The organism is Cellulomonas rhizosphaerae, assembly GCF_003470205.1.
GTDB lineage: Bacteria > Actinomycetota > Actinomycetes > Actinomycetales > Cellulomonadaceae > Cellulomonas > Cellulomonas rhizosphaerae.
This window is the reverse complement of record NZ_QWKP01000208.1, coordinates 1-42665: the sequence shown is the minus strand read 5'-3', so window position 1 is coordinate 42665 and position 42665 is coordinate 1. Positions and strand designations below refer to the sequence as shown.

The window sequence follows — 42665 nt, the reverse complement described above, 5'->3', positions numbered from 1 at the left end:
CTCAGCCTGCCGGGCCGCCACCATCGCGGCGGCCTGCGCCCAGCCCGCCGCCACCTCGACCAGCTCCGCCGTCGACAACGACGACAGGTCCAGCCCTTCGAGCAGGCCCGCGACCTGCGTCAACGTCGCCCGCACCGGGAACGTCGGCACCACCCGGCCGGGCGACGCCTCATAAGCATCAGCAGGCAGCACGATCGGATCAGGATCGACCGCAGGCAACGAGCCACCCGCGGTCGCGGCACGACTGGACTCCACAAACCCACCCGGCAGACCCATCGCCCCTCCTCGTCGTCCGAAGCCAACCGCCCTCACTCGAACAACTGTACGACCGACCACTGACACCACAGCGGGCTGCCTGTGGAGAACGTCAACCGCGCAACCGCGCGAGCAACGGCCCCGTCCGCACCCCCAGCTCGAGCCGCGCGATCTCGTCGAGGTCAGCCGGCAGGTCCACGTCCCGACGCAGGCTCGACGACCCGGGCGCCGCGAGCGGCACGTGGCCGGCAGCCGTGTGCGCCGCCGCCGAACCCACGCCGAAGTGCGGATTCGGATCCGCTCCCCCGAACGCCGTGAGCATCGTCGTCCCGGTCCCCCCGGCGTCGGCGACGAAGCCGAGGGGCATGGCGGCGGCCAGGTCGAGCGCGGCATCCAGGTCGTCAGGGCGCAGGGCCGGGAGGTCTCCGAGCAGCATCGCCACGGACACCCCGGGAACCCGGGAGCGTGCGGCCGCAACGCCCGCCAGGACCGCGGCATCGAGGGGCGAGACGCCGGGCACCAGGGGTGGTTCGTCCACCAGCCCGAAGCGCCCCGCAGCACCCCGCAGCTCGGGGTCTGCGGTCACGACAAGCGCGTGCCCGACCGCCGAGGCCGCGAGCGCCGCGTCGATCGTGTCGAGCGCCATCGCCCGCACCAGCGCGGCCCGCACCCTGTCGTCGAGCACCCCCGACAACCGTGACTTCCCGGCTGTCGCGACCTTGACGGGCACCACGACGATCCATCGCCCAACAGCAGGTTCCGAGGTCACGACGACGATTCTCACCTGTCCCGGGCGAGGGACAATGCCACGACTAGGAACTGAGCCGCTGAACGCACCAGCCCGCAGCCGAGTCAGGAGCGCGATGAGTGGATCGACGCGGGCGCGAGAAGTTCTCGGGCGCGTTGTTGCCGGAGCAGGACAGGTGCCGTGGGGCGACTCCAATCTGGTGACGGAGGTCGTGGAGGCCTGGGCTGAGCCTGACGACGTGTTCTGCCTCGTCTACCGGCAGCCGCTGTACGGCGACGTGCTGCTGGGCCTGCGCCGCGCCGTCGAGCCTGACTGGACAATCGACGGCGTCGTCGACGAGATCCTCAGCTTCGAGCTCGGCGAGCCGCTCGGGAGCCTCTTCGACACTCTCATCCGTAACGACGCCGGCGTGCACTGGTGGAACGGCCACCCCGACGAATGGAAGGTCCGCCGGTAGGTTGAGCCCCATGGGCTTCGGGATCGCCAACGACGCGGCAGCAAGATCGTTGACCATGGAGCCTTCACAACACCTGGACCCGGTCTTCGTGTTCGCGAGAGACGGCATCCTCCTGTTCAAGTCCCCCATACAAGCGCAGCGATGGGTCGAGGCCGCCGATGTGGCCGACGGTGAGTACGAGGTCTTCATCGGCCTCGACGGCGCGCGACTGACTGCAGTCGTCGGAGACGAGAGCGACGGCGACGTGCGCCTCGAGAAGGGTGGAACGAGAGATCCCGAGTTCCTTCGCGCCCGCCTCCATGACTATGCGTCGAGTCGTGGCTATGAAGGCGCGCCCGAGGATCCGCGTGAGATCGCGAACGAGATCTTCGCGAACGAGTGGAAACGAGCATGGCCGCGCTGGTGGCCATGGCTTCGCCGTCGCCTGCACGGAGATCATCCGCCCGCCGTGTGATCGCTCACCGCGGTGCGCACTTCCCCGCGGTGGGGGCAAGTGCGCCAGGCGCCGATGCCGCGCCTGCGGCTCACCTGGGCCTACTGCCCATGCATGTTGGTCCGGCCCGCGACGCATGAAGAGACGTGGATCGCTCTGTCCCCCTCCTTTAGGCGTGCTCCTCGAACGCAGGGTTCGCCAGCCGTCGAGAGAATCTTCGTCCTGAGAGCGAGCGGTGCCATCGACGTCAGCCGACGTCTGGCGCATGCCGCCCTGGCCGAGGCACTGGCGCAAACGTCACGTCGGTGCCTCCGCGATTGGGTCGCGAGCAAGCTTGTCGACCCCTGGGATCGGTCAGGGTCTGACCGCAATGGCGACGGGGAGGCCGGATCTGCTAGTCCGACCCAGTGGAATCAGGGACGAGCACGTCGTCGCACTTTCGCGGTATGAGATGTTCGACGACCAGCAGATCGAGCGGGAGATGTTCGCGGAGCTCCTGCATGGCTGGCGCTCGGACGTGGGGCAGCACGGCAGCGCGTCTCGGAGGTAGCGGCCGGGAGTGATCACGCCGTTCCACACGCGCGCCCGCCCGACCGACCGGCCGGGCCGGGCCGGATCATTTCCAGACAAGACGCAGACGGCCGACGCCTCAGTCCTTTACTGTCTGGACATGAGCCTGCCTAGCGCGTACCTCACAAGCACAAGGAACACGGCCGGGATTCTGGGTGCGCTCCAGAAGGCCGCCGTGCCCGAGACGTTCACCTACGAGTTTCTGAAGCAGCTGGGGTACGCGAGCTCCTCCGACCGTCCCATGATCTCTGTCATGAAGGCACTCGGCCTGCTCGACGCGGGTGGGCGTCCGACGTCCCGCTACCGCGACTATAAGGACCCCGCGTTATCCCGCTCTGTCTTGGCAACGTCACTCCGGACGGCATACAAGGATGTCTTCGCGATCGACACTGATGCCCACACACGTTCGATCAATGAGTTGAACGGGATGTTCTCACGCCTCTCGGACAAGGGCACTTCAGTCACCACAAAGATGGCTTCGACATTCAAAACGCTCGCTGACCTCGCCGACTTCTCGACCGCCATGGTCGGTTCCGTCGAGCCCGAATTTGTAGGCGAACTCGAGTTGGACGATGCTGGCGAGGCAACGTCATCGAGCACCCAGCAGAAGTTCGAGGCTCACCCGGGGCAAATATCCTTGCGGCACGACATCCACGTCCACCTTCCGTTGTCTACCGACGTAGCCGTTTACGACGCGATCTTCAAGAGCCTCAAGGCGCACCTCACGTGAGCGAGACTGAACGCGACCTACAAGCTTTTTTGTTCCGCGCAATGGCGACGAACCGACACCTGGGCATCGACGTCGCCGCCGGAGCCGTGACCATTGAGGGGCGGAGCTCGATCGAGCAGTTTTCCGAAGAGGCGCGCACACAGGCCGAATCAATGGGTCGAGTGTACGAACTGCTGTATTGCCTGGAAAACTCCATCCGAGAACTCGTCGAGGCGACGCTCCGCGAGGCGTTTGGTGTCGACAAGTGGTGGACCAACGGCGTGGACCTGGCAATCAGGAAGATCGCGGAGAAGCGCCAGGTGGACGATCACAAGGCTCGTTGGCACGGACCCCGAGGGGAGTCCCTGCTCGCGTACGTCGACTTTCCACAGTACGGCGATATCATCGTCGGCCAGTGGCAGCATTTCGAGCCACTGCTTGGCGATCAAGCGTGGGTCAACTATTATTTCGAGGAACTAAACCGAACGAGGCGGGCACTAGCCCACACCGGCACACTCACAGACGCAGATGTCGAGCGTATGGAGATTCGAGTTCGCGACTGGCTCCGCGTCGTCGGCTAGCCGTTGAAGTACCTCATCGGACGTCGCGCGCTCTTCGACGGATCTCGACGCCGGAGCACCACGCCGAGCCGCGTCTCGACGACGAGGTGCTTGTCTCAACACGTCAAAGGTTGAGACTGCCAGAATCAGACCATGACACTCTGGCTCACTGGCGTCCCCACCGCAAACCAGCTACTTACGATGATTCCTTTGCACTTCTTTTAGGCATGCTACTCGACCAGCGAGGTGCGTAACGATGGAGTTCGGGCAACTACTTGTGGCAGTCGACCTAACCCTGCGGCGCACGGAAGACGGCGGACGCGCGAGCGTGATCGTCGCCGAGCGTGAGGGCGACTTCCGCCCGAACTGGTCGATCGCGGTTCCCGATCCCGACACCGTCGGTGGCGCACCAGTGCTCGTACTGAATCCAGCCACGCTGGCACCGGGTGAGAGCGCCCGCGCGGTCCTCCTGCCCCTGTACCCGCCGTTCTGGGTCGACGTAGTGGTCGGGAGCCGGCTGTTCATGTACGAAGGCGCCCGCGAGTGCGGAACAGCCGAGGTCACGGAGATGTGGACGACGCGCAAGTCGAACGACCAGGAAGGTCGCGCTCGAGCAAGGTCGTGGGTGGCACGCATCTAGGAGTCAGTGCGGCTGCCCCGGTGTGGAACGCACATGCGAGCATGAGCCCCATGGGCTTCGGGATCGCCAACGACGCGGCAGCTGACAAGGTCCTCGACGAGCAGCCGTTCGCGCCGCTCGTCGGGATGCTCCTCGACCAGCAGTACGGCATGGAGCACGCGTTCCGCGGGCCGTGGAAGGTCCTCACCCGGTTCGGAAACCTCGACCCGCGGGAGATCGCCGCGGCGAACCCCGAGGAGTTCGTCGCCCTCTGCAGCACTCCCCCGGCGATCCACCGCTACCCGGCGGCCATGGCCGCGCGGCTGCAGGAGCTGGCCCGGATCATCCGCGACGACTACGACGGCGACACCACACGGCTGTGGACGGAGGCGACGTCGGGCAAGGACCTGCTCAACCGCCTCACCGCGCTGCCGGGCTTCGGCAAGCAGAAGTCGCAGATCTTCGTCGCGCTGCTCGCCAAGCAGCTGGGCGTGCGACCCGACGGCTGGGAGGCCGCGGCGGGCGACTACGCGCTCGAGGGGTACCGATCGGTCGCCGACGTGGTCGACGAGGCGTCGCTGCAGAAGGTCCGCGAGTTCAAGCAGGCGAAGAAGGCCGCGGCCAAGGCGCAGTAGATGGCACGATCGCACCCATGATCGTGGTGACGACGAACGACCTGCCCGGCTACCGCATCCAGGCCGTGCTCGGCGAGGTCATGGGGATCACGGTGCGCTCGACGAACTTCGGCACGAGCTTCACCGCGGGAATCCGCTCCATCGGCGGCGGCGAGATCCCCGAGTACACGTCGATCGTCACGCAGAGCCGCCACGAGGTGATGCACCGGATGGTCACCGAGGCCCAGACGCGGGGCGCGAACGCGATCATCGCGATGCGGTTCGACACCAACTCCATCGGCCAGTTCGCCGAGGTGTGTGCGTACGGCACGGCGGTGATCGCCGAGCCGATCCCGGGCGGCGAGCCCGGCGCGACGGGTCAGTCGGCGCAGATCACGGCGCAGGGCTGACCGGCGGCCACTGGCCCTTCGCGACCAGCACGCGCTGCGCCGCGGTCCGCACCTGCGCGGCGAACGCCGGGTCGGTGCGCGCGCGGTCGAGCACGGCGGCGACCATCTCGTGCGCGACCGTCGGGTCCTTCGACACGAGCACCAGGTCCACGCCGGCCTGCAGCGCGAGCACCGCCCGGTCGCCGGGCTTCCACGCCGCGACCTGCTTCGCGCCCGACAGGTCGTCGGTCACGACGAGCCCGTCGTAGCCCAGGTCGCCGCGCAGCATCCCGGTCACCACGGTCGACGAGAACGCCGCGGGCTTGTCGGGGTCGATGCGGCTGTAGATCGCGGTCGAGACCATCACCGACATCGGGTCCGCGGCGATCCCGGCCTTGAAGACCTCCACCGACGGATCGTCGCGCGTGGTCACCGAGTCGGTGACGCCCGCGGTGTCGTCGGTGTTGGCCGTGACCCGCCCGAGCCCCGGGAAGTGCTTGATCGAGACCCCGACCCCGGCCGACGAGAGACCCGCGCTGAACGCGTTCGCGTGCGTCGTGACCGAGTCCGCGGTGAAGCCGTAGGACCGGTCGAGCGCACCCACCGGCGGGTTGGACGCGGGGTTCCCGGTGACGAGGTCCATCACGGGCGCGAGGTCGAGGTTGACCCCGACTGCCGCCAGCTCGGCTCCCCACGTCGACGCCTGGGCTCTCAGGTCCGCGGCCGGCAGCGACGACTGCTCGAGCGCCGACGGGATCGTCGAGAAGCCCGGTCCGCGCAGCACCTGGACCTCGCCGCCCTCCTGGTCGGTCGCCACGAGCAGCGGCGTCGAGTGCGTGCTCTCCGGCCCGACGAGGGCCGTGAACGAGTCGACCAGCGAGCGCACGGCGTCCGCGCCGGCCGTCGTACGGCCCTGCAGGAAGACGTTGCCCACGTGGTCGTCGCGGATCGCGGCGGTGCTCACGGCCTTCGGGTCGCTCACGCTCACGCCGACCATGAACACCTGCCCGACCTGCTGCTCGAGCGACCAGCCCGCCCACGGGTCTGCGGACGGAGTGGGCGTTGGGGTCGGCGTGGGGGCGGGCGTCGGCGCCGCCTCCGGGGCACCCGTCGGCCGCGCGAACCACACCGCGAGCACCGCCGCACCCAGGGTCACGACGACCCCGAGCGTCACCCACGGCGCCCGCCGCGAGCTCACGCGCGCTCCTCGAGCGCGTCCTTCCACCCCTGTGCGTACGCCTCGGCACTGCCCTGCGCGAACATGTCCTCGGGCCCGAGCCGCACGAGCGCCGCGGCACCGGGGCCGTCGTCCGCCGTCACGAGGTGCGCCAGCCCGCGCACCACGGCGAGCGGCCGGCCGTCGGCCTTGCCCTTGACGAGCTCGGCGGCGGCGGTGACCTCGTCGGCCACCGCGGCCACGGTCATGACCAGCGGGCGGCCGAACGAGTCGTGCTGGCCGCGCAGGTCGTCGAGCACGACGACGCCCGCCGCGCCGATCGCGATGTCGGTGACCCCCTGCCGCCAGGGCCGGCCGGCGGTGTCCGAGACGATCACGCCGATCCGCACCCCGAACGCGGCGGACAGCCCGGCTCGCAGCGCGCGGGCGCTGCCGTCCGGGTCGACCGGCAGCAGCAGCACGGTCCCCACGGGCGTGTTGCTCGCGTCGACACCGGCCGCGGCCATCACGAGCCCGAGGCGGTTCTCCACGATGCGCGTCACGCCGCCGGGATGCTCGCGGGTCGCGACGACGCGTACGGTCTCGTCGGTGATGGCCTGCTCGCGGTCGTCGGCCGAGACCGAACGCCCCTCAGCCTTGGACACGACCTTGCTGGTCAGCACGAGGATGTCGCCGTCCTCGAGCCCGTGAGGGTCGGACCGGAGCAGCCCGGCGAGCAGCACCACGAGGTCGTCGCCCGCGGCGATCTCCCCCAGGCCCGACGGGGCCCAGACCTCGAAGCTCATCGCACGAGCTTCGGCAGCACCTCGGCGCCGAACGTCTCGATCCACTCGCGCTGGTTGCGCCCCACGTTGTGCAGGTAGATCCGGTCGAAGCCGAGGTCGACGTACTTCTGCAGGTCGGCGCGGTGCTTGTCCGGGTCCGACGAGATGACCATGCGGCCCTCGAAGTCCTCCGGCCGGACGAGCTTGGCCATCTGCTCGAAGTCGAACGGCGTGCGGATGTCACCCTTGGGGAACTTCATGCCGCCGTTGGGCCACTGGTGCATCGCGTTGGCCAGCGCCTCCTCGTCGGTCGGCGCCCAGGACAGATGCACCTGCAGCACCTTGGGCATCGACGACGGGTCCTTGCCGGCCTCGCGCGCGCCCTCCTCGAACTTGCCGAACAGCCCGCTGATCTTCTCGAGCGGCGCGCCGACGGTGATGAGCCCGTCCGCGTGCCGCCCGGCCCGCTTGGCGGTCACCGGCCCGGCTGTCGCGACGAGGATCTCGGGCGCCACCTCGGGCATGGTCCACAGCCGCGTCGACTCGAGCTTGTAGAACTGCCCCGCGTGCTTGACGTCCTTGCCCGCGAGCGAGGCCGAGAACAGCTTCTTGATGATGTCGATGGCCTCGAACATCCGGTTGATGCGCTCGGGCGCCTCGGGCCAGTACTGCGCGGTGATGTGCTCGTTGAGCGCCTCGCCCGAGCCGAGCCCGAGCCAGTGCCGCCCGGGGTACATCGCGGCGAGCGTCGCCGACGCCTGCGCGACCATCGCCGGGTGCCACCGGAACGTCGGCGCGGTGACGCCGGGCCCGATGTCGCCGGACGTGCGCTCGCCGAGCGCGGTGAGCACGTTCCAGACGAAGGACGCCTCGCCCTGCGCGGGCACCCACGGCTGGTAGTGGTCGGCCGCCATCACGCCCGAGAACCCGTGCTGCTCCGCGTACGCCGAGAGCTCGACCGCCTCCATGGGCGGGAACTGCTCGAGCGCCGCCGCATAGCCGACCGTCAGACCGGCCGCCGTCACACCTGACACGCCACACATCCCTCGTCGATCGTCGACCGCCCCGTCCGGGCGGCCTCCAGCGACCCTAACGCCGTGACCGGTCCGACGTGTTCCGAGGCGGACCACGGCAGGATGACCGCGTGAGCGAGTCGCGGGTGCTGGTCTGGTGGGCGCGGGTGACGCCCGGTGCGCCCGACGAGGCCTCCGAGCTGGCCCGTCGCGCCGTGGCCCACGTGCGGGGCGTCGACCCGGCCGACGTCGTCGTCGGCCGCCGCTGCCCCACCTGCGGCAGCGCCGCGCACGGCGCCCCGACGACGACGGGCGCGCACGTCTCGATCACGCGCGGGACCGGCGTGGTCGCCGTCGCCGCATCGCTCGACAGCCCGGTCGGGATCGACCTCGAGCACCGCCGCGACGAGCTGTGGCCCGGGTTCGACGAGGTCGCCCTGTCGCCAGACGAGCACGCGCCGACCGCCGACGGACGGCTGCGCGCCTGGGTGCGCAAGGAGGCGGTCCTCAAGGCGTCCGGCCTCGGCCTGACCCTCGACCCGCGGCGCGTCACGATCAGCGCCGGCCAGGTCGTCGCCGCGCCGCCCGAGGTCGCCGCGTGCGAGCTGCACGACATGGACCCGCCCGGTCACCTGGGCGCGGTCGCGGCCCCGGTCGGCGCGGCCGTCGTCGTGCGCGAGGTCAGGCCGTGACGGCGCTCGGCAGCGCGGGCAGCGGCGCCGCGTAGAGCCAGGCGTCGAACAGCGCGTCGAGCGGCCGCCCGGCGATCCCCGACGCGAGCGAGACGAACTGCGCGGTGCTCACGCTGCCGTGCCGGAACTGCGCGGTCCATGCGCGGAGCGTGGCGAAGAACGCGTCGTCCCCGACCGTCCGGCGCAGCGCGTGCAGGGTCAGCGCACCGCGCTTGTAGAGCCGGTCGTCGAACATCAGCTCAGGCCCGGGGTCGCCCACGACGAGGTCCTGGGGCAGCCCGGCCAGGCGTGTGTGGGCCGTGCGCGCCTGGTCGTCGGCCGTCCGTCCGCCCGACGCGTGCGACCACAGCCACTCCGCGTAGCAGGCGAAGCCCTCGTGCAGCCAGATGTCCTGCCACGTCGAGGCCGTCACGCTGTTGCCGAACCACTGGTGCGCGAGCTCGTGCGCGACGAGCCGCTCGGCGCCCCGGTGCCCGTCGACGAGGTTCGCGCCGAAGATGGACAGGCCGTGCGCCTCGAGCGGGATCTCGAGGTCGTCGTCGGTCACGACGACCGTGTACCCGGCGAACGGGTACGGCCCGAACAGCTCCTCGAAGACCTCGAACATCTGCGGCTGCCGCGCGAAGTCGTGCTCGAACGCCGCCCGCAGCCGCGCGGGCACGGCCGCCTCCTGCCGCACGGGACCCGCCGCGCTGACCCAGCGCTGGTAGCGCCCGATCTGCACGGTCGCGAGGTAGGGAGCGGTGGGCTCGGGCTGGTCGAACTCCCAGCGCACCCGGCTCGAGCGCGCCGTGCGCGACACGAGCGACCCGTTGCACACGACCTCGTACCCGGCGTCGGTCGTGACGACGATGCCGAACGAGGCCTTGTCGGCCGGGTGGTCCTGGCACGGGAACCACGAGGGCGCGCCGTCGGGCTGGCCCGCGACGATGACGCCGTCCGCGAGCTCCTCCCAGCCGACCTCGCCCCACGGCCCGCGGATCGGCCGCGGGTTGCCCGTGTAGTGCACCTCGACGACGACGGGCGCGCCCGGCGCCAGCACGCCGCCGGGGCGGATGGTCAGCTGGCCCGCGCGGTGCGTCCACCGCTCGGGCCGCCTGCCGTCGAGCAGCACGCGGCTGACGCGCAGCCCCGCGAGGTCGAGCGAGAACCGGTCGAGGTGCCGCCGCGCGACCCCGTGCACGCGCGCCCGGGCGTCGAGCCTGTTCCCTACGACCCGGTAGTCCAGCTCCAGCTCGTAGCGCGAGACGTCGAGGGCCCCCTGCGAGGGTCCGAAGGTCATGCGGTCACCGGTGCGACGGGGTTGCCCGCCCAGCGGGATCCGGCGGGGATGTGGTCGCCGCGCAGCACGAGCGACGACGGCCCGACGCTGGCGCCGTCGCCGACGTGCGCGGCGGGCAGCACGACGCCGTGCGGGCCGATGCCGGCGCCCGCGCCGATGGTCACGGAGTCGATGCTCATGACCCGATCATGGAACAGATGTGTCTGGAGCACGCAACCGCGGTTGATCGTGGCACCGTCGCCGATCTCGACGAGGTCCGCCTCCGGCAGCCAGTACGTCTCGCACCAGACACCACGGCCGATGCGCGCGCCGAGCGACCGCAGCCACACGTTCAGGGCCGGTGAACCGACCGTCGCGGGCCCGATCCACGGCACGGCGACCGTCTCGAGGAACGTGTCCGCGAGCTCGTTGCGCCAGATGAACGAGCTCCACAGCGGGTGCTCCCCCGCGCGCAGCCGCCCGACGAGCAGCCACTTCGCGGCCGTCGCGAGCCCGCACGCGAGCGCGGCGGCCCCGAGCACGACGAGCGGCGACGCCCACGCGGCGGCGCCGAGACCCCCGGCGTCGACCACGGCCTGCAGCACGAGCAGCACGCCGACCCCCAGCCCGAACGTCACCATCACGGGCACCACGCGGCACGCCTCGACCAGCCCGCGCGCCACCCGCAGCCGCACGGGCGGCTCGAAGGTCCGCCCCGCGTCGACCTCGCTCGCGGCCCGGCGCAGCTTCACGGGCGGCGACCCGAGCCAGGACGAGCCCGACTTGGCGTGCTCGGGCGTCGCCGACAGCACGGCCACGAGCCCGCGCTTGGGCACCGCCCGGCCGGGCGCGATCATCCCCGAGTTGCCGAGGAACGCCTTCTTGCCGATGCTCGCGCGCTCGATCCGCAGGTAGCCGCGGCCGAGCTCGTAGGAGCCGATGAGCGTGTCGTCGGCCAGGAACGCGCCGTCACCCACGCTCGTCATGGACGGCAGCAGCAGCACGGTCGACGCCTCGACGTCGCGGCCCACGTCGGCGCCCAGCGCGCGCAGCCACAGCGGCGTGAGGCTGCTCGCGTACAGCGGGAACAGCAGGGTGCGCGCGTCGTCCATGAGCCGCTGCGTCGCCCAGACCTGCCACCCCACCCGCGAGCGCACGGGGTGGTAGCCCTCCGTCATCCCGATCCCCAGCAGCCGGACGCCGACGAGCGTCGCCACGAGCAGCACGACGAGCATCGCGAGCGCCCCCAGCGGTACTGCCGCGAGCGCGCGCCACGCCGCCTGCGACCACGCGTCGGCGTCCCGGACCGACCAGCCCACGACGAGCAGCCCGCACGCCGCGGCGACCACCGGCAGAGCGGCGAGCACGCCCGCGCTCAGCCCGTAGATCCCGACCCACCGGCGCCCGCGCGGCGCTCGGCGGTGCGGCCAGTGCTCGCGAGCGGGTCCCTCGAACGCGGCCGGCGAGCCGACCCACAGCTCGCCCGGCGGCACCGAGACCAGCACCCCGGAGCCCGGCGCGATCTCCGCGCCCTGCCCCACCCGGACGCCCGGCCCGAGGGTGCTGCGCGTGCCGACCGTGGCGCGCTTGTCGACCCGGACCTTGCCGACGCGCAGCACGTCGCCGTCGAGCCAGTGGCCCGTGAGGTCGACCTCGGGCTCGACCGAGCAGCCGTTGCCGAGCGTGAGCAGGCCGGTGACCGGCGGCATCGTGTGCAGGTCGACGTCGTTGCCGACGCTCGCCCCGAGCGCCCGCGCGTAGGTCGCGGTCCACGGCGCGCAGGACAGGTTCCCCGCGCCCGCGGCGGCGGCCCAGCTCTCGACGAACCACAGCCGCAGGTGCATCGAGCCGCCCCGCGGATAGCGGCCGGGGGCCACGTCCCGCAGCAGCGTGCGCGCGACGAGCACGGTCGAGCCCATCCGTCCGAGCGGGCTGATCAGCACGAGCCAGCCCGCGGCGACCCACCACCACGCGTGCGGCACCGACGGCACCCAGTCCATCCGGCCGGTCGAGGTCAGCACGGCGTCCGCGGCGATGAGCCAGGTCAGCCAGCGCAGCCCGACGAGGGCCGCGAGCGGGATCGCGGCGAGCAGCTGGATCGCCTGGGCGCGCCGCGGCGTCGGCGTGACCGTGCGCTCCGACGCGGCCGACGCGGGCTCGAGCTCGTCGAGCCGGCGCGCCAGGTCCGCGAGGCGCGGGAACTCGTACACGTCGGCGACCGTGACGGTCGGGTACCGCTCGCGCAGCGCGGAGACGAGCTGCGCGGCGACCAGCGACCCGCCGCCGCTGGCGAAGAAGTCGTCGTCCGGGCCCGCGACCGCGGCGCCGAGCGTCGCGGTCCAGCGCTCGGCGACCCACTCCTGCGTCGGTGAGAGCGCGGCGGTCCGGCCCGGCGCGTCGACGCCGGTCAGCGGCCACGGCAGCGCGTCGCGGTCGACCTTGCCCGAGCCGCGCGTCGGCAGCTCGGGCACGACCGCGAGCAGCGGCACGAGCGCGGCGGGCAGCGCCTCGCGCAGCAGCGCGCGGGCCTCGTCCAGGCTCAGCTCGACGCCTGGCGCCGGCGCGAGGTAGCCGACGAGCACCGACGAGCCCGCGGGCGTGCGCCGCACCGCGGCCGCGGCGCCCGCGACGCCGGGCAAGGCCGCGAGCGCCGAGTCGACCTCACCGAGCTCGATCCTCCGGCCGCCGATCTTGACCTGGTCGTCGGCGCGCCCGACGAACACGAGCCCCTCGGCCTCGTACCGCACGATGTCCCCGGAGCGGTAGGCCCGGTCCCACCCGAGCGCCAGCGCGGGCGCGTACCGCTCGGCGTCCTTCACGGGGTCCAGGTACCGCGCGAGCCCCACGCCGCCGATGACGAGCTCGCCCGCCCCGCCGTCCGCGACGGGCAGCCCGTCGGGGCCGACGACTGCGAGGTCCCACCCGTCGAGCGCGTGCCCGATCCGCACGGGCCCCTCGCCGGTGAGCAGCGACGCGCACGCGACGACCGTCGCCTCCGTCGGGCCGTACGTGTTCCAGACCTCGCGGCCCGGTCCGGTCAGCCGCGCGGCGAGCTCGGGCGGGCAGGCCTCGCCGCCGAAGATCAGCAGCCGCACGGCCGCGAGCTCGTCGGGCCGCCAGAGCCCCGCCAGGGTGGGGACCGTGGAGACGACCGTGATCCCCTGCGCGACCAGCCACGGCCCGAGGTCCATGCCCGTGCGGACCAGCGCGCGCGGCGCGGGGACGAGGCACGCGCCGTGCCCCCAGGCGAGCCACATCTCCTCGCAGCTCGCGTCGAACGCGACCGAGAGCCCGGCCAGCACGCGGTCACCCGGACCCAGCGGGGCGCCTTGCAGGAACAGGCGGGCCTCGGCGTCGACGAACGCCGCGGCGGACCGGTGCGTGACCGCGACTCCCTTGGGCGTTCCGGTCGAGCCGGAGGTGAAGATGATCCACGCGTCGTCGGCCGGCCCGGGTGCCTCGGGCGCGCGCCCCTTCGCGGTCGGCAGGTCGCCCTCGGTCAGCACGCGCGCGACCGCGGCCTCGCGGAACACGGTCCGCGCGCGCTCGTCGGGGTCGTCGACGTCCACGGGCACGTAGGCCGCGCCGGCGGCCAGCACGGCGAGGATCGCGGTGTAGAGCTCAGCGGTGCCCGACGGGATGCGCACGCCCACCCGGTCCCCGCGGCGGACACCGTCGGCCGCGAGCCCGGCCGCCCCGGCGGCGACGGCATCGGCGAGCTCGCGGTACGTGAGGACCGTCCGGCCGTCGTCCACCGCGGGCGCGTCGGGTGACGCCGCCACCGACGCGGCCAGCACGTCGAGCAGCGTCCGCGGCTCGGGGGCGAGCGCGGCGCGGAGGAATCCGTCAGTGGTCACGTCGAGCGATCCTCGCAGGCCCGCCGAGGCCGACCCCGCACGCGCGGGCTGTGTTCACCGTGTCGTCGACCAACGTTCGCTGGGGGCTGGTCGGCGTGCGCGCGCGTGCGCCGGGTTCTGGGAAGATGTGCCCCATGACCGACCTGAACGCCGCCCCCGAACCCGCCCACCCCACCGCCGGCACGCGGCAGGTACCGGACCGGGTCTCGCTGGACGGCGTCGAGGAGCGCTGGAACGCCGCCTGGACCGCGCAGGACCTGTACGGCTTCGACCGCACCAAGACGCGCGAGCAGGTCTACTCGATCGACACCCCGCCCCCCACGGTGAGCGGGTCGCTGCACGTCGGCCACGTCTTCTCGTACACCCACACGGACGTCGTGGCGCGCTACCGCCGCATGCAGGGCGCCGAGGTGTTCTACCCGATGGGCTGGGACGACAACGGCCTGCCCACCGAGCGTCGCGTGCAGAACTACTTCGGCGTGCGCTGCGACCCGTCGCTGCCGTACGAGCCCGACTTCACGCCCCCGTTCGAGGGTGGCGACAACAAGAGCAGCAAGGCCGGCGACCAGGTGCCGATCAGCCGCCGTAACTTCGTCGAGCTGTGCGAGCGCCTCACGGTCGACGACGAGCGCCAGTTCGAGACGCTGTGGCGCCGCCTGGGCCTGTCGGTCGACTGGTCGAAGACCTACCAGACGATCTCGGGCGACGCCCGTGCCGTGGCCCAGCAGGCGTTCCTGCGCAACCTCGCGCGCGGCGAGGCGTACCAGGCCGAGGCACCGGGCCTCTGGGACGTCACGTTCCAGACGGCCGTCGCGCAGGCCGAGCTCGAGGCGCGCGACTACCCGGGCGCCTACCACCGGGTCGCCTTCCACGGCGTCGGCGGCACCAAGGTCTACATCGAGACGACGCGCCCCGAGCTGCTCCCCGCGTGCGTCGCGCTCATCGCGCACCCGGACGACGAGCGCTACCAGCACCTGTTCGGCACCACGGTCACCTCCCCGCTGTTCGGCGTCGAGGTCCCCGTGCTGGCCCACCCCGGCGCGGAGCGGGACAAGGGCGCGGGCATCGCGATGTGCTGCACCTTCGGCGACCTGACCGACGTGCAGTGGTGGCGCGAGCTGCAGCTGCCCACACGCTCGGTCATCGGGCGCAACGGCCGCCTGCTCTCCGAGACCCCGGACTGGCTCTCGACCGACGCCGGGCAGGCGCTGTACGGCGAGCTGGCCGGCAAGACGACCTTCTCGGCGCGCGAGCTCGTCGTCGCAGGCCTGCGCGAGAGCGGCGACCTGGACGGCGAGCCCGTCAAGACGCAGCGCAAGGCGAACTTCTACGAGAAGGGCGACAAGCCCCTCGAGATCGTCACGAGCCGCCAGTGGTACATCCGCAACGGTGGCCGCGACGCGGCCCTGCGCGACGAGCTGCTCGCGCGCGGCGCCGAGCTCGACTTCCACCCGGAGTTCATGGCGGTCCGCTACGAGAACTGGGTCGGCGGCCTCAACGGCGACTGGCTGATCAGCCGGCAGCGGTTCTTCGGCGTGCCGTTCCCCGTCTGGTACCCGCTCGACGCGGACGGCGAGCCCGACCACGAGAACCCGATCGTCGCGTCCGAGGACCAGCTGCCGATCGACCCGTCGTCCGACGTCCCAGTCGGATACACGGCCGACCAGCGCGGCGTCCCCGGCGGCTTCGTCGCCGACCCCGACATCATGGACACCTGGGCCACGTCGTCGCTGACCCCGCAGATCGCGGGCGGCTGGCGCAGCGACCCGGACCTGTTCGAGCGCGTCTTCCCGATGAACCTGCGCCCTCAGGGCCAGGACATCATCCGCACGTGGCTGTTCTCGACCGTGGTCCGCTCGCACCAGGAGCACGGCTGCCTGCCCTGGTCCGACGCGGCGATCAGCGGCTGGATCCTCGACCCCGACCGCAAGAAGATGAGCAAGTCCAAGGGCAACGTCGTCACGCCCATGGACCTGCTCGTCGAGCACGGCTCCGACGCGGTGCGCTACTGGGCCGCCTCCGCCCGCCTGGGCACCGACGCCGCGTTCGAGGTCGGCCAGATGAAGATCGGCCGCCGCCTGGCGATCAAGGTGCTCAACGCGAGCAAGTTCGCGCTGTCGTTCGGCACGGTCGAGCTCGACCCCGCCCTCGTCACGGTCCCGCTGGACCGCGCGATGCTGGCCGGCCTGGCCGACGTCGTCGACCGCGCGACCGCCTCGCTCGAGGCCTACGACCACACGCGCGCGCTCGAGCTGTCCGAGACGTTCTTCTGGACGTTCTGCGACGACTACCTCGAGCTCGTCAAGGACCGCGCGTACGGCGAGGGCGCGGGCGCCGACTCGGCGCGCGCCGCCCTGGGCATCGCGCTCGACACGCTCCTGCGCCTGTTCGCCCCCGTGCTGCCGTTCGCGACCGAGGAGGTCTGGTCCTGGTGGCGCGAGGGCTCGGTGCACCGCGCCGCGTGGCCCGTGGCCGAACCGCTGCGCGCCGCCGCCGCGGACGCGTCACCGACCGTGGTGTCCGCCGCCGGTGCCGCGCTCGCCGCGCTGCGCAAGGTGAAGTCGGAGGCCAAGGTCTCGATGCGCACGGAGATCCTCGCGGTGACGCTCGACGTGCCGGCCGCGCTGCGCGGCGACGTCGAGCTCGCGCTCGACGACGTGCGGTCCGCGGGCCGCGCCACGGGGACGCTCGACCTGGCCACGTCGGACGGCGAGTCCGTCGTCGCGCGCGACGCCTCGCTGGGCGAGCCGGTCACCCGGGGCTGAGCCTGCCGTAGGGGCAGCCCCGGATAAGGTCGCCCCATGCGTGAGTTCTCCTCCCCCACGACCGTCACGACCGATCCGCGCGACAGCATCCCCGGGATGCTCGCCGCGCGCCTCGCGCGCGACCCGAACGGCGTCTTCTCCGAGCGCCACGAGGGTGACGCGTGGGTGCCGGTCACCGTCACCGAGTTCACCACGCAGGTCACCTCGGTCGCCAAGGGCCTCGTCGCGCGCGGCGTCGAGCCCGGCGACCGCGTCGCGATCATGTCCCGGACCCGGTACGAGTGGACCGTGCTCGACTTCGCGCTCTGGGCCGCCGGCGCCGTGGGCGTGCCGGTCTACGAGACCTCGTCCGCCGAGCAGGTGCGCTGGATCGCCGCCGACACGGGCGCCAAGCTCGCCGTCGTCGAGACGCCCGCGCACGCGCGCGTCGTGGCCCAGGTCCGCGACGACCTGCCGGGGCTGACCGACGTGCTCGTGATCGACGAGGGCGCGCTGGACGCGCTGGTCGCCGCGGGCGCGGGCGTCGCGGACGACGAGATCGCGCGCCGGAGCGCCCTGGCGGGCATGGACGACCTCGCGACGGTCATCTACACCTCGGGCACGACCGGTCGGCCCAAGGGCGTCGAGCTCACGCACGGCAACTTCGTCGCCCTCGCGGAGGCGGGCGTCGACGGGCTCGGCGACGTCTGCGCGGTACCCGGCGCCCGCACGCTGCTGTTCATGCCGCTCGCGCACGTCTTCGCGCGGTTCATCCAGGTGCTGTGCGTGCCCTCGGGCGCGGTGCTCGGCCACGCGCCCGACGCCAAGCACCTCCTGGCCGACCTCGCCTCGTTCCAGCCCACATTCCTGCTCGCGGTGCCCCGCGTGTTCGAGAAGGTCTACAACTCGGCCGAGCAGACCGCGGGCTCGGGCGCGAAGCTCCGCCTGTTCCGCTGGGCCGCCAAGGCCGCGGTCGACTACTCCCGTGCGCTGGACGACCCCGCGGGCCCCGGCGCCGCGCTGCGCAGCCGGCACGCGCTGGCCAGCCGCCTCGTGCACGCGCGCCTGCGGTCCGCGCTCGGCGGCCGCTGCGAGTGGGCCGTGTCCGGCGGTGCGCCCTTGGGCGAGCGGCTCGGTCACTTCTACCGCGGCATCGGCGTGCGCGTCCTGGAGGGCTACGGCCTCACCGAGACGACCGCCCCGACCACGGTCAACCGCCCGGGCCTGACGAAGGTCGGCACGGTCGGCCCTGCGTTCCCCGGCACGGCGCTGCGCGTCGACGACGACGGCCAGATCTGGGTCTCCGGCCCCCACGTCTTCCGCGGCTACCGCCACGACCCCGAGGCCACCGCCGAGGCCCTCGTCGACGGCTGGTTCCGCACCGGCGACGTCGGCACGCTCGACGACGACGGCTACCTGCGCATCACGGGCCGCACCAAGGAGCTCATCGTCACGGCGGGCGGCAAGAACGTCGCCCCCGCAGAGCTCGAGGACCGCCTGCGCGGCCACCCGATCGTGAGCCAGGTCGTCGTGGTCGGCGACCAGCGTCCGTTCATCGGCGCGCTCGTCACCCTCGACGCCGAGATGCTCCCGGGCTGGCTGTCCAACCACGGCCTGCCCGCGATGGACGCGCACGCCGCCGGTCAGGACCCGCAGGTGCTGGAGGCTCTCGACCGTGCGGTCGCACGCGCCAACGAGGCCGTCTCGCGCGCGGAGTCGATCCGCAAGATCCGCGTGCTCGACACCGACTTCACCGAGCAGAACGGCTACCTCACGCCGTCGCTGAAGGTGAAGCGCGCGCTCGTGCTCAAGGACTACGCGGCGGAGGTCGACGCGCTGTACGTCGACACCCGCCACGGCGACTGAGCTACACCACGGTCCGCAGCCGGGCCTGGTCGCCGGACTGGGTCGGCACGGCCTCGCTCGGCGTCGAGCCGTCCGACCAGCGCAGCAGCGCTCCGACGCCGTCGACGAGGTCGACCGCGCCGTCCTCCGCGAACGTCACGCCCGCCTCCTGGCCGAGCGCGGCGCGCACGAGCGCGATGTCCGCGGTGTAGCGCGAGCCCTCGCCCTCGACGCCGATCGCTGCGAGGTCCTCGGCGCTCGTCGCGAGCTCGAGCGGGCCGGGCCCGACGAACAGCTCGCGCTCCCCCAGTGCCCCGGACAGCGCGTCGACGTGCAGCACGAGCTCGGCGACCTGGCCGCGCCGCAGCACCTCGACGACGTCGTCCAGCGAGGTGACCGCGTTCTCGCCGCGACCCTGCGCGGTCGCGAACCGGTCCAGCACGGCCTTGCGTCGCGTTGCCCGGAACTTCGTGACCGCCTCGGCCACCTTCGCCTCGAACGCCGCCGCGTTCACGCCTTCGCCGCGCCCGCCACCGGCCACCTCGACGAGGAGCGCGCGCGCCTCCTGGCCCAGCGCGTCGCGCACGAAGCCGACCGCCCGGGTGTCTCCGGTCAGCAGCACCAGGTCGAGAGCCTTCTCCCGCACGCGGCGGTCCACCTCGGCGGCCACGGCCTCGGCGTTGCGCTGCCAGGAGTCCTCGGCGCGGGTCTGGCTGCGGCGGTCCAGGCCGCCCTCGCGGGTCTTGTGCACGTCGTCGTGGCCGCCCTCAACCGCCTCGGTCTCGGAGGCGCCCTCAGCCGCCGCACCGAGCGAGCGCAGCGTGAGGTCGGCACCCGTGCGGTCGGTCACGACGAGCAGTGCCGTGACGGCCTCGTCGGCCGACCGGATCGCGGGCAGCAGTGCGGGCAGCGGGCCGTGCACGCCGACCGACTGGGCGGGCGGGTCGGACAGCACGCGGTCCACGCGCACACCCTCGGCGTCCGCGATGATCACGCGGCCGTGCGGGCCGCGGCCGCCTGTCGGGACGGCGATGAGCTCGCCGATCTCGTCGAGCACCGCCGCGGGCGCGCCGTCGCGCTCGAGGGAGCGCCGCAGCGACTTCCACCGGTCCGCCGCCTCGGCCTCTCCGGCCACCTCCGCCCGGGTCACGTCGAGGAAGACGGTCGTGAACGGGGACGGGCGGCCGAGCAGCGGCTTGAGCCAGTGCAGGTCCATGGGGCAGCACCTCCGGGAGCGGCGATCACCGGCGACCGCGGGCACGTCCGTCCCCTGTCGGCCGGCCGGAACTGACTCGTCCACCCTCGCCCACCTGACCGTCGCGCGCCACCCCGAATCCGTAGGTCGGGATAGCGTGCACGGCTGTGCCCACCCACCTGGACGTGACCTTCCGCGACGCGCGGCGCGACGACCTGACGCGCATCGTCACCCTGCTCACCGACGATGCCATCGGCGCAGGTCGCGAGGGTGCCTCGCTTGATGAGTACGAGGCAACGTTCGCGACGATCGACGCGGACCCGAACAACCTGCTGGTCGTCGGGGAGCTCGACGGCGTGGTGGTCGCGACGATGCAGCTCACGTTCGTCCCGACGATCTCGCGCGGGGCGAGCACGCGCATGATCGTCGAGGCCGTCCGGGTGGACTCGACGCTGCGAGGCCGCGGTGTCGGGCGCCTGCTGATGGACGAGGCCCACCGGCGCGGGCGCGAACGCGGGTGCGCGCTCGCGCAGCTCACGTCCGACAAGCGCCGCGGCGACGCGCACAGGTTCTACCGCGCCCTCGGCTACGAGCAGTCGCACGAGGGCTTCAAGCTGGCCCTATGAGTCGTCGCGCGATGCCTGCGCGATCTCCTCGTGGTGGCGGATGACCTCGCTGACGATGAACGCGAGGAACTTCTCCGCGAACACCGGGTCCAGGTCGGCCTGGTGCGCGAGGTCCCGCAGCCGCGCGACCTGCTCGGCCTCGCGGCCCGGGTCGGACGCGGGCAGGCCCTGGGCCGCCTTGAGGTGACCCACCTGCTGCGTCGCCTTGAACCGCTCCGCGAGCAGGTGCACCAGCGCGGCGTCGATGTTGTCGATGCTGCCGCGCAGGCGTGCGAGGTCGGCGGGGATCGGGGCAGGCAGGTCGCTCACGGGGCCGATCCTAGGCGTGACCGGCTGGAGGTCAGGCGCTCTTCTCGCGAGGCGGTCGCTTCTCGCGCGGGACGTCCCGCGGCACGAGCGTCGGGTTGACGTTCTCGAGCACCACGCCGCGCGTGATGAGCACCCGGGCCACGTCGTCGCGGCTGGGCACCTCGAACATCACCTGCTGCAGGACTTCCTCGAGGATGGCCCGCAGACCGCGCGCACCCGTCCCTCGCAGCAGCGCGAGGTCCGCGATGGAGGCGACGGCCTCGTCGTCGAACTCGAGCTCGACGCCGTCGATCTGGAACATCCGCTGGTACTGCTTGACCAGCGCGTTGCGCGGCTCGGTGAGGATGCGGACGAGCGCGTCCTGGTCGAGGCGGTTGACCGCGGCCACGACCGGCAGACGACCGATGAACTCGGGGATCAGGCCGTACTTCTGCAGGTCCTCGGGGCGCACCTCGGAGAACAGGTCGCCCTCGTCGTGCGCCTCGACCAGCGGTGCGCCGAACCCGACGACCCGCTTGCGGGCACGCGCCGCGATGATGTCGTCGAGGCCGGCAAACGCACCGGCGACGATGAACAGCACGTTGGTCGTGTCGATCTGGATGAACTCCTGGTGCGGGTGCTTGCGCCCGCCCTGCGGGGGCACCGAGGCCGTGGTGCCCTCGATGATCTTGAGCAGCGCCTGCTGCACGCCCTCGCCGGAGACGTCCCGCGTGATCGACGGGTTCTCGCTCTTGCGGGCGATCTTGTCGATCTCGTCGATGTAGATGATGCCCGACTCGGCCTTCTTGACGTCGTAGTCGGCGGCCTGGATGAGCTTGAGCAGGATGTTCTCGACGTCCTCGCCGACGTAGCCCGCCTCGGTGAGGGCCGTGGCGTCCGCGATTGCGAACGGGACGTTGAGCATGCGGGCCAGGGTCTGCGCGAGGTACGTCTTGCCCGTGCCCGTGGGGCCGACGAGCAGGATGTTCGACTTCGCGATCTCGATGTGGTCCTCGGTGGTGGTGCGGAGTCCCTCACCGGCCTGGATGCGCTTGTAGTGGTTGTACACCGCGACCGACAGCGCCCGCTTCGCGGACTCCTGGCCGATGATGTAGTTCTCGAGGAACTCGAAGATCTCCTTCGGCTTCGGCAGGTCGACCAGGCCGACCTCCGTGGCCTCGGCGAGCTCCTCCTCGATGATCTCGTTGCACAGCTCGATGCACTCGTCGCAGATGTAGACGCCCGGGCCCGCGATGAGCTTCTTGACCTGCTTCTGGGACTTGCCGCAGAACGAGCACTTGAGGAGATCGGCCCCGTCCCCGATTCGCGCCACGTCGTGTCCCTTCGATCTGTGCCCCGCCCGGACGGACGGTGCGTCTGGCCCCCGGCATCGGGGGCGCCCAACCCCATTGCACACCACGACGGGCGCGATGTCAGCCGTACCCCGTCGTCGGGCGCGGCGTGTCTGCTCCAACCTGGCTGAAAACTCCAGCGTGCGGCCCGGACGCTGGTCCGGACCGCACGCTCGGAGCTAGGACGAGGTCACGCCTCGATCTGCGACGGCTCGACGGTCGTGGCCCGCACACCCTTGCGGCTGGCGAGCACCTGGTCGACGATCCCGTACTCGTGCGCCTGCTTGGCGGTGAGGATCTTGTCGCGCTCGATGTCCTTGCGGACCTGCTCGAGGTCGCGGCCCGTGTGGTGCGCGAGCGTCTCCTCGAGCCACTCCCGCATGCGGATGAGCTCGTTGGCGTGGATCTCGATGTCGGAGGCCTGCGCGTAGCCGCCGCCCTCCATCGCGGGCTGGTGGATCAGCACGCGCGCGTTGGGCAGCGCCAGGCGCTTGCCCGGCGAGCCGGCGGCGAGCAGCACGGCAGCGGCGGAGGCCGCCTGGCCGAGGCAGACCGTCATGATCTCCGGCTTGATGTACTGCATGGTGTCGTAGATGGCCGTCAGGGCCGTGAACGAGCCACCGGGCGAGTTGATGTAGATGGTGATGTCGCGCTCGGGGTCCGTGCCCTCGAGCACGAGGAGCTGCGCCATGACGTCGTCGGCCGAGGCGTCGTCCACCTGCACGCCGAGGAACACGATGCGGTCCTCGAACAGCTTGGTGTACGGGTCCTGGCGCTTGAAGCCGTAGGCGGTGCGCTCCTCGAACTGCGGCAGGACGTAGCGCGACGACGGTGCGGTGGGTGCGAACCCACCGAACCCGGACGGACCGGCGAGCCGGCCCGCGCGGGCGATGAACTGGGACTCGGTGCTCACGTGATTCTCCTCAGCGTCTCGGTGTCAGGGGGCTCAGGCCGTGCCGCCGCCGCCGGCGACGGATCCGGCCGACTCCACGACGTGGTCGATGAACCCGTACTCGAGCGCCTCGGGTGCCGTGAACCAGCGGTCGCGGTCCGAGTCGGCGTGGATCTGCTCGACGTCCTTGCCGGTCTGCTCGGCGATCAGCTCGGCCAGCACAGTCTTCATGTGCAGGATGAGCTGGGCGTTGATGCGGACGTCGGTGGCCGTGCCGCCGATGCCGCCCGAGGGCTGGTGCATCATCACGCGGGCGTGGGGCGTCGCGTAGCGCTTGCCCTTGGCTCCCGACGAGAGCAGGAACTGCCCCATCGAGGCCGCCATGCCCATGGCCACCGTGGCGACGTCGGGCTGGATGTACTGCATGGTGTCGTAGATCGCCATGCCCGCGGTGATCGATCCGCCGGGCGAGTTGATGTACAGGAAGATGTCCTTGTCCGGGTCTTCCGCGGCGAGCAGCATCATCTGCGCGCAGATCGCGTTCGCGTTCTCGTCACGGACCTCGGAGCCGAGCCAGATGATGCGCTCGCGCAGCAGTCGGTTGTAGATGCTGTCGTTGAGGCCGAAGGCCGGGGAGTCGTTCCGGGCCATCGCCGGCACGTTCTGGTTCACGAAGGCTCCTTCGTCTGGCGGCTGCGTCGTTCTCTGTCCTGCGGTGCGTGGGGCCGACCTGGGCGGTCCGCCTCTCGCGCTGCAGTGACCCTAACGCGAGCACGGGGCGCTCCCAGTCCCGCTCGGGGCCGTTTTCGCTGACGGCGCAGCACGCTCCCCACGGACGACGAAGGGGCCCTCACCGCAGCTGCGGCGGGGCCCCTCCGGTCGGTGCGTCAGGCCTTGACGTCGTCCTCGGTGTCCGAGCCAGCGGCGACCGACGAGATGTCGGTGGCGGAGTCGGTCACGACCTCGGCGGCGGCCTGCTCGGCGGCGGCCTCGGCGGCGTCGTCCTCGTCCGTGCCGATGAACTCGGACAGGTCGACGGCCGTGCCGGCGGCGTCGACGACCGCGACGCGGCGCAGCGCGATGGCGAGCGCCTTGGAGCGCGCGACCTCGGCGACCATGGCCGGGATCTGGCCGTTCTGGTCCAGGCTCTGGATGAACGTGTTCGGGTCCACGCCGTACTGGCGCGACGCGCTCACGAGGTAGTCGACGAGCTCGCCCTGCGAGACCTTGACCTCGAGCTGCTCAGCGAGCGTGTCGAGCAGGATCTGGTTGCGCAGCGCCGTCTCCGCCTGCTCGCCGACCTCGGCACGGTGCACGTCGTCCTCGAGGCGACCCTCACCCTCGAGGTGGCGGTGCACCTCGGCCTCGATGACGCCGGCCGGGACGGGGATCTCGGTCGCCGCGAGGAGCTGCTCGAGCAGCAGGTCGCGGGCCTGGACGGCCTGGTTGGACGCCTTGATCTTCGACGCCTGCTCGCGCAGGTCCGCCGTGAGCTCCTCGAGCGTGTCGAACTCCGAGGCGAGCTGCGCGAACTCGTCGTCGGCCTCGGGCAGCTGGCGCTCCTTGACCGTGGTCGCGGTGACCGTGACCTGGGCGTCCTCGCCCTCGTGCTCGCCACCGGCGAGCTTGGTGACGAACGTGGTGGTCTCGCCGTTCGACAGGCTGGTCAGCGCCTCGTCCAGGCCCTCGAGCATGTTGCCCGAGCCGATCTGGTAGCTCACGCCGGAGACGTTGTCGACCTCCTCGTCGCCGATCGTGGCGACCAGGTCGATGACGACGAAGTCGCCCTCGGCCGCGGGACGGTCGACGCCCACGAGCGAGCCGAAGCGCTCGCGCAGCGCGTCCAGGCGGCCGTCGACGTCCTCGTCGGAGACCTCGAGGTCGTCGACCGTGACGGACAGGCCGTCGAGCTCGGGGACCGTGATCTCCGGGCGGACCTCGACCTCAGCCGAGAAGTGCAGCTCGCCCTCGTCGCCGGCGACGAGGCCGGGGACCTTGGTGACCTCGACCTCGGGCTGGCCGAGCGGGCGCAGCTGGTTGTCACGGACGGCCTCGGCGTAGAAGCCGGACAGGCCCTCGTTGACGGCGTGCTCGATGACCGCGGGGCGGCCGATGCGCTGGTCGATGATGCGCGGCGGGACCTTGCCCTTGCGGAAGCCGGGGATGTTCACGTCCTGCGCGATGTGCTCGTAGGCGTGCGCGATGCTCGGCTTGAGCTCGTCGTAGGTCACCTCGACGGTCAGCTTGACCTTGGTGGGCTCCAGGGTCTCGACGGCGCTCTTCACTTCAGTGGTCTCCAACTGATCGGGGGCCTGCACCGGCGAGTCCGGCGGCTGGCACGATGAGCCGCGCAGCCGACATCATCGGCGCGCAAGCGACCCTCGATGGTACGCCACGGGCCCCTGCCCCCACCAAACCGGGCGTCTTCCCTGTGTTGCTACTCACGAGTAACTTACGGTTGCGTAGGTTACGGTGGCGTCATGTCGGACCTCCTTCGCCCGTGGCACGCGTCCTACGGACCGGGCGTGCCCGCCGTCGTCGACCTTCCCGACGAGCCCGTCACCTCCTCGCTCGCCCGCGCGGCGGCCGCGTGGCCGCAGCGGGTGGCCGTGGACTTCCTGGGCGCGACGACGACGTACGCCGGGCTGGCCGACGAGGTGGCACGCGGCGCCCAGGCGCTCGTCGACCTCGGCGTCGGCTCGGGCGACCGCGTCGCGATCGCGCTGCCGAACTGCGCGGCCCACGTCGTCGCGTTCCACGCCGCGCTGCGGATCGGCGCCGTCGTCGTCGAGCACAACCCCACCTACACGGCCCGCGAGCTCGCGCACCAGCTGGCCGACAGCGGCGCGGTCGTCGCGATCGTGTGGGAGAAGGCCGTCGAGGCCGTCCTGCAGGTCCAGGCCGAGACCGCGGTGCGCACGGTCGTCGCGGTCGACCTGTCCGCCGACCTGCCCCGCCGCTCGCGTCTCGCGCTGCGCCTGCCCGTCCCCGCCGCGCGCCGCACGCGCGAGGCCCTGCGCGGCCCCGTCCCCGCGGGCACCCCGTCCTGGCACCGCCTCGTCGCCCGCACCGCGCCCCTCGACGACGCGTACCCGCTGCCCGACGCCGCCGACCTCGCGCTCATCCAGTACACGGGCGGCACCACGGGGACGCCCAAGGGCGCGATGATCACGCACGCGAACCTCGTCGCGAACGCCGTGCAGGGCCAGGCGTGGACCGGGGCCGAGGAGGGCACCGAGACGATCTACGGCGTCCTGCCGTTCTTCCACGCGTTCGGGCTCACGCTGTGCCTGACCTACGCGAGCCGCATCGGGGCGACGCTGGTCGTCTTCCCCAAGTTCGACCCCGAGCAGGTCCTCGCCGCGCAGCGTCGTCGGCCCGGCACGTTCCTGCCCGCGGTCCCGCCCATGCTCGACCGCCTCGCCGCGGCCGCGGAGACGAGCGGGACCGACCTCACGTCGTTCCGCTACGCGATCAGCGGCGCGATGCCGCTGCCCGCCGCGACGGCGCAGCGCTGGGAGCGGCTGACCGGCGGCTACGTCGTCGAGGGCTACGGCCTGACCGAGACCTCGCCGGTCGCGCTCGGCAGCCCCCTGTCCCCCGCGCGTCGGCCGGGCGCCCTCGGCCTGCCGTTCCCGAGCACGGACATCCGGATCGTCGACCCGGAGGACACGACGCGCGAGGTCGACGAGGGCGAGCTGCTCATCCACGGCCCGCAGGTGTTCGCGGGCTACTGGCACCGCCGCGAGGAGACCGCCGAGCAGCTGCTCGAGGGCGGCTGGCTGCGCACGGGCGACATCGTGCGGATGGACGACGACGGCATGGTGGTCCTCGTCGACCGCATCAAGGAGATGATCGTGACCGGCGGGTTCAAGGTGTACCCCTCGCAGGTCGAGGACCAGCTGCGCGCGATGCCCGGCGTGCTCGACGTCGCCGTGATCGGCGTCCCGGCGGGCGACCTCGGCGAGCACGTCGTCGCGGCCGTCACGCTCTCGCCCGGCGCGTCGGTCGACCTCGCGTCGGTCCGTGCGTGGCTCGCGCCGCGGGTGGCGAAGTACGCGGTGCCGCGCGACCTCGTGGTGCTCGACGAGCTGCCGCGCTCGCTCATCGGCAAGGTGCTGCGGCGCGTCGTGCGCGAGGACTACCTCGCGCGCTGACGCCCGGTCAGACAGTCGGGATGGCGGGATTCGAACCCACGACCTTCCGCTCCCAAAGCGGACGCGCTACCAACCTGCGCCACATCCCGTGCACACCGGAGTCCGGGCGTGAGCCCGGCCGGTGCACGAACCGCCCCCACGCACCCGGTACCCTGGGTGCCGCGGTCCTGGGCAGTACAGCGCCAGGACCTGTGCGGACGTAGCTCAATGGTAGAGCCCCAGTCTTCCAAACTGGCTACGCGGGTTCGATTCCCGTCGTCCGCTCGATCGGAGTCGTCGCGCCGCAATCCCGGCGGGACGAGCCGCAGGAAGCACGTACGGCGCAGGGGCCAGGACACGTGAGGGGCATTCTTGTATCCGTTGATGCGCCGTGCGGCACTCGTCGCCGCGACCACCGTCCTTGCCGCGTCCGTCGCGGCCCCCGTACTCGCCGAACCGACGGGCGACTACGCGTCGGAGTGCGCGGCCCCGACCGTGACGCTGAGCGCGTCGTCCGACGCCTCCGTGAGCCTGCACTCCGGTGACGTCGCACTCCTGGTGGCCGGGACGTACACCGGCGGCCTCAACGCGTTCGACGAGGGCGCCGCGGTCTGCGTCGCCGCCGGCGCCACCTTCGCACCGGCGTACATGAACAACGCTGCCGGGCACGTGCTCAGCCAGGGCACGGTCACTCTCCCAGGGCTCAGCACGAGCACCGGGTTCATGCTCGACAGCTCCGGCCGGGTGACGATCGCTTCGGGGCTGAACACCAACGGCGCCGCCGTGCTCGTGAACCGTGCGGGAGGCACATGGAACGTCACGTCGGAGATGACCCTCTCCGCTGGCACCTCCTTCGTGAACGAGGGCACCGCGAACTTCGCCCAGCTGACGCTCAACTCGGGCACGTCGGCCGACAACTCCGGGGTCATGCGCGTCGCGGGCTCGTTCGCCTCCGACGGCGATGTCGACAACTCGGGTCTGCTGGTGACGACCGGCCTCGTCGAGATCAACGCGGGGTCGTCCCTGACCAACGCCTGCGTCCTGCGCGCCGAGTCGTCGATGTTCAACGACGGGACGGCGCTGAACACGGGCGTCATCGAGATCAACGGCGACCTCACGAACAACGCCGGCTGGTCGCAGACGACCCCCGGCATCACCACGGGTGCCAGCCTGCGCAACGACGGGGCGGTCACCGGCTTCGGCCAGTACCGCTTCACGGCGCAGACGACGAACCAGGGCAGCTTCACCGGATCCTCGGCCGCCGAGCCGATCGTGGTCGACGACACCACGCGGACCGGGCCGATCTTCGACGAGAGCAGCGGCACGACGATCAACGTCGTGGCCGGCACGGTCACGCCACCCGAGATCGGGTACGCACCCGAGTCGTGCGCGACCCTGCCCGTGCCGACCGCGAAGTCCGCCGACCTCGCGGTCTCCAAGACCGGGCCCGCATTCGTCCTGGCCGGCGCTCCCGTCACGTACACGATCACGGTCACGAACGTCGGTCCGGACGACGCGGCAGACGTCGTGGTCTCGGACACGATCCCGGCGAGCCTCGTCGACCCGGTCGCGTCCGCGCCCGGCACCGTCGACGCGTCGGACGCCACGTGGGACCTCGGCACCGTCGCGGCCGGCGAGACCCGCACGCTCACGGTGAGCGGGACCGCGCCGGCCAGCGGCATCCTCACCGACGTCGCTTCCGGCACGTCCGCTACTGCGGACCCGGAGCCCGCGAACAACAACGGCACGTCCCCGGCAGCGAGGGTCCGCACGATCGTCGTGCCTGACCTTCCGGACAACACTCCCCCGCGTGCGCCCGACGCCACGGTCACCACTCGCGTGAACGTTCCCGTAAACGGCGTGCTCACGGCCGTCGACGACGACGAGAACCAACAGCTCACGTACACGATGACCGACGGACCCGACCACGGGCGCGCCACGGTCCGACCGGACGGGACGACGGTCTATCTCCCCGCTCGCGGTTTCACGGGGACGGACACTCTGACGTACCAGGTCTGCGACAACGGCGTGCCGCGGCTGTGCGACTCGGCGACGGTCACGATCCACGTCCTGCCGGTCGCGCGCGACGACGCCGCGACGACCCCACCGGGGACGCCGGTGCAGATCCCGATCGTCGACAACGACCGAGGGATGGTCGCGCCACCCACGATCACCACCCCACCCGCAAACGGGGGCGTGGTCGTCACGGGCGACGGACAGGTCGTCTACACGCCCGATCCGGGCTTCACCGGCCAGGACACGTTCGACTACCAGATCTGCTCGACCCAGGACCCGGACGTGTGCGCCCAGGCGCAGGTCACGGTGACCGTCGCACCCCCGAGCAACCTTCCACCGGTCGCGCAGGACGACGCGGTCAGCACGACCGAGGGTCGCGCGGTCGCGGGCACGGTCGAGACCTCCGATCCCGACGTCGGACAGACCCTGACCGTCACCGCGCTGCGAGCCCCGAGCCACGGATCGGCGGCCGTCCGGCCGGACGGGACGTACACGTACACGCCGGACGCCGGGTTCGTGGGCACGGACACGTTCGACGTGATCGTGTGCGACGACGGCACCCCCGTACTGTGCGACGACGCGACGGTGACGATCACGGTCCGACCCGCCGTGATCCCACCGACACCGACGCCGACGCCGACACCGACACCCACGCCGACGACGCCCACTCCCACTCCCACTCCGACATCGACGGCGCCACCGACGCCCGGCGACCTGCCGACGACTGGCAGCGAGGTGCTCCCGCTCGGGCTGCTCGCAGGCGCGCTGCTCGTCCTCGGAGCGACGGGGGTTCACCTGGCACGTCGCACCCGGCACTGACAGGCACGCGGGCCACGCACGGGCTTGACCCTCGGGCAACCCGAGGGTCCACAGTTCTTCCCGTGGACATCGACGAGATCCCCATCGGTCGGTTCGGGCGCCTGTGCGGCCTGTCCGTGCACACGCTGCGGCACTACGACGACGTGGGCCTGCTCGTACCCGCACGCGTCGACGAGTCGACCGGGTACCGCTGGTACCGCGCCGACCAGCTCGAGCGGGCGCGGCAGATCCGCTCGCTGCGCTGGACCGACCTGTCGATCGACGACACCCGCACGGTGCTCGACGACCCCGCCGGCGCGGCCGCGGTGTTCGAGGCGCACCGCGCGCGGCTCGAGCGCGAGCGGTCACGCATCGCTGCGAGCATCGGCGACACGGAGCGGTTCGCGTCCGACGGGCTGCCGACGAGCGGGCCGCCTGCCGGGGCACGGCCGGTGCAGATCAAGCTGCTCGTGAGCGACCAGGACGCGGCGGCCGCGTTCTACATCGACGCGTTCGGGTTCGACGACGACGTCACGCAGCGGACGGCCGACGAGGACTTCTCCGGGTTCATGTTCGGGCGGTACGGCGAGAGCGACTTCTTCCTGGTCCACCTGCAGACCGCGGACTACCCGGGTGCGGCCGGCCCCGCGACGATCGGGCTTCTGGTCGACGACCTGGACGCCGCGCACCGCCGGGCGCTCGACGCCGGGGCCGCCGAGGTGCTCGGGCCGCACGAGTCGCAGGGCATGCCGCGGTCCTCGGCCGTGCGCGACCCGGACGCGAACGTCGTCTGGTTGTACCAGGGCTGACGCGTGTGGGCGGGGGCTCCTAGGCTCTCGTCATGCACCAGCTCAGCCGCACTGACGCGCGCCGCGTGGCGATCCGCGCGCAGCGCCTCACGGCCGAGCGACCCGCCAGCCTGATCGACGCGGTGCGCGCGGTCGGCCTCCTGCAGCTCGAGCCGACGAGTGCGGTCGCGCCGAGCGCGGACCTCGTGCTGTTCAGCCGGCTGGGGCCGACGTACGACCCGCGGGACCTGCGCGACGCGATGGACGAGCTCCGGCTCGTCGAGTACCGCGGCATGGTCCGGGTCGCCGAGGACGTCGCGCTGCTGCGCGCGGAGATGGCCGCCTGGCCGGGCGTCGGCGAGTGGCAGACGAGCCTCGGGCAGTGGGTCGAGGACAACCGCGCGTGCCGGCTCGGCATCCTCGACCGCCTGCGCCGCGACGGTCCGCTGCCGACGAGCGAGCTGCCCGACACGTGCGTGCGGCCGTGGAGGTCGAGCGGCTGGAACGACGACCGCAACGTGCGGATGATGCTCGACCTGCTGGTCCAGCGCGGCGAGGTCGCGGCCGCCGGCGGCCGGGGACGTGACCGGCTCTGGGACCTGGCCGAGCGCGTCTACCCGGACGACGACGACCCGATCCCGGCCGACGAGGCCCGGGCCCGCCGCGACCAGCGGCGGCTGAGCGCGCTCGGCATCGCCCGCGCGCGCGGCCCGGCCACCCCCGGCGAGCCGCTCGACGTCAACGACGCGGGCGAGGCCGCGGTGGTCGAGGGGGTCCGCGGCGAGTGGCGCGTCGACCCGTCGTACCTCGACCAGCCGTTCCGCGGCCGGGCCGCGCTCCTGTCCCCCTTCGACCGCCTGATCAGCGACCGCAAGCGCATGGGCGACCTGTTCGAGTACGAGTACATCCTGGAGATGTACAAGCCCGAGGCGCAGCGGCGGTGGGGCTACTACGCGCTCCCGATCCTGAATGGCGACCGCCTCGTCGGGAAGCTCGACGCCCGCGCCGACACCAAGTCCGGCGTGCTGCGCGTGCGCGCCGTGCACGAGGACGATCCGTTCAGCGCCCGGGTGTCGAAGGCGGTGCACCGCGAGATCGCCGACCTGGCCGCGTGGCTCGAGCTCGACCTGGTGCTGCCCGCGTAGCAGTGTCGATCGCCCGACGGCGGCACGTCATGGGATCAGCGGGCCACGGTGGGCCGCACCGACGAGAGGGGCATGACATGACGACCGCGACCTACGTGGTGCTGCTGCACGGCGACGAGAGCGAGTGGGCGGCGCGCGACGAGGCGTCGCTGGCGGCGCTCGACGCGAGCCACCGGTCCTTCTCCGCGCTGTGCAAGGACGGCGGGCACGAGATCCTTGCGGGCGAGGAGCTGGCATACGCGAGCACCGCCCGCATCGTGCGCCGGGGTGCCGGACGTCCGGCCGAGGTGACGGACGGCCCGTTCACCGAGGCGGTCGAGCAGCTCGGCGGCTTCTACGTCGTGCGGACAGCCGACCTGGACGCGCTGGTGCGGCTCGTCGCGGACACGCTCACCGAGACCGCCGAGATCCGTCCGACGATCGACCACTCGTCGTGAGTGCGCGCCCGGGCGACGGCACAAACGGCGCCCGGGCACGGTTGTACCGAGGGACAGCGAACCGGAGGAGAGCAGCAGATGAGCGTGACGTGGACCGATCCCCGCGAGCAGATCGAGGCCGTCGTGATGCTGGCCGACGGGCGGCTCGCACCCCGCTCGTTCGCGGACCGCGCCGCGGCGGAGGCCTGGGCCCAGCCGGACCTCGGCGACGTGGTGCTGGAGCGGAACCTCGTCTGCTCCTGCGACAGCTGACCGCTACAGGCCGGCTCGCACCGACTTCGTCGGCACCCACCCCGTGTAGCCCGCGACCCGCACGTGGCTCCACTTCCCCGACTTCCCGAGCAGCGTCACCTGGCGCCCGGCAGAGACCGTCGCGACCCGCGCCGAGGCGCTCGTCGCCCGGGCGCGGACCGTGGCCTTCTTCGCCAGCGAGTACGTCTTGTACTGGCTGATGTAGTCGCTCGAGACCCAGCCGGAGATCTTCTTCCCCGACGCGGTGGTGACCGTCACGGGGATGAAGCGGTTGATCTTCACGCCGGGCTTGTTCGCCAGCGTCGTGTTCGCCGGGACCGTCTTGAGGATCTTGTCCGAGGTCGACGGGCCCGAGCGGACGCGCAGGCCGTACGTCGGGTAGTACGTGCACTTCGTCGGCGCGGCGGCCGCGCGGTACGCCTTGGCGAGCGAGACCACCGGCAGGTGCCGGGCCGCGAGCCACTTGGCGGGGTCGACCGCCGTGCCCCAGCCGTAGAACGCGTTCTGCCAGACCTCGAGGTGCAGGTGCGGGCCGGTGGCCGGGCCGGAGGCGCCGACGTCGGCGATGTGCTGGCCGACCGAGACGGCCTGGCCGAGCTTCACGTACTTGCCCGGGTTCCACATGTGCACGTAGCCGATGTAGGTCACCTGGCCGTCGATCACGCTGCGGACCGAGACGTAGCCGGCCGCGCCGTTGCGCGGCGCGACGACCGAGGAGACCGTGCCCGAGGCGACCGCGTAGATCGGCGTGCCGTCGGCGACCGCCTGGTCGAGCCCGTAGTGGAACGTCGAGCCGCCGCGGACCGGGATGCACCGCGCGCCGTACGCGGAGGTGATCGTGTACGTCTTGGCGACCAGCGGGAGGACGACCGTGGTGCCGCCGTCGGTCTTCGCCTGGGTCAGCTTCTTGGGGATGGCCGGGGGCTTGGGGGTGGCCGTCGGGGTCGGGGTCGGCTTGGGCGTCGCGGTGGCCGTGGGCTTCGGCGTCGCAGTCGCGGTGGGCTTGGGCGTCGCAGTCGCGGTGGGCTTGGGCGTCGCAGTCGCGGTGGGCTTCGGCGTCGCGGTCGCGGTGGGCTTCGGCGTCGCGGTCGCGGTGGGCTTGGGCGTCGCGGGCGCCGTCGCGCTCGGCGCCGGCTTGGGCGTCGCGGTGGCCGCCTGCGCGGGCGACAGCGCGAGGCTCGCGAGCAGGACGCCGGCGCCGGCGGCCGCCCCGATCCGCAGCAGTGCTCGGGTTGCGGGGCGGGGGCTCATGGCATCACTCCAAGATCGACGAACGGTGCTGGCACCGGCATCGCTCGTCCGGGTCCCACCGACTTATCGGTTGCCATGGGCACGAGCCTGAGCCCTCAGCGTGACCGAATTGCGGTGAGACGTCGAGGGTCAGGCCCGAACCCCCGCGTGGTGGCGACCGACAGGCACGATCATCGGCCTCCCGGAGCGCGGGTCGACCTGCACGTCGCAGCGCAGGTCGAACACCTCGGCGATGACGTCGGCGTCGATCACGTCGGCCTGCCGGTGAGCAGGTCGAGCACCTCGACCTGGAAGTTGACGTCGAGGAAGGTCGTCGGCCGCCGTCCAGTGCCGGAACCAGCCTTGGTGCGGGTAGCGGCCGCGCGCGACGAGGTCCCCCACGGTGATCCCGTCGGGCGCGACGGGCGACCGCGGCAGCAGTCCCATGACCTTGGCGACCTGCGTGCTGCGCATCGCGTGGACCGAGGCGCCGTCGAGCAGCACCCGGCCCCCGCGCGGCGCGAGCAGGCGGGCCATCCCCCGCAGCAGCGTGGACTTCCCGCTCGCGTTGGCCCCGATGATGGCCGTCACGGCGCCGGTCGGGATGGTCGTGAGGCCGGGGACGACGTCGGGGCCGTCGTAGCCCAGACGCAGGTCGACGACGTCGAGGGTGTGGTGCGCGGTCATCCGCCGGCTCCGCTCCGGTTGGTAGTGATCAGCAGCCAGACGAGGTACGGGGCGCCGATGAGCCCCGTGACGACGCCGGTGGACAAGGGGGTGCGCAGCGCGTGCTGGGCGAGCAGGTCGGCGACGAGGACGATGAGCGCGCCGACGCAGGCCGACGCGACGATGCCCGATCCCGCGCGGCCAGGAGCCGGGCTGCGAGCGGGCCGGCCATGAGCGCGACGAAAGCGACCGGGCCGGCTGCGGCCGTGGCGAGCGCGACGAGGACGACCGCCACGAGCATGAGCAGCCGGCGGTGCGCCTCGACGTCGAGCACCAGCCCGCGGGGCCGTGTCGTCCCCGTGTCGTCCCCGAGCTCGAGGACGCTCAGCCGCCGCCCGAGCAGCGCGGCGACCGGCAGCAGGACCTATGGATCGGCCGAGGGCGGGTCAAGCCCGTCCCGACCAGCGGCTGCGCGCTCGATTGCCCGGCGAAAGTGATCTTCGTCGCTGTCGCACTTGTCACAGATCGCCCTAAATAGGTAGCCCCCGTGCGGGTGATCGGACGTACGGTCGATCAGGCACATCCGGTGACGTCCTCGTCGCCGCACTCACGTCGTGGACCTGCGGGTTCGCGGCACGCCGGGCCCATGCCGCCCGGGGACGCCCCGACGCGGGGCAACGACCGACATCAGATCGACCTGGGGGCCTCCCACCATGAAGAAGACCATCACCCTGACTGCCGCTGCGCTGCTCGCGTCGAGCCTGCTGCTCGCCGGCTGCTCGGACGACTCCTCCGACTCGGCCGCTTCGCCGTCGACGTCCGCCTCGTCCGCCTCGGCCGCCGAGACGACCGCCGCCCCGACCGAGGTCGAGGTCATCTCGCAGACGAACCTGACCGTCGACGCGGCACAAGGCACCTTCGACCTGCTCGGCCTGACGACGAACATCGTCGACGAGGACGGCAAGGGCGTCGTGATCGGCGAGGACGGCGCCAAGTGGCTCGTCGTCGCGCAGGACCCCGAGACCGGCACCGTCCCTGTGGGCAGCGCCGTCAAGCTCACCGTCCGCAAGATCTGAAGCTGATCGCTGCGCAAGGCCCGCACCCGTTCGGGTGCGGGCCTTCGTCGTTCCCGCTGGTCACCCGCGGGCGTCCGCCTGGTGGGGATGCTTTGCGCACCCCCCGGCGTTGCGGCTAGCGTCAGGGTCGATCGCGGTCCGTACCCACGGCCGCATCCGACCACCCCGGTCTCGGAGGACTCGAGCGATGCGCGTGCACACTGCCGCCCCCGCCACCTCCCCGCGCGCCCTGCTCGCGCCCTGTTGTCGCTGTCTGTAGAGCGCTGGCCGCTCCAGCACGCGCGCAGCCCCTGACCGGGCGGGCGCCGTCGCCAGTGCTCGCCCCGTCCCTCGCCATCGCGTGAGGGTCCCCCACCACGCCACTCCCACCCGGGACGCGGCACCCGTCAGGCAGTCCCCCGCACGCCGTCGTCGACGGCGGCTCGACCGAAGAGGAACCATGGCACGCATCTACGACGACGCGACCGCGCTGGTCGGCAACACCCCGCTGGTCCGCATCAACAAGATCACCGACGGCGCCCCCGCGACGGTCGTCGGCAAGCTCGAGTTCTACAACCCCGCCAACTCGGTCAAGGACCGCATCGGCGTCGCGATCATCGACGCCGCCGAGGCGTCGGGTGACCTCAAGCCCGGCGGCACGATCGTCGAGGCCACGTCGGGCAACACCGGCATCGCCCTGGCCTTCGTCGGCGCGGCACGCGGCTACGACGTCGTCCTGACGATGCCCGAGTCGATGTCCAAGGAGCGCCGCGCCCTGCTGCGCGCCTTCGGCGCCGAGCTCATCCTCACGCCCGCCTCCGAGGGCATGAAGGGCGCGGTGAACAAGGCCGACGAGGTCGTCGCCGAGCGCCCGGGCGCCATCCTGGCCCGCCAGTTCGCCAACGAGGCCAACCCGGCGATCCACCGCAGGACGACGGCCGAGGAGATCTGGGCCGACACCGACGGCGAGATCGACATCCTCGTCGCCGGCATCGGCACGGGCGGCACCATCACGGGCGTCGGCCAGGTGCTCAAGGAGCGCAAGCCCGGCATCCAGATCGTCGCCGTCGAGCCGGCCGAGTCGCCGATCCTCAACGGTGGCCAGCCCGGCCCGCACAAGATCCAGGGCATCGGCGCCAACTTCGTGCCAGAGATCCTCGACACCACGGTGTACGACGAGGTCATCGACGTCGACGCCGAGACGGCCGTGACCTACGCCCGTCGCGCCGCCGCCGAGGAGGGCCTGCTCGTCGGCATCTCGTCGGGCGCCGCGCTCTACGCCGCCAAGCAGCTGGCGGAGCGTCCCGAGAACGCGGGCAAGCTGATCGTCGCGATCATCCCGTCGTTCGGCGAGCGCTACCTGTCGACGATCCTCTACGCGGACCTGCTCGACTGATCACGCACTGGTCCCGTGCCCGCGCGCACCGCGCGGGCCCGGGACGCGGCGTCCCCTACCCGCTCCACAGAACCGAGACACCATGTCCGACCCGCAGCACCTCCTCGCCACGCTCCGGGAGGACCTCGACGCCGCACGCCGCCGCGACCCCGCCGCGCGCTCGCTGCTCGAGGTCGCCCTGGCGTACCCGGGAGTGCACGCGGTCTGGACCTACCGGCTGGCCCACCACATGTGGCGCACGCCGTCGCTGCGGCTGCCGGCCCGCCTGCTCTCGCAGTTCGTGCGAGCGCTGACCGGCATCGAGATCCACCCGGGCGCGCGGCTGGGACGCCGCCTGTTCATCGACCACGGCATGGGCGTGGTCATCGGCGAGACGGCCGAGGTGGGCAACGACGTGGTCCTGTTCCACGGCTCGACCCTCGGCGGCAAGTCCATGCGGCACGGCAAGCGTCACCCCACGCTCGGCGACAACGTCGTGGTCGGCGCGGGCGCCAAGGTCCTCGGGCCCGTCTGGATCGGCGACGGCGCGCAGATCGGCGCGAACGCCGTGGTCATCCACGACGTCCCCCCGAACGGCATCGCGGTCGGCGTCCCCGCCAAGATCCGCCTCCGCCCGACAACGGCCCCCTTCGACGCCGAGATCGACGACCCGGCCATCTACATCTAGCCGCCCCCGCCGCGGCCCCGGCCCCGGCCCCGGCCCCCGGCCCCCGGGCCCGGCCCCCGGCCCCGGCGAACAGGTCATTGCGCACGGTTCCGCCGCCCGAGGCGTGCGCAAACACCTGCTCGCCGAATTACTTGCGTCCCGGGTTCGCAACTTGTTCTAGTTGCGTGCTAACAAGTAGAGTGATCACGTGCTGCTGCGGATTGATCCCTCGTCGGCCGAGCCGCTCTTCGAGCAGATCGGCGGGCAGGTGCGCGCGCTCGTCGCCCGCGGGGAGCTGCCCGTCGGGACGCGGCTGCCCTCGGCGCGGGACCTGGCCGAGTCGCTCGACGTCAACCTGCACACGGTCCTGCGCGCGTACCAGGAGCTGCGCGCCGACGGCGTGATCGAGCTGCGGCGCGGCCGCGGCGCGGTCGTCGCGAGCGCCCCGGACCACGGCCCGCTGCACGAGGCGATCAGCGCGCTCGTCGCGACGACCCGCCGGCTCGACATCCCACCGGCCACCGCGGTGGCCCTGCTCAAGGAGGCTCTGCGATGAGGACCCCGGTCCCCCACCGCGTCGCGACGACGCTGATCACGCTGGTCGCCCCGCTCGTCATCCTCGGCGTCGCCGCGCTCGTGGCCGTGAGCTGGTCGGACCAGCTGCCCGACCCGGTCGCCGTGCACTGGGGCACCGACGGGCCCGACGGCTTCGGCTCGCTGGCCTCGGCGATCGTGCCGATGCTCGTCGTCGGCGCGCTCCTCGCGATCGGCAGCTGGGCGCTCGCGTTCCTCGCCGGTCACGCGTCGTCGACCCGGCGGATCGCGGCGGGCTCGAGCCTCGGGATGTCGGCGCTTCTCGCGGTCATCCTGCTCGGGTCGCTCGACGCGCAGCGCGGGCTGACCGACGCCACCCAGGCCCCGGGCATCACCACCACCCTGCTGGTGGCGATCGTCGCGGGCCTCGCGCTGGGCGCCCTGGCCGCGGTCGTGACACCCGGCGACGGCGACCAACCCGCGACGCAGCCGATCGCCGCCGACGCGCCGCGCCTGACGCTCGGCAGCACCGAGCGCGCCGCCTGGCGTCGCAGCGCCTTCTCCCGCACCACGCTCGTCGTGGGGATCGCCGCCGTCCTCGTCGTCCTGGTGCTCACGGTCGTGACGCGTGTGTGGCCACTCGGCCTGCTGGCGCTGGCTCTGGCCGTCCTGCTGCTCACGATGGTCGCTTTCGACGTGAGCGTCGACGAGCGCGGGCTGGTCGCGCGCAGCCTGCTCGGCTGGCCGACGCTGAGCGTCCCCCTCGACGAGGTCGTCGAGGCGGGCGTGGCGACCGTCCACCCCGTCAAGGACTTCGGCGGCTGGGGCTACCGGCTCGGCCGCGGCGGCCGGACGGGCATCGTCCTGCGCGGCGGCGACGCGCTCGAGGTGCGCCGCACGGGCGACCGCGTCGCGGTCATCACCGTCGACGACGCCGCGACCGGCGCCGCACTGCTCAACACGCTCGCCGACCGGGCGCGCGCGCGGAGATAGCTACTCGCGAGTAACCACCCGATAGCCTGGGCGCTCGCGTCACCGCCGACGCGTCGAGATGGAGGTCGTCGTGCGTCTGGGCTACTACATGGGCTACTGGTCGGCCGGCCCCCCGGTCGGCGCGCAGGAGACCGTCCTCGCTGCCGAGCAGCTGGGCTTCGACTCGGTCTGGACCGCGGAGGCCTACGGCTCGGACGCGCTGACCCCGCTGGCGTGGTGGGGCTCGCGCACGGAGCGGATCCGCCTCGGCACGGCCATCGCGCAGCTGTCCGCGCGCACGCCGACGGCTGCCGCCATGGCGGCCCTCACGCTCGACCACCTCTCGGGCGGCCGGTTCGTCCTGGGCCTGGGCGCCTCCGGCCCGCAGGTCGTCGAGGGCTGGTACGGCCAGCCGTACCCCAAGCCTTTGGCCCGCACGCGTGAGTACGTCGCGATCGTGCGCCAGGTGCTCGCGCGCGAGGCGCCCGTGACCTACGACGGCGAGTTCTTCCAGCTCCCCCTGGACGGCGGCACCCACCTGGGCAAGCCGCTGCGCTCCACGGTCCACCCGCTGCGCGCCGACCTGCCGATCCACCTGGCCGCCGAGGGACCCAAGAACATCGCGATGTCGGCGGAGATCGCCGACGGCTGGCTGCCGATGTTCTACTCGCCGCGGATGGACGACGAGTACCGCGCGCTGCTCGCCGAGGGCTTCGCGGTGCGGCAGGCGGGACTGAGCGACCCCGCAGAGTTCGAGATCACGGCGGCGGTTCCTGTCGTGCTCGGTACGGACGTCGAGAGCGCGGCCGACTCGATCCGCCCGTTCGTCGCCCTGTACGCGGGCGGCATGGGCGCCAAGGGGGCCAACTTCCACCGCAACGTGCTCGACCGGCTCGGCTACTCCGACGCGTGCGACGAGATCCAGGCCCACTACCTGGCCGGGGACAAGGCGCGTGCCGCGGCAGCCGTGCCGATCGAGCTGATCCGGGACGTGGCGCTCGTCGGGACGCCCGACGACATCCGGGCACAGCTGCCCGCCTGGCGCTCCACCGCGGTCACCACGATGCTCGTGCAGGGCGACCCGCGTACCCTGCCGACGATCGCAGGACTGTTCGCCGAGGACTGAGGGCACGTGGACGACGACTACGCGGAGGCGGTGCTCGACCTCGTCGAGAGCATCCCGCCCGGTCGGGCGATGACCTACGGGTTGATCGCCGAGGTCGTGTCCGACGGCTTCGAGGCCGCGGGCCTGCCCCGGCGAGGAGGCCCGCGGCAGGTCGGTGCCGTGCTGGCGCAGGCCGGCAGCGGCGTGCCGTGGTGGCGCGTGGTCAACGCGTCGGGCAACCCGCCGGCCCGGCACCTGGCGCGCGCGATGGAGCAGCTGGTCGCCGAGGGCACGCCGCGGAGTGCCGACGGGGCCCGCGTGCGGCTGCGCCAGGCGATCTGGTTCCCCGACGAAATCGACTAGGCCCGGTCCGGGACGCGCGGCACGATGGCAGCCATGACACCGCTGCCCGCCGGCTACCGCACCGTCTCCGTCCCCGCGGAGCGCGAGGACGAGTTCCGGGACGTCGACCAGCTCGCGTTCGCGTTCGAGCCGTCGCCCGAGACCCGCGCGATCGTCCCCACGACCCTCGAGTGGGACCGCACGATGGCCGTCGAGCGGCCCGACGGCGTGCTCGCCGCCGTGCACTCGTCGTACGCGTTCACCCTGCCCGTCCCCGGCGCCACGGTTCCGTGCGCCGGACTGACCTGGGTGGGCGCGCGGCCCGACGAGCGGCGGCGTGGGCTGCTGACCTCGATGATCGCGACCCACTTCGAGCGCGCCCTGGGCCGTGGCGAGCCCGTGTCCGCGCTGTTCGCCGCCGAGCCCGCGATCTACGGCCGGTTCGGGTACGGGTCGGCGGCCGACGACGTGCGCCTCAAGATCCCGCGCGGGGCCGCGCTGCGCGACGTCCCGGGCACCGAGGACCTCACGGTCACGTTCGACACGGTCGACCGGGAGCGCCACACCGACCTGGTCCAGGACGTCCACCGTCGCGCGGGCGCGGGCCGCCCGGGCTGGGTGCTGCGCACCACCGACGCGCTCCGCACGCTCAACGACCCGCCCGCCTGGCGCGACGGCGCCGAGCCGCTGCGCATCGTCGTCGTGCGGGACGCGACCGGCGACCCGCGCGCGTACGCGCTGCTGCGCCGCAAGGAGGTCTGGGCCGACCCCGGCCCGCGCTACCCCGTCAAGATCCGCGAGGCCGTCGCCGTCGACGCCGCAGCGACGCACCGCCTGTGGTCGTTCCTGCTCGACCTCGACCTGACCAGCGAGGTCGAGAGCGGCATGCTGCCGGCCGACGACGCGCTGCTCCAGCTGCTCGTCGACGTCCGCGCGGCCGTCCCTCGCCTCAACGACAACGTCTGGGTCCGCATCCTCGACGTGCCCGCGGCGCTCGCGGGCCGCCGGTACAGCGCGCCGCTCGACGTGGTCCTCGACGTGGCCGACGCGCGCCTGCCCGCCAACGCCCGCGCGTGGCGCCTGGTCACGGGCGAGCGCGCCGACGACGGCACGTACGCCGCTCGGGTCGAGGCCTCCGACGCCGAACCGGACCTGAGCGTGGACGTGCGCGAGCTCGGTGCTGCCTACCTCGGCGGCCGCTCGCTCACCGCGCTGGCGGGTGCGGGGCTCGTCGTCGAGCACCGTGCCGGCGCAGCGCTGGCCGCGGGGGCCGCGTTCGCCTGGCCCGTCGCGCCCGTGTGCAGCTGGGTGTTCTAGCGGGAGCGCTCGTACGCCGTCAGCAGGTCGATGCGGCGCTGGTGGCGCGGGTCGCCGCTGAAGGGCTCGGCGACGAACGCGTCGACCAGCGCGGTGGCCTCGTCGACCGAATGCTGGCGGGCGCCCACGGCGACGACGTTCGCGTCGTTGTGCTGGCGGCCGAGCCGCGCGGTGTCGAGGTTCCAGGCGAGCGCGGCGCGCACGCCGTCGACCTTGTTGGCCGCGATCTGCTCGCCGTTGCCCGAGCCGCCGATGACGACGCCGAGCGAGCCGGGGTCCGCGACGACGGCCTCGCCGGTCTCGAGGCAGAACGGCGGGTAGTCGTCCTGCGCGTCGTACTCGTGCGCGCCGTGGTCCACGACGTCGTGGCCGGCGGCACGCAGGTGCTCGACGAGGGCGGACTTGAGCTCGTAACCGGCGTGGTCGGAACCGATGTGGATGCGCATGGCCCCATCCTGCCGCAGGTCGACCGCACATGTCGGCGTGCGTCCGTAGGCTGTGGTCATGACTCGAAGCGGCATCGACCTCAGCGCCATCGACCCCGACACCCGCCCCCAGGACGACCTGTTCCGGCACGTCAACGGCCGGTGGATCGACTCCCACGAGATTCCCGCGGACCGCGCCATGGACGGCTCGTTCCGCGCGCTGCACGACCAGGCGGAGGAGCACGTCCGCGACATCATCACCGACAGCGCGACGGACGACGCCGAGGGCGTCGCCGCGAAGATCGGCGCGGTCTACGCGAGCTTCATGGACACCGACGCCGTCGA

41 protein-coding genes, 2 tRNA genes and 2 pseudogenes are annotated in these 42665 nt (G+C 72.3%); 27 read left to right on the top strand and 18 right to left on the bottom strand.

Going from position 1 to position 42665, the window contains the following annotated elements:
• A partial coding sequence (locus D1825_RS12725) for a hypothetical protein (protein ID WP_147356266.1) occupies nt 1-276 on the bottom strand: 276 nt, incomplete at its 3' end.
• Nucleotides 277-367: 91 nt separating this feature from the next.
• Nucleotides 368-1024: a 2-phospho-L-lactate guanylyltransferase gene (gene cofC, locus D1825_RS12720; protein WP_118767783.1), complete on the bottom strand. Its 657-nt coding sequence runs from the start codon at nt 1022-1024 to the stop codon at nt 368-370.
• Nucleotides 1025-1202: 178 nt separating this feature from the next.
• Here cofC and D1825_RS12715 point away from each other — a divergent pair, with 178 nt between their 5' ends.
• The 7 genes from D1825_RS12715 (at nt 1203) to D1825_RS12680 (ending at nt 5375) form a co-directional block, all read left to right on the top strand.
• A complete protein-coding gene (locus D1825_RS12715) occupies nt 1203-1460 on the top strand; it encodes a hypothetical protein (RefSeq protein WP_118767782.1) in 258 nt (85 codons plus the stop codon).
• A gap of 10 nt (nt 1461-1470) precedes the next feature.
• Nucleotides 1471-1914, top strand: a complete 444-nt coding sequence (locus tag D1825_RS18010; RefSeq protein WP_138067656.1) for a hypothetical protein — start codon at nt 1471-1473, stop codon at nt 1912-1914.
• A gap of 538 nt (nt 1915-2452) precedes the next feature.
• Nucleotides 2453-3193 carry a DUF5343 domain-containing protein gene (locus D1825_RS12700; RefSeq protein WP_118767779.1) on the top strand — a complete coding sequence of 247 codons (741 nt, stop codon included), beginning with the start codon at nt 2453-2455 and terminating at the stop codon, nt 3191-3193.
• On the top strand, nt 3190-3753 hold the full coding sequence (locus D1825_RS12695; RefSeq protein WP_118767778.1) for a Swt1 family HEPN domain-containing protein: 564 nt from the start codon (nt 3190-3192) through the stop codon (nt 3751-3753). Before D1825_RS12700 ends, D1825_RS12695 begins: the two co-directional genes overlap by 4 nt.
• A 235-nt stretch (nt 3754-3988) precedes the next feature.
• Nucleotides 3989-4372, top strand: a complete 384-nt coding sequence (locus D1825_RS12690; RefSeq protein WP_118767777.1) for a hypothetical protein — start codon at nt 3989-3991, stop codon at nt 4370-4372.
• A 50-nt stretch (nt 4373-4422) separates the two neighbouring features.
• Nucleotides 4423-4986, top strand: a complete 564-nt coding sequence (locus tag D1825_RS12685; RefSeq protein WP_118767776.1) for an HhH-GPD-type base excision DNA repair protein — start codon at nt 4423-4425, stop codon at nt 4984-4986.
• A 17-nt stretch (nt 4987-5003) separates the two neighbouring features.
• Nucleotides 5004-5375 (top strand): YbjQ family protein, encoded by a 372-nt coding sequence (locus D1825_RS12680; protein WP_118767775.1) that lies wholly within the window; start codon nt 5004-5006, stop codon nt 5373-5375.
• On the opposite strand, the gene D1825_RS12675 is transcribed toward D1825_RS12680, so the two are convergent.
• Genes D1825_RS12675 through D1825_RS12665 form a run of 3 tightly spaced genes read right to left on the bottom strand, consistent with a single transcriptional unit; the run spans nt 5359 to nt 8338 of the window.
• Nucleotides 5359-6552 (bottom strand): glycoside hydrolase family 3 N-terminal domain-containing protein, encoded by a 1194-nt coding sequence (locus D1825_RS12675; protein ID WP_233549887.1) that lies wholly within the window; start codon nt 6550-6552, stop codon nt 5359-5361. The genes D1825_RS12680 and D1825_RS12675 overlap by 17 nt on opposite strands.
• On the bottom strand, nt 6549-7316 hold the full coding sequence (cofE, locus tag D1825_RS12670) for a coenzyme F420-0:L-glutamate ligase (RefSeq protein WP_118767773.1): 768 nt from the start codon (nt 7314-7316) through the stop codon (nt 6549-6551). Before cofE ends, D1825_RS12675 begins: the two co-directional genes overlap by 4 nt.
• The gene (locus tag D1825_RS12665) at nt 7313-8338 is read right to left on the bottom strand and encodes a TIGR03557 family F420-dependent LLM class oxidoreductase (RefSeq protein ID WP_118767772.1); all 1026 of its coding nucleotides are present in this window, start codon (nt 8336-8338) and stop codon (nt 7313-7315) included. The genes cofE and D1825_RS12665 overlap by 4 nt, the downstream gene beginning before the upstream one ends.
• Nucleotides 8339-8439: 101 nt before the next feature.
• On the opposite strand from D1825_RS12665, the gene D1825_RS12660 reads away from it, so the two are divergent.
• On the top strand, nt 8440-9000 hold the full coding sequence (locus D1825_RS12660; RefSeq protein ID WP_158580725.1) for a 4'-phosphopantetheinyl transferase family protein: 561 nt from the start codon (nt 8440-8442) through the stop codon (nt 8998-9000).
• Here the strand turns inward: D1825_RS12660 and D1825_RS12655 are convergent.
• Together D1825_RS12655 and D1825_RS12650 are read right to left on the bottom strand one after the other, a co-directional pair.
• Nucleotides 8990-10282 (bottom strand): M1 family metallopeptidase, encoded by a 1293-nt coding sequence (locus D1825_RS12655; RefSeq protein ID WP_118767770.1) that lies wholly within the window; start codon nt 10280-10282, stop codon nt 8990-8992. The two genes, D1825_RS12660 and D1825_RS12655, sit on opposite strands and share 11 nt — an antisense overlap.
• Nucleotides 10279-14118, bottom strand: coding sequence for a Pls/PosA family non-ribosomal peptide synthetase (locus D1825_RS12650; RefSeq protein WP_199721584.1), 3840 nt, complete (start codon nt 14116-14118; stop codon nt 10279-10281). The genes D1825_RS12655 and D1825_RS12650 overlap by 4 nt, the downstream gene beginning before the upstream one ends.
• A 134-nt stretch (nt 14119-14252) precedes the next feature.
• On the opposite strand from D1825_RS12650, the gene valS reads away from it, so the two are divergent.
• Nucleotides 14253-16883, top strand: a complete 2631-nt coding sequence (valS, locus tag D1825_RS12645) for a valine--tRNA ligase (protein WP_118767768.1) — start codon at nt 14253-14255, stop codon at nt 16881-16883.
• Between the two features lie 36 nt (nt 16884-16919).
• Nucleotides 16920-18728, top strand: coding sequence for an AMP-dependent synthetase/ligase (locus D1825_RS12640; RefSeq protein ID WP_118767767.1), 1809 nt, complete (start codon nt 16920-16922; stop codon nt 18726-18728).
• 1 nt (nt 18729) lies between these two features.
• On the opposite strand, the gene D1825_RS12635 is transcribed toward D1825_RS12640, so the two are convergent.
• Nucleotides 18730-19923 carry a baeRF2 domain-containing protein gene (locus D1825_RS12635; RefSeq protein ID WP_118767766.1) on the bottom strand — a complete coding sequence of 398 codons (1194 nt, stop codon included), beginning with the start codon at nt 19921-19923 and terminating at the stop codon, nt 18730-18732.
• Between the two features lie 146 nt (nt 19924-20069).
• On the opposite strand from D1825_RS12635, the gene D1825_RS12630 reads away from it, so the two are divergent.
• A complete protein-coding gene (locus D1825_RS12630) occupies nt 20070-20528 on the top strand; it encodes a GNAT family N-acetyltransferase (protein WP_233549886.1) in 459 nt (152 codons plus the stop codon).
• On the opposite strand, the gene D1825_RS12625 is transcribed toward D1825_RS12630, so the two are convergent.
• From D1825_RS12625 to tig, 5 genes are all read right to left on the bottom strand, one after another.
• Nucleotides 20523-20837 (bottom strand): chorismate mutase, encoded by a 315-nt coding sequence (locus tag D1825_RS12625; RefSeq protein ID WP_118767765.1) that lies wholly within the window; start codon nt 20835-20837, stop codon nt 20523-20525. The genes D1825_RS12630 and D1825_RS12625 overlap by 6 nt on opposite strands.
• A gap of 31 nt (nt 20838-20868) precedes the next feature.
• Entirely contained in the window at nt 20869-22149 is a 1281-nt protein-coding gene (clpX, locus tag D1825_RS12620) for an ATP-dependent Clp protease ATP-binding subunit ClpX (protein WP_118767764.1), read from the bottom strand.
• Nucleotides 22150-22358: 209 nt separating this feature from the next.
• On the bottom strand, nt 22359-23081 hold the full coding sequence (locus D1825_RS12615; protein ID WP_118767763.1) for an ATP-dependent Clp protease proteolytic subunit: 723 nt from the start codon (nt 23079-23081) through the stop codon (nt 22359-22361).
• Nucleotides 23082-23114: 33 nt separating this feature from the next.
• Nucleotides 23115-23711, bottom strand: coding sequence for an ATP-dependent Clp protease proteolytic subunit (locus D1825_RS12610; RefSeq protein WP_118767785.1), 597 nt, complete (start codon nt 23709-23711; stop codon nt 23115-23117).
• 236 nt (nt 23712-23947) lie between these two features.
• Nucleotides 23948-25345, bottom strand: a complete 1398-nt coding sequence (tig, locus tag D1825_RS12605; protein ID WP_118767762.1) for a trigger factor — start codon at nt 25343-25345, stop codon at nt 23948-23950.
• Nucleotides 25346-25540: 195 nt separating this feature from the next.
• Here tig and D1825_RS12600 point away from each other — a divergent pair, with 195 nt between their 5' ends.
• Nucleotides 25541-27217, top strand: coding sequence for an AMP-binding protein (locus D1825_RS12600; protein WP_118767761.1), 1677 nt, complete (start codon nt 25541-25543; stop codon nt 27215-27217).
• Between the two features lie 15 nt (nt 27218-27232).
• Here the strand turns inward: D1825_RS12600 and D1825_RS12595 are convergent.
• A tRNA-Pro gene (locus D1825_RS12595) sits at nt 27233-27306 on the bottom strand.
• 104 nt (nt 27307-27410) lie between these two features.
• On the opposite strand from D1825_RS12595, the gene D1825_RS12590 reads away from it, so the two are divergent.
• The 6 genes from D1825_RS12590 to D1825_RS18455 all read left to right on the top strand — a co-directional run bounded on the left by D1825_RS12590 (nt 27411) and on the right by D1825_RS18455 (nt 32632).
• A tRNA-Gly gene (locus D1825_RS12590) sits at nt 27411-27481 on the top strand.
• A gap of 99 nt (nt 27482-27580) precedes the next feature.
• Nucleotides 27581-30031: an Ig-like domain-containing protein gene (locus D1825_RS12585; protein ID WP_118767760.1), complete on the top strand. Its 2451-nt coding sequence runs from the start codon at nt 27581-27583 to the stop codon at nt 30029-30031.
• A gap of 62 nt (nt 30032-30093) precedes the next feature.
• Nucleotides 30094-30819, top strand: coding sequence for a MerR family transcriptional regulator (locus tag D1825_RS12580; protein WP_118767759.1), 726 nt, complete (start codon nt 30094-30096; stop codon nt 30817-30819).
• A gap of 32 nt (nt 30820-30851) precedes the next feature.
• Nucleotides 30852-31943 carry a DNA glycosylase AlkZ-like family protein gene (locus tag D1825_RS12575; protein WP_118767758.1) on the top strand — a complete coding sequence of 364 codons (1092 nt, stop codon included), beginning with the start codon at nt 30852-30854 and terminating at the stop codon, nt 31941-31943.
• A gap of 77 nt (nt 31944-32020) precedes the next feature.
• Nucleotides 32021-32380, top strand: a complete 360-nt coding sequence (locus D1825_RS12570) for a YciI family protein (RefSeq protein WP_118767757.1) — start codon at nt 32021-32023, stop codon at nt 32378-32380.
• A 78-nt stretch (nt 32381-32458) separates the two neighbouring features.
• Entirely contained in the window at nt 32459-32632 is a 174-nt protein-coding gene (locus D1825_RS18455) for a hypothetical protein (protein WP_199721583.1), read from the top strand.
• Between the two features lie 3 nt (nt 32633-32635).
• Here the strand turns inward: D1825_RS18455 and D1825_RS12565 are convergent, their stop codons facing one another.
• The 3 genes and pseudogenes from D1825_RS12565 to D1825_RS18820 form a co-directional block, all read right to left on the bottom strand.
• On the bottom strand, nt 32636-33883 hold the full coding sequence (locus tag D1825_RS12565; protein ID WP_118767756.1) for a peptidoglycan DD-metalloendopeptidase family protein: 1248 nt from the start codon (nt 33881-33883) through the stop codon (nt 32636-32638).
• A 129-nt stretch (nt 33884-34012) separates the two neighbouring features.
• Nucleotides 34013-34549, bottom strand: coding sequence for an ATP-binding cassette domain-containing protein (locus D1825_RS12560; protein WP_199721582.1), 537 nt, complete (start codon nt 34547-34549; stop codon nt 34013-34015).
• Nucleotides 34546-34946 (bottom strand): annotated as a pseudogene (locus D1825_RS18820) (iron chelate uptake ABC transporter family permease subunit). The gene D1825_RS12560 and the pseudogene D1825_RS18820 overlap by 4 nt, the downstream one beginning before the upstream one ends.
• 295 nt (nt 34947-35241) lie before the next feature.
• Here D1825_RS18820 and D1825_RS12550 point away from each other — a divergent pair.
• The 8 genes from D1825_RS12550 to D1825_RS12515 all read left to right on the top strand — a co-directional run bounded on the left by D1825_RS12550 (nt 35242) and on the right by D1825_RS12515 (nt 41895).
• Nucleotides 35242-35604, top strand: coding sequence for a PASTA domain-containing protein (locus D1825_RS12550; protein ID WP_118767754.1), 363 nt, complete (start codon nt 35242-35244; stop codon nt 35602-35604).
• Between the two features lie 439 nt (nt 35605-36043).
• The gene (gene cysK / locus D1825_RS12545) at nt 36044-36979 is read left to right on the top strand and encodes a cysteine synthase A (protein WP_118767753.1); all 936 of its coding nucleotides are present in this window, start codon (nt 36044-36046) and stop codon (nt 36977-36979) included.
• A gap of 82 nt (nt 36980-37061) precedes the next feature.
• Nucleotides 37062-37646, top strand: a complete 585-nt coding sequence (epsC, locus tag D1825_RS12540; RefSeq protein WP_118767752.1) for a serine O-acetyltransferase EpsC — start codon at nt 37062-37064, stop codon at nt 37644-37646.
• A 187-nt stretch (nt 37647-37833) separates the two neighbouring features.
• Complete coding sequence (locus tag D1825_RS12535) at nt 37834-38181, top strand: GntR family transcriptional regulator (RefSeq protein ID WP_118767751.1); 348 nt, start codon at nt 37834-37836, stop codon at nt 38179-38181.
• On the top strand, nt 38178-39152 hold the full coding sequence (locus D1825_RS12530) for a DUF1648 domain-containing protein (protein ID WP_118767750.1): 975 nt from the start codon (nt 38178-38180) through the stop codon (nt 39150-39152). Before D1825_RS12535 ends, D1825_RS12530 begins: the two co-directional genes overlap by 4 nt.
• Nucleotides 39153-39222: 70 nt before the next feature.
• On the top strand, nt 39223-40257 hold the full coding sequence (locus D1825_RS12525) for an LLM class F420-dependent oxidoreductase (protein ID WP_118767784.1): 1035 nt from the start codon (nt 39223-39225) through the stop codon (nt 40255-40257).
• 6 nt (nt 40258-40263) lie between these two features.
• Nucleotides 40264-40599, top strand: coding sequence for an MGMT family protein (locus D1825_RS12520; protein ID WP_118767749.1), 336 nt, complete (start codon nt 40264-40266; stop codon nt 40597-40599).
• Between the two features lie 33 nt (nt 40600-40632).
• Nucleotides 40633-41895, top strand: coding sequence for a GNAT family N-acetyltransferase (locus D1825_RS12515; protein WP_118767748.1), 1263 nt, complete (start codon nt 40633-40635; stop codon nt 41893-41895).
• Here the strand turns inward: D1825_RS12515 and D1825_RS12510 are convergent.
• On the bottom strand, nt 41892-42341 hold the full coding sequence (locus tag D1825_RS12510) for a ribose-5-phosphate isomerase (protein WP_118767747.1): 450 nt from the start codon (nt 42339-42341) through the stop codon (nt 41892-41894). The two genes, D1825_RS12515 and D1825_RS12510, sit on opposite strands and share 4 nt — an antisense overlap.
• Before the next feature lie 58 nt (nt 42342-42399).
• Here D1825_RS12510 and D1825_RS12505 point away from each other — a divergent pair.
• A pseudogene (locus D1825_RS12505) lies at nt 42400-42665 on the top strand (peptidase M13); the annotation flags it as partial.

Coding starts and splice junctions, on each gene's coding strand:
- D1825_RS12635 (WP_118767766.1), bottom strand. CDS start 19,923: ATGGACCTGCACTGGCTCAAGCCGCTGCTCGGCCGCCCGTCCCCGTTC.
- D1825_RS12570 (WP_118767757.1), top strand. CDS start 32,021: ATGACGACCGCGACCTACGTGGTGCTGCTGCACGGCGACGAGAGCGAG.
- D1825_RS12640 (WP_118767767.1), top strand. CDS start 16,920: ATGCGTGAGTTCTCCTCCCCCACGACCGTCACGACCGATCCGCGCGAC.
- cofE (WP_118767773.1), bottom strand. CDS start 7,316: ATGAGCTTCGAGGTCTGGGCCCCGTCGGGCCTGGGGGAGATCGCCGCG.
- valS (WP_118767768.1), top strand. CDS start 14,253: ATGACCGACCTGAACGCCGCCCCCGAACCCGCCCACCCCACCGCCGGC.
- D1825_RS12690 (WP_118767777.1), top strand. CDS start 3,989: ATGGAGTTCGGGCAACTACTTGTGGCAGTCGACCTAACCCTGCGGCGC.
- D1825_RS12680 (WP_118767775.1), top strand. CDS start 5,004: ATGATCGTGGTGACGACGAACGACCTGCCCGGCTACCGCATCCAGGCC.
- D1825_RS12600 (WP_118767761.1), top strand. CDS start 25,541: ATGTCGGACCTCCTTCGCCCGTGGCACGCGTCCTACGGACCGGGCGTG.
- D1825_RS12585 (WP_118767760.1), top strand. CDS start 27,581: ATGCGCCGTGCGGCACTCGTCGCCGCGACCACCGTCCTTGCCGCGTCC.
- D1825_RS12510 (WP_118767747.1), bottom strand. CDS start 42,341: ATGCGCATCCACATCGGTTCCGACCACGCCGGTTACGAGCTCAAGTCC.
- D1825_RS18010 (WP_138067656.1), top strand. CDS start 1,471: ATGGGCTTCGGGATCGCCAACGACGCGGCAGCAAGATCGTTGACCATG.
- D1825_RS12550 (WP_118767754.1), top strand. CDS start 35,242: ATGAAGAAGACCATCACCCTGACTGCCGCTGCGCTGCTCGCGTCGAGC.
- D1825_RS12560 (WP_199721582.1), bottom strand. CDS start 34,549: ATGACCGCGCACCACACCCTCGACGTCGTCGACCTGCGTCTGGGCTAC.
- D1825_RS12515 (WP_118767748.1), top strand. CDS start 40,633: ATGACACCGCTGCCCGCCGGCTACCGCACCGTCTCCGTCCCCGCGGAG.
- D1825_RS12655 (WP_118767770.1), bottom strand. CDS start 10,282: ATGACCTTCGGACCCTCGCAGGGGGCCCTCGACGTCTCGCGCTACGAG.
- D1825_RS12665 (WP_118767772.1), bottom strand. CDS start 8,338: ATGTGTGGCGTGTCAGGTGTGACGGCGGCCGGTCTGACGGTCGGCTAT.
- D1825_RS18455 (WP_199721583.1), top strand. CDS start 32,459: ATGAGCGTGACGTGGACCGATCCCCGCGAGCAGATCGAGGCCGTCGTG.
- D1825_RS12610 (WP_118767785.1), bottom strand. CDS start 23,711: ATGGCCCGGAACGACTCCCCGGCCTTCGGCCTCAACGACAGCATCTAC.
- cysK (WP_118767753.1), top strand. CDS start 36,044: ATGGCACGCATCTACGACGACGCGACCGCGCTGGTCGGCAACACCCCG.
- D1825_RS12575 (WP_118767758.1), top strand. CDS start 30,852: ATGCACCAGCTCAGCCGCACTGACGCGCGCCGCGTGGCGATCCGCGCG.
- epsC (WP_118767752.1), top strand. CDS start 37,062: ATGTCCGACCCGCAGCACCTCCTCGCCACGCTCCGGGAGGACCTCGAC.
- D1825_RS12685 (WP_118767776.1), top strand. CDS start 4,423: ATGGGCTTCGGGATCGCCAACGACGCGGCAGCTGACAAGGTCCTCGAC.
- D1825_RS12530 (WP_118767750.1), top strand. CDS start 38,178: ATGAGGACCCCGGTCCCCCACCGCGTCGCGACGACGCTGATCACGCTG.
- D1825_RS12565 (WP_118767756.1), bottom strand. CDS start 33,883: ATGAGCCCCCGCCCCGCAACCCGAGCACTGCTGCGGATCGGGGCGGCC.